Genomic DNA, 45,059 nt, shown 5'->3' with positions numbered 1-45,059 from the left:
AGACTGTTTTCTTGCATCTGAATATATTCCTTGGGTCTGATAATGTATTAACCATCACCTTTTTGTATTTATTCAGCAAGCCCTAATTAAAATATTACTAGGCTTAATATCCCGATGAATACAATTACGATTATGGGAGAAAGCAAGTGCTTCTAACACTGGATAAGCCACAGATTCCCAAAAAGAATCCCAACCTTCAGGTGGAGATTCTTTTAGAAATGTCGCTAAATTCTTCTCCATCCACTCTAAAACAAGAAAATACTCACCTGTATTTTTATCCTCACCGGAGTCAATGAGTTCTACAATTCCTGGATGTTTTAACTCTTTAAGTGCTTGGGTCTCTCTTTTGAAAGACTCTGCTAATATATCAGTCTCGATCTGTCCATGTTTAAATATCTTGACAGCAACCTGTCGTTGATTATCAACCATATCTCTTGCTTGATATACATCAGCCATTCCACCCGAGCGAGGATTTGGAGATAGAGCATGGCGACCGTGGATCAAACGAACTTGCATAAATTTTATACACTTAGAGTCTTTTTCTTTTTAACACAATGTTCGGTTGGGTATATCCTTGATTTCACTGGTTTGTGAAGTGAGCAAGTAAGTAGTAATTATCTCAAAGATTATTTATTAGACCTTACGATATAAATTAATTCAAACCTATTTTTTATATAAATCTCCATAAATGTGCTGATGGTTATTCATCAACCATCAAAAAATCAAACCTTCCATCGCTTGTTGCAAATCTAAAGTCAATTTAGCAACAGCTTCCCTCGCACCTCTGCGCGAAGACTTATAAGCAGCAAATCTTTCAGAAACAGATATCGGTTCCCCTATAGTAATTTTTGCTTTTTGTTTGCCCAATTGGGGACGCTTGAAAGGATTACCACCTTCGATCCGAGTTACCATATCCGATAATAATAAAGTTGTCTCAGCAAATCTTTCCGCGCTGGGTTTTTCTCGAACATACCTACCCGTAACTGCCACAAAACTTTCTACTAACCTCATGTGCCACATGCGCAGATTCGCTTCTTCTGCGATTTTGTCAGCTAAACCCCTTTGAACCGCTGATAAAGCTTTTATATCCTTAAACTCTTCCCGAAAAATATAATTCCAACCAGCTTGCTCCACGCGACGACAGCGATCAGTAAAGTTACCTTTAGGACGTAAATCAAAATATTTCTCTGCAACTTGTAATGCAGTATCTAATAAAGCTTGCAAGCGTGCAGCAATTACTTCGTTACCATCACTTATTTCTGTTTCTGGAATTGTTGCAGTCGGTATATTTTGACCATAAAACCGTTGATAAAATTCTTCCATTAAAGACAGTAAATGTTTTGCCAAAGAAATTAACCGAGGATAGAGAGATTCCTGTGGTAAACGGATATCATAACCGCTTTGGCTTGGAGTTAAACCGGTACTAACTTCCAATTTAGTTAAAATTTGTTCTATTTTCTCCCAGGGAGAATCAACATAACTGTATTGGATACCTATTGGTAGAATTAAAACTTGTTCGTTGCGCTGGGCTTTGTGCAAATCTTCCGCACACCAAAAGCTTAACTGAGCAATACCGGGTTCCAATGGGTTGAGAATTTCGGAAAGTCCATTTGTTGCACCTTCCGGAGCCGCAGCAATGGGAAAATTTCCATTTGTAAATAAATTTCTTGCCGATCGCAAACCCGTCCAATCAGCTTTACCCCGTTGTATTGGGGTTCCACCCAAACGAGATAAAACCCAACCAATATGGGAACCAGCCCATAAAGGAATTCCCCGGTCATAGATAAAATGGGCGTGAATTGGATGTTGGAGAACTATTCCTCGTTCTCGTGCAGTTTGAGGTACCAGCTTCGAAAACAAGTAACCAAGACAAAGTGGATCTTCCACTTGGGGATGACGAAACGCCACCATCAAGCGGATTTTTTTTTCCTGAAATTGGCGAATCAAATCGATTAAAATCTCAACATTGTCAGCTTCAACTTTGGCGATTGCTGTTAAAGTATCGAGCCAAATTGGTAGTGCAAACTGAGTAACCCTGAGAAATAGAGGGTTAAGTGCTGGGGGTATAAACTCTAGGGGTGGCTGTGCTCGTTCAATTGGATGGGGCAAAATAGTTTTCTCCTAAAGTTATAAAAAATGGAACTGTAAAAAGTGGGACTGCAAAAAGTAGAACTACAAATAGGGAAATTTCAAACAGCGAACTTGTAAATAGTGCAACTGCAAACGGACAATTTTGACTTTTAGATAAGCTAAACATTATCTAAAAATTATCTAATTTTAATTAAAGGAAAGAGAAAATGAAACTGTCACAAATGTTATTCCTTACCCTCAGGGACGATCCGGCAGATGCCGAAATACCCAGTCACAAACTACTTTTGCGTGCTGGTTACATTCGTCGTATAGGTAGCGGTGTATACGCGTATCTTCCCCTAATGTGGCGAGTTCTGCAAAAAATCTCCCAAATCGTGCGCGAAGAAATGAATGCTACTGGCGCACAAGAATGTCTGTTACCCCAGCTCCAACCGGCAGAACTGTGGAAAGAATCCGGACGTTGGGATACGTATACGAAAGCTGAGGGAATTATGTTTTCCCTTACCGACCGACGGGAGCAAAACTTGGCGCTTGGTCCCACCCATGAAGAAGTAATTACAACGGTAGCGCGGGATATGATTCGTTCCTACCGTCAACTACCGGTACATTTATATCAAATTCAAACAAAATTCCGCGATGAAATTCGTCCCCGCTTTGGTTTAATGCGCGGTCGGGAATTTATTATGAAAGATGGTTATTCTTTCCATGCTGATGAAGAAAGTCTGAAAGAAACTTATGAGGATATGTACCAAGCCTACAGCAATATGCTGCGACGCTGTGGTTTGACTTTTCGAGCAGTGGAAGCTGATTCCGGTGCGATCGGTGGTTCTGGTTCCACAGAATTTATGGTTTTGGCGGAAGCAGGGGAAGATGAGGTCCTTTACACTGAAGATGGTAAATATGCCGCGAATGTGGAAAAAGCTGTTTCTTTACCTCCCGATGCTGAAACTTCTCCCTTTAGCAGCTACGAAAAAAAAGAAACACCAGGAACAGAAACAATTGAGAAGCTTTGTAAATTCCTCAAATGTTCTCCAACCAGTATAGTTAAAAATGTTCTTTACCAAACAGTTTATGACAACGGTACCACTGTCCTGGTAATCGTCAGTATTCGGGGCGATCAAGAAGTTAACGATGTTAAATTACAAAATGAATTAACAAGATTAGCTCCTAACTACGGTGCGAACAGTATTATTGCTTTAGATGTACCTAGTAGTGAAGCTCAATCAAAGTGGACAGCTAAACCCTTACCTTTAGGTTACATCGCACCCGATATTAGTGATGATTATATTAAATCTGGTTCTAATGAAAAGATAGTAGGAAAGTTTTTACACTTTGTAGATAAAACAACTATAGACTTAAAGAATTTTGTCACCGGTGCAAATGAAGGGAATTATCACGTAGTTGGTGCTAATTGGGGCGACCAATTCCAATTACCAGAAATTATCGTTGATGTACGCACAGCAAAAATTGGCGATCGCGCGATTCATGACCCCACACAAACACTCCAATCTGCTCGGGGAATCGAAGCCGGTCATATTTTCCAATTAGGAACAAAGTACTCTGAAGCAATGGGTGCAACCTACACCAGCGAGCAAGGTAAAGATCAACCCTTATTCATGGGATGTTATGGGGTTGGCGTTTCCCGTTTAGCCCAAGCAGCAGTAGAGCAATCCTATGATGATAATGGAATTATTTGGCCGGTAGAAATTGCTCCCTACCAAGTTATTGTGACAATTCCTAATATCAAAAATGCCCAACAGGTAGAAATCGGCGAAAAACTTTACGCGCAACTCAACCAAGCCGGAATTGAAACCTTACTCGACGATCGCAACGAACGCGGAGGTGTGAAATTTAAAGACGCCGATTTAATTGGTATCCCCTATCGCATTGTTACAGGTAGAGCGATCGAGAATGGGAAAGTAGAATTAGTTGAACGTAAAACCCGTAAAACACACGAAATTCCCATTGATGAAGTTGTATCTAAATTAGGGGAGCAGATTAAATCAGTTGACAGTTAACAGAGAACAATTATCAGGGAACAGGGAACAGGGAACAGAGAACAGTAGACAGTAATTAAATAACAGTTAACAGTCAAATGTGGTCTGTAAAGTCTTGGCGCTAGCCATAAACTGGTAACTGGTAACTGGTAACTGATAACTGAAAAATGGAATTACTGACAATTTTTCTATCCGGCTTGTTAGGTTTTATTACTCCTGCGGGGTTATTAGTAGATCGAACAGCAGAAAAAGCTATTCGTTCCCGACTGAAAACAGCACAAGAACTCCAAGTCAGAGTTGATAACGTTCCCACACACCAATTACTACAAGGTCGGGTAGAAAAAGTCAGAATTGCAGGACGTTCTTTGCTTTTAAAAAATCAAAACATCCATATTTCACAGTTAGATTTAGAAACCGACCCGATTGAATTAGATATTCATGCTCGGGGACAAAAAAGACTTCCGTTAAAAAAACCTTTACAGATGGGGGTACGTTTAGTTTTAACTCAACAAGATGTCAATAAATTATTAGAATCACCGGATTTTTTAAATCGTTTGAAGAAGTTTAATCTTGTTTCGGTATCTTCATCTAATAATTCTTCATCAGATGTATATAACTTAGCTAATCCTCAAATCAAAATTTTAGAAAACCGCTTGCGTTTCCAGCTAAAATTAAAGCAGGAAGGGAACGGTAAGCCTCTAAATATCCGGGTGGAATCAGGACTAAATGTAATCGCAGGTAGGCAGATTCAATTGGTGAATCCGACTGTAGAATTAAACCAAGAAAAAGCACCGGAAAAATTAATAAATCAAATTGTAGATAATTTAAATGAACAATTGGATTTAGGTAATTTAGAAAGTGAAGGAATACAATTGCGGATTCTAAAATTGAATATAAAACCGGCAGCAATTGAAATTGCAGCATTTATAAAGATAGAGCCTTCTTCTAAATTTTTAAAAGAACTGAGCTCATAGGTCTTGTCTTTTCATCTACCTAATTTCTCCTCACAATGTAAAGACTTTCTCAGCCCTGATGGATAATTTGGAAATGAAAGAACAACAAAAATCTAAAGGTATCTCTTCTGCTGTAATTGCAGCTGTCTCCGCTGCTGTTGTAACGGTAGGTGGTGGTGTAGCTTGGTTGACTTCAAATACAAATCCAACCCCCGAACCACCTGGTCGCGAACAGCTTAAAAATCAAAAAGTCAGCGTATATTGGCTTGAGAATGCTGGTACAAATTTAAAGCTTGAATCTCAACCAATTCAAGTTAAATCTGATGGTGAGCCAAATAAAGTATTACAAACAGCTTTTAAACAGTTACTCGCAGGCCCAACAGAAGGCACTGGATCGACCACCATACCCCAGGGAACACAATTGTTGGGTATTAAGGTGGAATCTGATGCAGTACGCATTAATTTATCTGAAGAATTTACTAGTGGTGGTGGTAGTACCTCTATGACTGGTCGCTTAGGACAGGTAATATACACTGCCACAAGTTTAAATTCCAAGGCAAAGGTGTACATCGAGGTGAATGGTAAGCCACTCGAAGTTTTAGGTGGTGAAGGTTTAGTTTTAAACCAACCACTAACTCGCGAGAGCTTTAATCAAAATTTTGAACTTTGATTCAGGTTTATTTACCTGAAGCTTATTTGACCGAGATAGAACCGTTATCTGTCAACAGTCCATGGTTATATTTGAGACTTTGAATGTGTAGACACAATCGATTCATATTTCGATGATTACTTAGTGTTCAATACACGAAAGTTACGGGCTTGTTGTTCTAACCTTGTTGCAAGGCGATCGCAAACCCGATTACACAATTCAAAAATCATCTGGTCTTCAACACTGTAATAGGCACAAGTACCTTCACTGCGTCGACTCAGAATACCCGCTTGCCACATAACTTTCAGGTGTTTTGATACATTAGCCTGAGAAGTTTGTGTTGCATCTACTAACTCTTGGACGTTTTTTTCTTCGTCCCGTAGTAGATGCAACAATCGTAGACGCATTGGTTCGCTGAGTAGGCTGAAGTATTCAGCCACTTGTTGCACGACTTCAGAGGGTACAGGCAATACTTGTTTCATCAGAATTGACCCGCAAGAACTAACAAATTTTACAATGACATGTCCGTTATATAGATTAATACCTAATCTGGATTAATTCGCATCAAAGGTTGACCATATTCGACAGGTTCTCCATTTTGGACGAGTATTTCCATGACTTGTCCCGATGTTTCTGCTTCAATTTCATTCATTAATTTCATGGCTTCGATAATACACACCGTCTGATTACTACGGATTCGGTCACCGATTTCTACAAATGCAGCTTCTCCTGGAGCCGGAGCACGATAGAAAGTTCCGACCATTGGAGAAGTAACCTCAACTAATCTTTGGTCAATGACACTAGAATTAGTATTGGCTTGCGTACTACTAGTAGCATAATTGTCTTGACTGCGATCGTTGAGTGAATCTGTAGTTACTGTTGATTGTAAGCTAGATGTGTTAGATGAGACTGATGTTAATCCTGAGTTTACCTCACTAGCAGAGGAAATTTGTTCTACAGATAACACTCGCTCGTTAAAACTAACAGCCTTACGAACAGCAATTTCAAAATCGTTACTTTTTAGGGTTACTTCTGCAATATCTGTTTGTGCAATAGTTACCAACAACTGGCGAATTTCATTAAAGTCCAATGGCACAGGTTTTAATACCTCAATAATTGTTTAGTTTTAGATAGGTTTATATTTCAAGAAAAATATTTCCAAAACAGGGAAATAAACTTGGTTTAGATATGAGCATCCCAAGGACGCGAAATTACAGCAGGAGATTATAACGGATTGTGAGTCAATGAGATAAAGTTCGACAATCAGACAGGTCACATCAAAGACTCTGCCGACGCCACAGACTCTGATTGACAGGTAACATAAACGAGGTATGTTGTTTTCTTGCTAGAGGTTTGTACGCCCTTTACTAACCCCTACAAGTCTTAACTCTTGGAAGTTTACTCCTGAAAGTTTTACTCCTGGAAGTTTTTACTGTATAGCTACGCATTTATAGCTACGCATTGAGCGCAGTGGGGCGCGTCTCACTCGCACAATTCTGCTATAGCTTGCTCGCAATCAAGAAATTTCAATCTCTTTTTATCTGCGGCAAAACCGCTGTATAACAGTTTTGCGTACGGATAAATCGCACCCTGTCCTGATGTCACAAATCCTGACTGCCAGGAGAATTGAGAGCACATATCTTAATTAAGATTTATGTTATTCCCTGCCTAAGTATTTATCATCACGAGTATCAATACGAATACGTTCTCCTTGAGAGATAAATAGAGGAACCATTACTGTTGCTCCAGTTTCTAGAGTTGCCGGTTTGGTTCCACCAGTAGCAGTGTCGCCCTTAATTCCTGGGTCAGTTTGCGTGACTTCTAGAGCCACCGCATTTGGTAATTCTACTTCCAATACTTGTGAATCCCAGCTGACGACGTTCACTTCCATACCTTCTTTCAGGTACTTGACTCCCGTGCCAATTTGAGAATCAGTCAAGCGATTTTCTTCATAGGTCTCCATATCCATGAAGACGTAATCATCGCCATCCTTGTAAGTATGTTGCATGGTGCTTTTTTCTAAAGTTGCTTGGGGTACAGTTTCCCCAGCACGAAATGTTCTTTCAACAACGCTCCCAGTTTGCACACTTTTTAGTTTTGTCCTAACAAAGGCAGAACCTTTTCCTGGTTTGACGTGGAGGAATTCTACCACCCGCCAAACAGACCCATCTAACACAATCGATACACCGGGTCTAAAATCATTACTCGAGATCATGAAGCTTTCAAATTTGGAAGACAATCGGCATTTATTGTACCCCTCAAGGGGAAGATTTAGTTATTACTCATGACTGATTAGTGATTACTACTCATTGAAGGTAAAAGCTTAGTCGCTATTAGCGATAAATTCCAGTATCCAGCTAGACATTTTATAAAATTGTTTACCTGAAGTACCCAGTTGTATATCGTCCAAGAGTTATGTAATAAGGAATTGATCGGATCGATTTTGCAAAAAAAAAACTCTTTACTCAATCATTCACAATCTATATGATTTGTAATTGATTAATAAATGTAAATATATATATTTGTGACAATCTTAGGTTAAAGGGTAATAGGTAATCTTTAACCCATTACCCTTTACCCATTAGCAATTACCAATTACCAATTTCCAATTTCCAAAAATCTATCTTTAGCAAGATAAGTTTTAACTTGTGGTTTGTGTCAGTATTTAGTGATAATTACTTACATGTATCAGCCTGTGTTGAGTACGTATAATGAAGTTTCCAGATTCAGTTATCTGGCTAAAAGAAAGCACGGCTTTAGGAATTCTTAAAGAAGATTCTCTGAATGCGATCGCTCAAGCGATGGAATCACAAGCTTACCAAGCCGATGAAGTTATTGTGAGTGAAGGTGAAGTACCCCAAGGGCTATACATTCTCTTGGAAGGTAGGTTAGAAACTGATTGCAGCGAGTCAAATAATCCTGGTAAGCTGCGCAGTTTACTTCCTGGAAGTGTAATTAATCTTCAAGAATTACTTTTAAACGAAGCTGCTTCATGTGGGGTTAAAACCTTAAGTGAATGTAAATTTTGGGTTGTCCCTGCTGCTAAATTTCGACAAATAATTAACCAATTTCCGGAGACATCCCAAGCGATTTCCCGTCTATTGGTGACTGAGCTAGCACAGCTCGCTTCAGTTTTAAGTTACGAGCAGGAACGTACTATTGCTTTACGTCCTTACTTAGTAACCAAAGCCCAGCGAGGAATTATAGGTTCGAGTCGCTACGCAAAACGACTGCGAGAGGAAATTAAAGAAGTTGCAAATGAGCGTTCCTCTGTATTGATTTTTGGAGAACCTGGTTTAGAAAAAGATAATATCGCTGCTTTAATTCACTTTAGTTCTAAGTACCGCCGTACTCCCATAATTCAAGTTAACTGCGCTATTCTTCAAGCCAGTGGTGCAGATTTATTTGGTCGATTTGGGGGTAAACCAGGACTAATAGAATGGCTTGGTGAAGGAACTTTGGTTCTTAACAATATTCAAGAATTACCATCCCAACTTTTCCCTAAGGTAAACAACTGGCTGCGAACAGGTGAATATAAACCTATTAGCCGTTCTGAAGCAGATGTAATTGAACCTCGTACAAGTAAGGCTCGCATTCTGATTATTGGGCAGAAAAGACAAGTAGATCTGCAAAAATGTGTTGAGCAAACTATCAATGTTCCACCATTACGAGTCCGGAAAACGGACATCGAAGCACAGGTAAAGTATTACATCAGTCTTTATTCCCGCGATAAAAGTATTCCTCGCCCGAAAGTCACTCCAGAAGCATTACGGCGTTTGCAGTCCTATGATTTCCCCGGGAACTTAAAAGAATTACAAGATTTAGTTGAAAGGGCTATAGTTCAAGCCGGAGAAACACAGGAACTGACAGAAGAAACTTTCTGGTCAGTCGATACTAAGAAAAAGCGATTTCGAGTCAATTTATTAAACGCCTACCCCAAGCTGAGAAGATTTTTGCGTAGTCCTTGGTGGACGGACAGAATTAATTATGGTTTTGTAGTTCCTATATTTGCCATTGTGGTCTTAGTACTGTTTCTAGGTCCACAAACCAGAGATCGAAATTTTGCTCTCAATCTGTTTTGGGCTTGGTGGTGGACTATTTCCCTGATAATATTTCCCTTTGTTGGTCGGATTTGGTGTTCGGTTTGTCCATTTATGATTTATGGGGAAATTACCCAAAAAATATCTTTATGGTTATTCCCGAGAAAGTTAAAATCTTGGCCTAGACAAAAAGCAGAAAAATGGGGTGGATGGTTTTTATTTGGATTGTTTGCACTAATTTTTTTGTGGGAAGAAATTTGGAATTTAACTAATACAGCCTATCTTTCTGCTTGTTTGCTGCTATTAATTACCGCCGGAGCAATGATTTTCTCCACAATTTTTGAACGGCGGTTTTGGTGTCGGTATTTATGTCCCATTGGGGGAATGAATGGTTTATTCGCCAAACTCTCGATGACAGAACTGCGAGCACAGCAGGGAACTTGCTCGGCTGAATGTACTACCTATCAGTGCTATAAAGGTGGACCAGAAAAAGGAGAAGGGATGGAAACCGATGGATGTCCCGTATACTCCCATCCAGCCCAGTTAGAAGATAATCGAAACTGCGTGCTGTGTATGACCTGTCTTAAAGCCTGTCCTCACCGCTCTGTAGAGTTTAATTTGCGTCCCCCTGGTATTGAACTTTGGACAACCCATGTGCCCCATAACTACGAGGTTGCATTGTTATTTTTGTTATTCGGTGGGGTTTATCTTCATCACTTACCAGAATTACAGTTTTATTTGGGTTTAGAAATCAATTTAAATAACTTTTGGGCGCATCTAGCTCTATCACTATCAGCTTTAGTTATTCCCATAGCTATTTCTTTACTAGCACATAGTTTAACGAAACTTTATTGCTGGCAAAATCGTACCAAAGTTCAACCATTTATGAAACTTGCTTACGGCTATATTCCATTAGTTTTGGGAGGAAATCTAGCCCATTACTTACATTTGGGTTTATCAGAAGGTGGAAGGATATTACCGGTTACTTTAGCAACTTTTGGTTTAGACGGAACACAATTACCGGTAGCAGTTGCTCATCCGGCTGTAATTGCCTTTCTACAAGGTTCTACTCTAATTATTTCCACCTTACTAGCATTTTTACTCACGCAAAAAATTGCTCGTCAACCTTTGAGAAAACTTATTTGGCAACATTTAGCAAGCCTAATTATGGCAATTAGCATGTGGAAAATTATTCTGCTTTAACCGTTTATTTTTAAGCATCTATTACTTGTAGGGTGCGTTAGGCGTGCAAGAAAATATCTTTTATTGGTCATTTTTACTACCACGTCATAACGCACCGGCATATAAAATTTATGTGCAAAGCGACCGCAGTTTAAATTTAAAACAATCGTTACAATACTTAATTCTGTATACGTTGACTATTTTCAGACTGATTTGATATTTGAGTTCTAACTAATTGAGCAAGATATTCTAATTCCTCTGCTGTCAATACATTTGATAATGGCAAACATAAAATATGTTCCATTAGACTTTGACTTTCAATTGGTAATAGATGACTAGGTGTATTTGGCTTTGCATCGATAGCAAATAAACTGCGATTTCCCCTTGCACTATCAAAACCAGCTTGGCGTAGTTTTGTGGCGATACTATCGGGAGAATCAATAAATATTGGCATTACCCAAAACGAATTATATTCAGATAGATCACCAGGAATACTAATATTACTTGGCAACATTTGTAAAAAATCCTTGGCTCGCTGGGTACGTTCTTGAAAATCACCACAGTTAGTGAGCCTATAGTTTAATAACCATAGTAAACGACGCGGCGGACGATAGCGAAGTTTGGTGGGTAATTCTCCCCTAGGAAAACCAAGAGTTACTTTTTTGATAGTTGATTCCACATCTAAATTTAATAGTTTCATTAAATTTATTAGTTGAGAATACAACCAAGGCATTGAACACAGCTTTAATAGATAAAATTTAAATACCCTCTTCAAATACCAAAAATCACTTTTTTGCGGATATTTTTGCTCAATAATAGCCATTTTTTGAGCTAATTTTTTATCCTTAATTAATGTTACTGCACCACCCAAAGCGGTACAAGATTTGATGGGACCAAAACTAAATAGACTAATATCGGCTGCAGGAGAACCGTAATATTTTCTCCCTGCAAAAGATTGGGCACAGTCTTCTACAAGTAAAATTTGATGTTTATGACAAAAATCAACGTAGGGCTCTAGGGGAATAATAATCCCAAATAAATGGGCAATTAGTAATAACTTACTGCGAGGAGAAACAAGTTGTTCTAATACTTCTATCTTCGGAGCGATTGTATCTATAGAAACATCAATTGGGACGGGAGTTAACCCATGACTGTGGATTATTTTCGCCATTTCCCGAATATTAATTCCACTAATTAATACTTCTGACTCAGGAGGTAAATCTAATGTCTGTAATAATAAATCTAAACTAGTTCTGACAGATAAGGTCACTAAAACTTCTTTATCTGTATGCCAAAAAGATTCAATACTACTTAAATAATTTTGTTGATTAATAAAAGGATTGAATTTACTAAAACAAGCGTGGAAATCACTAAAAGTAATATCCAATTGGATTGTAGGATGGGCGCGAAATCTTGGACGAGATAATTGATGATTTGATGTTTTTTCAAGTAAATTCATCTGTTTCGACCTGTTTCTTTAATCAGCCTATCTTTCTAATTTGTTAGAACAAACATCAAGAATCCATTCAATAGAGATGATGTATAAAACTACTAAGTATAAATCAATTACAACTTTCAAAGTATATAATTTAAGATCCTATAATTTAAGATCCTATGACTTGAAATTATTTAGTAGTTTTACAAATAAATGTTGCACATTGTTACTTAATATTAAATATTGGGTTGAGAATGCTGTGTTACTCAAACCACCAATAACGAAGTGAGTTAACCGAACAATCCCATCCCTGATATTCGCGAATGAATTCCTGATTTTTAATTACTAATTTTTGACTACTAATTTTTGACTGATGTTTCGCTTAATTTGTTTCTAAAGGTGCATCAAGAACTTTCTTAATTCTATCTCTAGTTTCTAGTAGATGAATTTTAGTATATTCATCCTTAGAATCAGCATCTTTTAATTCTTCACGCAGTTGCCGTAACTTATACCAAGCAACTTTACGAGCATCTTCAGGAACATAGCGCTTTCGTAGAACCATTTCAGACAAAAGATTCACATATTGTCCTTGTAAACCCCTACGCAAACTGGAAATTTCGATTCCCTTACCCCTATCTGAATCTCTATCCGTATCTTTGTCTTTATCTTTATCCTCAGGTTTGAGTACTTCTGTCCAAATCCCCGTTTGTAAAGTGTCAAATAATTCTGGGATTGTCAGTGCTTGACCGATTTCTGTCTTGAGTTCAATATCTTTCAAGCGAGAAATGCGATCGCTAGAGAGTAAATCCCGTAATAACATGGTCTGTAAATATAACACCAAATCATGAATTGGATAGTCCAAACGACCAGTACGCGGGTAACTACCCCAATGACGCCAGCGAGATGGTGCTAACTTATTTAAGAGTTGTGGAGAAAATTGAAGGGCTTCATCAGCAAAGACATACTTTTGTAGAGTTTTTAATGCCTTTCTTTGTTTTTCCACGGGAACAGGTTCAAATGGTAGTTTTCCCCGACTATTATTGGGACTAACTCGATGAAATGACTGACCGCCAATGTATTTTGAGATGTAATATACTTGTTGGAAATAGTGGCTTAATACTTTACCAAAATCTTCTTTAACTTCACTAAAACTTCCATTCTTGGAACCGGAACCTTTATTGAGTAGGTCCCACATCAGCCGGGAATTTTCTAACTGCCACTGAGAATAAACTAACACATCACCGCTGTTATCCCATGCATCTGCAGTAGGGTCTAAATTACGCACATCTTCATCCGTCGCGTAGCTTAATTCTGGTTTCTCCGACTCCCGAGCAATTTTTTCTAAAAATGGTTTTTCCGATATTGGGGATGTGGCTTTAGTTGGCATATAACCATACTTTATTGCCCATTCATCATAAACTCCCACCCCATTCGGGAAATAATCTCCCTGTTTGGTTCCTTTAGGAGCAATATTTGGTGGTAAATAATCCATCACAGAGGTGCTTATTCCCCGACGACGGGTAACACCTTTATCATTCATTTCATCTGGTTCTAGTAAAGTCGAACCGCGAAAATTATGTCTTAAACCCAAAGTATGACCTACTTCATGGGCAATAATTAATCGTAAGTATTGATGAACGTATCGTTTTAAATTGCTACTATTGGGCGGTTCTTGATACAGAAGTTGCATTGCTAAAGAACCAAAAGCATATTGGTTGGCAGCTTCTATGCCGTAACATAAATCATAACGTTGTGCTAATTCAGATAAATTACTAACTAATCCTTGGATATGGGGCGGCGATTTTTCTTTCTGCTCGCTTTCATTCTCACCTAATAAACTGTTACCAGTACACAGCATACGATTTTGCATGAACGCTGATAGGGAAGTTCTGGGGGGAGTTTTTGTTGGTTTAACTATTTGACGATATTCATGTTTTAGCGCCCGCACAAAACTAGCATCTACTAAAATATCAGCATCTAAAATTTCTCCAGTTAGGGGATTAACTCGGGATGGTCCCATGGCAAAGTACCCATCTACTGTGTTAATCCAACGAATAGTATTGTAGCGAATATCTGATGGATCCCATGTCGCGTCATCCGGCATTTGACGCACCTGAATTGCATCTTTGAAGCCTGCATTTTCAAAAGCTTTATTCCACATCAATACGCCTTCTTTGATTGCATCCCGGTATTCAAAGGGAACAGCATTATCAATCCAAAACACAATTGGTTTTTTCGGGGGTGAAATCGCCGCAGAAGGATCCTGTTTTTCTAAATTCCAACGATTGATATACCGGACAAAGGGGTCGCCAGTTTCAAAATTAGATAAATCTTGGTAAGCAGTAATAAAGTAACCTACCCGTTCGTCAGCTAAACGGGGTTGATAATTGTTATCTGGTAGCTGAGACAAACTGTAATGTACCCGCAGAGTAAAACCTCTTGAATCAGGTAATGAGCCAAATTTTTTATTTTTTTTAGTAGATCTACTTGCTTTAGAAAAATTTAATACCGACTCAATTTCTACATTTTTAGGAAAAGCCTTAGCATTACCAAAATAAGATTTATCTTTACTACTGGAAACACCCAAACTACTAGATAGCCCAGCCAAATCGGATAATAACAAATCTCCTAAGTCAATTAAAACCGTTTTCCGCTGGGGATGAATGCTTTTGATTTTGACCGTGTAAAGCACTGAATCGCTAAAGGAGCGGGCTAGCGATCGCGTTTGAGGGTCTCCTTCTTGCGCCCGAAAATTAACGTTACGAACAATAAAGTGTAATTGTTTATTTACTCTTTGAAAATAAAATAAAAAATCTTGCAGTGGCATTCCACTGTATATACCAGCTTCTCCAATACCTGATTCTAAAGTTGCTGTCGCTAAAAAGTTCTTATTAAGTTGTGAGGGATGAATTTCTAAATAAATTTTATTTTTTTCTTTATCTTTATAAAGATTAAATAAGCCTTTGACTAATTCTGTATTTTTTGTTATCTGACTAAAGGGTTTTAAAGCTGTTTTTTTGGTTTTTTTCTTAATAGCAGTACTCTTTCCCGTTGTACCTGTAACTTTCTGGAGTTGACTATTTACTTGTAAAAAAGGTTGTCGATCAATTTTGTTGATATCCTTGACTTCCCACATGAAGGGTTGCTTTTGTGCCTTTTCTCCCCCATCAATAACCCATACTTGGGAAGTATTTAATTTCTGTTGCCGTAGAACGGGATATTTTTTGACAGATGTTGATGTTGCTGACAATGTTGACCCGGATTCTTTCTCATAAATAGTAACTTGGTTTGTGGCAACTTTTTCTACGAGTGACGACTTTTGTTTTTCTACTGTGTTTGACTCTCTTAATTTAGCACTTGCCAACGCTTGATTAACTGGGAAGTTAAAACAGGCAGCTACCACCCCCAAACACAAGCTTTGCAAACAAATAATATTAAAAATTAATCTCTTCATCTGTTATATCCTTGACCACTACCATCAAATACTGGTATTTTCTGCAAACTTTCAACACAGGCACATCCACTTCACCCTATTTGACCAGAAAACAGCGACTACAGCGAAAAGTCAAGCAGCTAGCCTCTTGCTAGAATTCGTATTGCAATTTTTTCTAGTTATTTTGCACTGTTTTACTGTAGTATTTTTCCTAACCACTACGTCTGTAGCAAACAGTACATATTATTTTTGCAATAGTTCCGAAAAGATGCTGGGAAGATAACATAACAATTTCATCTGGACAATCAATTTTTTTGACAACCTAAAGATACTTTAAACAAACTTTTTTTATTTGTCTGTTAGAGCAATCCCATACAAAGGAGTCGTAAATGAATCAATATCCCGACGAGTAGTGGTACAAAATAATACTAGCTGATTTTAATCTGAAGAATCAAAGCCTCAAAAAAACTTTATTTGAGCTACATATTCCCAGTAATTAAACGTAGTAATTTGCGTAACTATGTCACATCTAACTCAATTTTTGCGACTACTTAAAGGTTATGTGAGAGACAGGTGGAAAATACAGATGGGGAAGAAAGATTTGGGGGTAACAGAAAAAAATTGTTCGCGAGGGAAAAATGTTCAAAAATGCACAAATAATGTTGAATATACTCAAACAAGTTTAGAAAAAAATCTATTCGAAGAAAGACTAAAAAAAACCTTACAATCATGGGCAAAACAGCGAATTAATGGTGCTTTTGTAATTAACGTAAAACAACTGCATTGGGAGATTTACGACTTACTAGGAAATAATGTCCTCAAGCCAGAAATTTTAGAAAAATTGATGTGCGATTTAATAAGTAGTAATGATATCTTACCCGTGCAGTTGTATTCCCGGTTAACAGATTTTTATGAGCGTTGGTGTCAGGGAGAATTTATCGATGCTATACCGGAGGATAATTTACCTCAGCAAAAAATGCTTCAATTGCGTTCTGAAGTTAGCACACATCAGACGGGGTGTTACGGATATGAGCAAAGCCGAACTCTAACAAAAAACCTCAACATTGGACTGCGCCAAATTGATATTAGTGCCGGTCTAAATGTGATGATTTTACTGTTTGAATTACATCGAATAGCTCAACAGAAAGGTGAGTGGAAAGAGAAAATAAGTTTCTCGCCATCTGGTTTTCGAGATACAGATAATTTTTTTACTTCTAAACTCTTACGAGTAATTAACTATAGTGATACGGTAGCTATCGGTAATTTCAGTACAGTGGTAGGTGAATTTCTCAAAGGAGGAAGCTTTAGCGATGCTTATTTAGGTGATGCCAACCTTACAGGTGTTAATTTGAGCAATGCTAATCTTAGTAATAGCTTTCTCGGCGATGCCAACTTAACAGCCGCTAATCTTAGTGGTGCTAACTTTAGTGGTGCTAATCTCGGTGATGTAAACTTTAGCGGTGCAGACCTTAGTGGTGCTAACCTTAGGAATGCAGATCTAAGTGGAGCCACTCTAAGTGGTGCAAACTTAAATGGAGCCGATTTTAGTGGAGCAGACCTTAGTTATGCAGACCTTAGCAGCGCTAAACTCAAGAATGGGATCCTCGAGCGCGCTAACTTGACTAATTCCCTACTCATAGATGCCGATCTTACATCTGCCAACCTGAGTCATGGTGTATTTTTCGGTGCGAATCTTAGCGATACGAAACTCGAGCAAGTCAACCTCAGTTATAGCGACCTTTGTCGTGCAGATCTAAGTGGTGCGAATCTGCAGGGTTCCAATCTTTTAGGTAGTAATCTTAGCGATAGTATTCTTTTTGGTGCTAATCTTCACAACGCGGCATTGCTAGCAGCAGATCTCAGCCACAGTAAGTTTAATGGTGCATTCCTTAGTGGTGCTAACCTCAAAGGTGCAATTCTTTTAGGTGCAGATCTGAGTGGTGTAGATATGAGCCAGGTAATACTTAACGAAGCCGATCTCAGTGGAGTATTACTCTATGAAGCCAATTTATCAGGCGCAGATATGCGTGACGCTAATCTTTTTGGTAGCGATCTTAGTTACACAAATCTCAATAACGCCAACCTCAGTGGCAGCAACCTCAGTGGTGTAATATTTAACGGTGCAAATCTCAGCCATAGCAATTTGAGTTATGCCATATTGGAAGATATTGACCTCAGGGAAGCAAACTTAGAAGCAATGACTTGGAATGAAAACCAACAGTGGCGAAGTGTGCGAGGATTAGAAAAAGCAGTGAATATACCAAATGGTCTCCGGGTACACTTGAAACTAGGTTAGCTAACGTTCATTGCATTTAGAATCACTTTGTCGAAAATGCCATCGCCTAACCACTTGCGTACAAACATTAATGGTTTAGCAAATTGTCCCACTGCATATCTTGTTTTGGGTTTTCTAGCTTTAAGCGCCTTAGAAACAGTTTTAGCAATTAACGAAGGGTCTGAACCACCACCACCTTGTTCGTAGGAATTCTTGGTCGCTTCAGCAACAGCATTTGCCATTGACTTATAGGCAGAACTTCCGGATCTTCCTAACATCGGTCCCAACATCGTTGTCCCAAACTCTGTTTTGATCACCCCCGGTTCAATGATAATTACATCAATACCAAAAGGATCAAGCTCTAATCTCAAACAGTCTGACCATCCTTCCAAAGCATGTTTTGTTGCATGGTACCACGAGCCCATAGGTATATAAATTTTACCGCCCATGGAAGAAATATTTACAATCCGACCAGCTTTCTTTTTCCGCATATAAGGCAATACTGCTTGAGTTAGTCTAGCCAATCCGAACAAATTGACATCAAACTGATATTTCGCATCATCAATTGTTGTGTCTTCCATAGCTCCATAGCTACCAAATCCAGCATTGTTCACAAGAACATCTACACCACCGTGATGCTGTTTAATTTTTTCCACCAAATTGATTACATCATCTTCGTCAGTAATGTCCATCTTGGTAGCAATGGCTCCCTGCTTTTCCAAATCAGTCATTTTTTCAACTCGGCGAGCAGCTGCATAGACCACGTATCCATCATCAAGTAGTTGCTTTGCAATTTCCTTTCCTATACCTGATGATGCACCAGTTACTAAAGCCACAAGTTTGTGTGTATTCACATTAGACATAAAAGTTCCTGTGTTTACTTTTCTGGGAGTACGTGAGAATTCATCATTATTAAAACTTGATTCAGAATTTATATCTATAGCAAGTTGCGCTATTACAAGCAAAAATACGTATAAATCTTGTAAAATATAGGTAAAAACTTGTATCAGCGACTTGTCAATGGGCGTTGGAGCGAAATTATATTGTAGAGTGGAGTTCTTGGGAAGAAAATATTCCATCGATAGCTTTAGCCCAAAGTCTCGGTTTTAAGCAATTTTTATCCGAACATGAATTCTCTGTTACTTGAATCCATGTTATTTGGACTCATACTAATAACTTTTCGCTAACATCCTTTAACAAATACCTTAAACCCAAAAATTATCACCTTCACAGGTAATACCAGGGAGGCACCATTCTTTTATATCAACGTACCGGAAACGGGTATCAATTTCATTGATCGCAGACCTGGCTTTAGCTGAGAGAGTATGGGATGCAGCCGCCAAATTTTCAGCAATTCGCCCAGGATTAGCAGATTTGGGAATCACACTCGTTCCTCGGTCAATCGCCCAAGCAATTAATAACTGCGCAGGTGTTAAACCTTCTTCGGCTGCGGTAACTTTCACTATTTCATTTTCGAGAACGGGGGACTCTCCTTTATGTCTCAGAAATTTAGGGCGATCGCCAGAACCCAGTGGTGAGTAAGCAGTAAGATGTATCCCTTTGTCGCTACAGTAACTAAATAGTTCTTCCTGTGGGTTGTACGGATGCAATTCCACTTGATTAACCGCTGGAACAACGCCACTCTCTGCAATCATTTTTTCCAACTTAGAGATACTGAAGTTTGAAACCCCCACACTTTTTACAAGTCCCTGATCACGGAGCTTCAGCATTGCTTCAAATGTCTTTGATAAAGGCAAATCGGATAATGGCCAAAAATCTTCAGTACCTTCCGGCATCAATTTACCAGATCGAAAAGCAACAGGCCAATGCATTAAGTACAAGTCAACATACTCAAGACCAAGTTTAGTAAGCGTTTCCCGACAGCCTTTCTCAACGTCTTCAGGTGCATGAAAGGAGTTCCAAAGTTTAGATGTCACAAAAACTTCTTCGCGTTTAATTATGCCTTCCTTAATTGATTCACAAATTCCTCGCCCTACTTCATCCTCATTTTGGTAGATCCAAGCCCCATCAATGTGATTGTAACCAACACGAAGGGCTTCCTTAACTGCTCGATATGCATCATCTTCGCTAGACTTCCATGTACCAAGACCGAAAGCAGGTATTGCGTTTCCGTCATTAAGTGTAAATGTCTTCATAGATACTCCTTTTAATCCCTGAACTGCTATTCACATCAATAAGTTCTCGATAATTAAGTTCTCGATAATTAAGTTCTCGATAATTAAGTTCTCGATAATTAAGTTCTCGATAAAATCGCCACCGATTAAAATAGAAAAGCTACGGGTAATACCCAATATTCCAAATCACTGCTGATAAGGTATAATTACTCAAGTCAAGTATTTTTAATGATTCGTAATAATCTATTTCGGCTTCAGCCTTAGAAAAACAAATTAAATTACGGGGCGATGAATTATCTAACTGTTTTGGGGTTGTCTGCTGCGACTTTGACTACAATATCTTTTTTGCCGCAAATGGTAAAGACCTGGCAAACCAAATCAGCCAAAGATGTGTCTTACATCATGCTGATTACTTTCATTTTGGGTGTTTCCTTATGGTTGCTATATGGAATTCTTCGCCAAGATATCGCAATTGTTCTAGCCAATGCCATCACCTTAGTTTTTAACCTCACGATTTTATGGCTTAAAATAAAATACGGAAAAACTCGCCCTCGAAAATATCTGTGACAGCTTCTATATTCGCTGCTGAACGTCTTCTATTTAGTCCTGCTATTCCCGATAATGATGCAATCCCTACTATCTTTGCTTTTCCCAATGAATACACTGTGGGGATAACCAGTCTTGGGTATCAGATTGTATGGGCGACTTTAGCAATGCGTTCGGATTTACAGGTAAGTCGTTTATTTACCGATATTCACGAACATTTGCCCTTAAAGCCGGAAATACTGGGTTTTTCCATGTCTTGGGAACTGGACTACGTTAATATTTTAAATTTATTAGAAGATTTGCAGGTTCCCATCAGGGCTAAGGAGCGCAACGATAATCATCCTATAGTTTTTGGTGGCGGACCAGTACTTACAGCAAATCCCGAACCCTTCGCTGATTTTTTTGATGTAGTTTTACTGGGAGATGGGGAAAATTTACTGGGTAATTTTATTGATGCTTATAAAGAGGTAAGAAATGCACCTCGACAAACTCAATTAAAAGCATTAGCACAAGTACCAGGGATTTACGTTCCTAGTTTATATGAAGTGGTATATCGCGCTCCCGATGATGCGATCAAGTCGATTGAACCAATTTCATCAGAAGTTCCAGCTGTAGTTCAAAAACAAACCTATCGGGGAAATACACTTTCAGCATCAACGGTAGTCACAGAGAAAGCAGCCTGGGAAAATATTTTCATGGTGGAAGTGGTGAGAAGTTGTCCGGAAATGTGTCGCTTCTGTCTTGCGAGTTATTTGACTTTACCGTTTAGAACTGCGAGTATCAATGATTCTTTAATTCCAGCGATTGAAAAAGGTTTGACAGTTACTAATAGAATTGGATTGTTAGGTGCTTCAGTAACCCAACATCCAGAATTTGAAAGTTTGCTCGATCGCTTAAGTCAACCTAAATACGATGACGTTCGTTTGAGTATTGCTTCTGTCAGGACAAATACTGTCAGCGTCGAATTAGCGCAAACTTTAGCAAAAAGAGATACTCGTTCCCTGACAATTGCTGTAGAAAGTGGATCTGAAAAAGTACGCCGCATCGTTAATAAGAAACTTCAACAAGATGAGATTACTCAAGCAGCGATCAATGCTAAAGCTGGCGGACTCAAAAGTTTAAAATTATATGGAATGGTGGGAATTCCTGGAGAGGAACCCGGCGATTTAGATGCGACCGTAAGCATGATGCGCGACCTTAAAAAAGCAGCACCTGGTTTGCGTCTGACTTGGGGTTGCAGTACTTTTGTTCCCAAAGCCCATACTCCATTTCAGTGGATGGGAGTTAACCCACAAGCCCAAAAACGCTTGCAGTTTTTACAGAAGAAACTTAAACCCCAAGGAATTGATTTTCGTCCGGAAAGCTATAATTGGTCAATCATTCAGGCTTTGCTTTCTAGGGGGGATAGAAGACTATCTCACCTATTGGAATTAACCCGCGACTTTGGTGATTCTTTAGGTAGTTATAAGCGTGCATTTAAAGAATTAAAAGGAAAAATCCCTAAACTAGATTTTTACGTTCATGCTAATTGGTCAACAGAACAAGTATTACCTTGGGATCATTTGCAAGGACCATTACCTAAATCCACATTAATTAAACATTTGTCAGAAGCAACCACTCATTTTGAGCAGTCACCAGAAAAAGCTTTGGTTCGGAATGGGTAATTTTTACGCGATCGCATAGCAAACGTCATTATATTTTTTATACCAAGCTTGTTGCTTAAAGGTGGAACTGTGTACCTTGTAGCAGCTGATAGTGAGCTAATGGTATCGTTTATCCAATCTAACTACATGGGTTTTGGTAGTGGAATTTTACCTGCTCAAACTGGTATTGCATTGCAAAATAGAGGTTGCTGTTTCACCTTGGAGTCAGATCATCTCAATCAATTAGCACCTAACAAGCGCCCCTTACATACAATTATTCCTGGTTTCCTAACCCAAGATAATCAACCGATAGGACCTTTTGGTGTAATGGGTGGTTCTATACAGCCTCAGGGACCTCCACCCTACTTATCCAGGCTAGGCTCACCCAGCCCAGGTATGTCTAAACCATCATTGGGAACAATAAGGCTGATATGGAACCACCACTCAAAGTATTGAAGCAAATGGTCGCCCGTTTACTCAAGTTCTTCTCGACGAATCAACCCACTGTCCAACGTCGATTCAATCTGCTGCGTAATTTTTCGATTGTTAGCTTAAGTGGATTTGTCCTGTCCATTGGCTTACTCTCTGTGTTATATAAGGAACGGGCTATTCGTACTTTAGTAGTGTCCACCGAAGAGAGTAATGTCACCCTGACCAATGTGTTTGCCAAGAAGCTTTGGCCAGAACACGGGACGTTTCTAACCTCAACCCAAGGACTTAGCGATGAAGAACTGGCCGCAGATCCTCACACTCGCCAACTCTATGACGAACTCACCATCCAACTAGAAGACTCTCCCATCGCTAAGGTTAAGGTATTTGATCTGCAGGGGCGGACAGTGTTTTCCACTAATACCGATCAGTTGGGAGATGATAAGAGCGAATCTCCAGGTTTTTTATCTGCCAGGACTGGCCGAGTCCTCAGTCAACTGGGTCATCGCGATACCTTTAAGGCCATTCAACAAGTTCTTGAGGATCGTCACTGGCTATCCAGCTACATTCCTGTCCACGAAGACGGAAAAATTGTTGCGGTATTTGAACTGTACACCGATGTCACGCCCTTACTTCAGCGGATTGAGCGCACTCAGAAAGAAATCATGTTGGGGAGTCTGCTGATTCTGGGCCTGCTTTACCTAATTTTGAACCTATTTGTGGGGCGGGCAGATACTCTACTCAAACAGCGCACACAGGAACTGTCTGATACTCTGGAGGAACTGAAAAGCACCCAAACCACGCTAATTCATCAGGAGAAAATGTCTGGTCTGGGCGAATTGGTGGCGGGGGTTGCCCACGAGATCAACAATCCAGTCAACTTTATCTATGGCAACCTCTGTCATGTGGAAGGCTATTCTAAAACGTTACTTGAGGCTTTAGGGCTCTACGAACAGTACTATCCAGAACCCGATGCGAAGATTTGCGAACAGATGGAAATGTTGGATGTGGATTTTATAAAAGAAGATCTGGAGAAAACGCTGTCTTCTATGAAAGTCGGTACGAAACGAATTCGAGAGATTGTACTGTCACTGCGCAACTTTTCTCGTAAGGATGAGGCCGACATCAAGGCGGTGAATATCCACGAAGGAATAGAGAGTACCCTGATGATATTGCAGCATCGTCTCAAACCGCATCTACCGCGTCCGACCATCAGCATTGAGCGTAACTTTGGCAACCTACCGCTAGTGGAATGCTATGCTGGTCAGATCAATCAAGTGTTTATGAATATTCTCTCGAATGGGATTGACGCCCTGGATACCGCGTTTGAGCAGAAGACACAGGTAACTCAAAATTCACCTAAGATTACTATTACCACCGTAGCTTGCCCGGAGAGTGTTCGCATCAGCATTGCAGATAATGGGATTGGCATCCCTGAAGCAGTCAAAGCTCACATCTTCAACCCATTTTTCACTACAAAAGCCGTAGGTAAGGGCACTGGCATAGGTATGACAATCAGTCATCAGCTGATTGTTGAAAAGCACGATGGCAAGATTGAGTTTATTTCCGAAGAGGGTGTTGGTACGGAGTTCATTATTGAAATTCCTATCGTACTCGGAAAAATGCGAAATCAGTCCAGGCTTTGACCTGGGTTATTTTGTTACAAGAGTTAATACCCTTCCCAGAACTACATAGACCTTAAGGCTTGGTCATCTCAAGTTTTTGGGCATTCCATACTTTCAAAAAGAAAGATTATATTTTTGACCTCAAATAATGATACAAAATTTGCATGAAGTTTTTTCGAGCTATTTTTCACAAAGTAAACACCCTAGCCTCAGGGACATTTGCAAGTAGTTGTGAATTTGGCTGATTATGGCATGAATCCCCAAGCAGCTTTGGATGCTCCAAGATGGCGATTTATTTGTGATTCAACAGTTAAAATCGAGTCAACCTCTAGTCCTAGGATTATAAGTAAGCTACAAGAGCGGGAACACAATGTGATAGTCTCCTCCCAAGAATCATTCGGAAAGGGTCAAATTATCGCTCGACACGAGCAAACATTAATAGCTGCTAGCGAACCTCGTGCTGATGGCTTAGCGATCGCATGGTAGTAATACGAGTCGTTGGCGGATTGCAACTAAGTGAGGTAAAGTTAAAAAACTGAAAGTCAGTTATAAAGCAGATTCTACTCCTCACTCCTGTCTCCTGCTGTGCTTACGCCCCGGTCCATAAGGACATGACCTGTCCTGTTAGTAAAGCGCATAATTCTGCAATAAATCATCGCACTTACAAGTTATCTATCATAGAGAAGTCTGGACATATCTGACTTTGTATGAATTAGCTATAAGTATTTAAGAGAGGTATGCGATGAATAATTCAATTAAATTTTGGGACAAAATTGCAGAAAGCTATTCTAAACAACCCATTGCTGACGAAGAAACTTATCAGAAAAAACTGCAAGTTACACGGGAATACTTTAAGCCAGACATGGAAGTGCTGGAGTTTGGCTGTGGGACAGGATCTACCGCGATCGCTCACTCACCTTACGTTAAACATATTCGAGCAATAGATTTTTCGTCAGAAATGATTGAAATTGCCCGAAGTAAAGCTGAAGCAAACAAAATCGAAAATGTCACCTTTGAACAATCGACCATCGATGAATTAAGTGTTGGCGATAGCACCTTCGACGTGGTGTTAGGACTCAATGTTTTGCATTTACTTAAAAACAAAGAAGAAGTTATCGCCAAAGTTTACAAGATGCTCAAACCAAATGGGGTTTTCGTCACCAGTACGGTTTGTTTAGGAGATACGATGAAGTGGTTTAAGATGGTCGCGCCGATTGGAATATTTTTGGGTTTGATACCAATGGTTGTGGTTTTTACCACGAAAGAATTATTAGACAGTTTGACTGATGCTGGTTTTACGATTGACTACCATTGGGAACCAAGCAAAAGCGTAAACAGAGGGTTATTTAAATTAAAAGGGGTGTTTATTGTGGCGAAGAAATCTTAGTAGGATTAAATGCTTCACGAATTCGGAATCTTAATTTAAAGCAATATCAACCTCTACAACATCTCCATCTGTCCTGTTAGCGCAAGCGCGTAAGCGTAACGGATCCGCTAATTACTTATGTCCTACAGACACGTGCTTAGGCTAACGCCGACGCCATAAAAGCTCTAGCTGCGCGACCTACGGTACGCTAATAACTTGCGCTTAGCGCTATATCTTCCCAGATTGTAGTTATTGACGACTCGTCCTAAAATAAGTAATAGATATTTTATGTTTAGGCTTCTATTGCAATAACTAATGATATTTTTTTTATAATTGTTATCTCTTTATTAATTAATGCAAACAACTGCTGAGTATTATTGTGCTTATTGCGGCGAAACAAACTTAACTTTTGTCGATTTAACCGGTGGTTATCAACAATCTTATGTAGAGGATTGTCAGGTATGTTGTCGCCCCAATGTTTTGTTTCTACGGATTGATGAAGAAACCTTAGATATAGAAATCGACACTGAATATGAAGAGTAATTAAGAGTTGAAATAATGGAATTTGCTTAATGTTGCAATTTAAATATTCCTCGGTGATCGATGCACCGGTGGAAGTGGTTTGGAAATTTCATGAGAGGGCAGATGTATTACAGCTATTAACCCCACCTTGGCAACCCGTACAGGTAATTCGCCGAGAGGGGGGATTAGCAACAGGTGCAGTTACAGAATTTCGTCTGTATCTGGGACCCTTACCTTTAACTTGGTTAGCGCGTCATACCGAGTGTGAACCACATAAATCGTTTACCGACCAACAAATTTCTGGACCTTTTGAACATTGGACTCATCAGCATAAATTTGAATCAGAAGATGGAAAAACAAGATTAACAGATGAGATTTGTTTTGCAATGCCAGGTGGCGAACCAGTAGAATTTGTCAGTGGTTGGCTGGTACAAATGCAGCTTGATGCGATGTTTCGTTACCGCCATGAAGTAACAAAAAAAGAATGTGAATCAAAGTAAAGGATATTACTTAACCAAAATCTTATTTTCAAATTATTTTCTGTAAAGAGTAGATGATTACCTCAGATATTTGTTGTCTGGGGTTATTTTCATATTTATACTTACCAAATAAGATATCCCTCAATAAAAATACCGACGTGAAAATACCAAGTTAGAAATACCAAGTTAGAAATACCAAATTAGAAATACCAAATTAGAAATACTGGGTTGAAAATATCAGGTTGAAAATACCGATATACCGATAAATATAGGAATCATATTTGATTTTGTTGGCGGCTCCGAAGGTAGGGTAGCTATAAGCTTGTACTTCGATCAAAAAAGACATTCTTTTGTCCACCTAACACACCCTTATACATTAATGTGACATGGCGGTGCGTTACGGCGTGGAAATAACGGCAACCAAAAAAGAAATTCTTTTGCGCGCCTAACATACCCTACAAATAACTAATTTTCTATGCCCAGAGGGTACGCTTTGCTAACAATAATCAACCGGTTTCCTATCGTTAACTATCTTGACAAGAGATGGTGACATTTTTACATGTCAAAACTGGAAAAAATGATTTTATTAAAACAGAATTTAAGTTATAAAAAAGTATTTAACATTATACTTTTAAGTTCATTTTATATACTGTCGTTAGCAGCTTCAAGTGTATTAGCGAAAGAAATTAAAAAACCACGAGAAAAACCGATTTTTAGCCAAAATATTTGTCCTAAAGCTAATCTACTGCCAATACGTAGTTTTGAAACGCAAAAATACCGGGTATATATTTGCAGGGGAGATCGGCGACATCGTCTGGGGTATTATGTTCGGATTCCCAAAATTGGAGGTAAATTTACTACTCCCGTAACAGCAAGAAGAGGTGAAACTTACATTGCACAACGTGAGGAAGCGAAATATTCTGTGAATCCCTACGAAATGTTAGCAATCAAAGCAAATCGTGTGGTCCTTCAAGAAGAAGTTAAATACGCTGTTAGTGCTGATGGTAAACCTTTAAAAAAAGGATGTCCCCAAGGTCAAAAGACTTTTGTCAAAGCTGAAACTAAAAGTTTTATTACTTATATTTGTGGTGATAGTATTCCAAGTAGTTACATTGCTGTTCTCAGAAGTGGTATTGTCATTAACCTTCCTTTGAAAAGTTACAAGCACTCAGAAAAATCACATATTAGCAATAGTAAGTATTTAGCAAATCAAGGAAATATTAGTTATGTCCTCACTCGAAAAGCTCTAAGAATTTATCAGTCTGGAAGAATCACGATCAAAGAAAAAATACTTAAGTGGAAAAGTAAGGAGTAATAAGTAAGGAGTAATAAGTAATAAGTAATAAGTAAGGAGTAATAAGTAAAAATTTAGTGCAACTGTAGGATTGTAGGATTATCAGGAAAGGCAGAAGTTTGTACGCACTGCGTGAACGTAGGCAGAAGGCAGTTAGCGTAGCGTTGCGTTAGCAATAGGTCTAGAGCCTGCGGCGTCGGCTGAAGCCTCTGTCGTAGAGCTTCTGGCGACCGCAGGGAGCAAGGGTTTAAGACCCCACCAAAATTTCCATTTTGGTGGCTTGCAATTGGTAGTGGGTCGGTTAGCGCAGCGTGACCGCAGGTCTAGCCCCTACCATATTCTTCTGCCCTCTGCCCTCTCTCTGCCTTCTTCACTAAGGTCTTGCAGGGTACGACGGCGTATAGTAGTGAATTGTGGGTAATGGGTAATGAGTTGTTAGTATTTGGTGATTATAAACGACAAACTTAATCCAAATATTTATCAATCCATCCCAAAATTTCTTTATTTACTCGTTCGGGACATTCATCATGTGGACAATGTCCAACACCTTCTAAGTAAATAACCTGTAACTTATTGTTACATTTAGCGAATCCTTCTGCCGATTTTACAGGAAAGAATCTATCTTGTTTGCCCCAAATTAACAGCATGGGAATAGATAAGGTAGGCAAAATTTCCTTGATGTTGGGACTATAATTGGGACTAACTGAAGACCTTACTAGGGCTAGAAGAGCTCCAGGAGAACCTCTATCTTGAGGAGGTGTAGCATAAATTTCTACTAGTTCATCAGTGACCGTCTTCGGATTAACGTAAGCTTGGTTAAGTCCGTAACGTATAAACCCACTTTTACGTATGAAGTAGAAAAAGGGTTTAATTAACAAAGGTAAAGCGATAGAAGCAACAATATTTTTCACAAATCCCACTGCTGGGTAGAGAAATGCAGGGGTTTGTTCTTTTTCTAGTGACGGATCCGCAAGATTCGTCATCGCTAATCCTTTCACCATTTCCGGATAAGTAGCAGCAGCAGTAAGGGAAATTAGGGAACCGATGGAGTGACCTACTAAAATTACTGGTTGACCAACAAATGTTTCCCAAAAGTCGTGGACTTGATTTACCCACAAGTCCACGCTGTAATTAGCTGTAGCTTTTTCTGAAGCTCCAAAACACAATATGTCTAAGGCGTAAACTGTATGAGATGCACTAAATACTTCTAAATTATGTCGCCAATTCGCAATAGAACCGGCAAAGCCGTGCAGAAAAATTATGGGAGGTTTTTGACTTGTTTGAACTGCGCGGATATATGTGTAGCGAATCCTCCAACCCCGCCATATCCAATCTCTCTGGTTACCTAATCTTTGTTGTAAGTTAGCTGTGGGGTTCAAACTTACCTCCTATTGCTACATAATGAAAATATAAGTCAATATAAGCTTCATATCGAATAAATTAACCTGAAAAATACCCACAAGGGGATAATTGCGTTAAACTAATTGTGTATCCTAAGTTTTATCTTTTAGGCTGTTACAAACTTGTATGCTATCTTAATAACTATTATATTTTAAGTCTTACTCATATTTTGGGTACTAATATTTTAGGTACTAATTCCGATTTTCACTTTAGAGTAATCTATTTAGAAAATCATATTTAAAAAATAATAAATATTTTCAGGGAGTCAATACCATGTAGTCCTATCTTAGCAAACAGTATAAATGCGTAATTTTTGCTGTAGCAAATAGAAAAGTAGATGTTACGATAATTAAAGTTTGCAACACTTATGTAATTTAGATTAACTATTGGATAGAAATTCTCTGAGTGTGAGTAGAATGACAGATAAGGTCAGGAAATTACTTTTTAGATTAGTTATCCTAGAAGTACATGTTTCAATATTAGACCTCAGTTATTTCAAAATGATTTATCTGAGATACGTTACTCAAGCCCAAGCCAAACCCTTAACATAACAGCTCCCACAATTCATATATGCCTGTGATAGAGAAAAGAAGAAGTCGAGATCTGCCACAAATTAACGAACGAATTCGCTTTCCGAAAATTCGGTTGATTGATACTGATGGTGCTCAGTTGGGGATTATGCCCCCTCAAGAAGCATTAAGACTAGCAGAAGAAAAAGAGCTAGACTTGGTATTGCTTTCTGATAAAGCTGACCCACCAGTTTGTCGGATAATGGACTATGGGAAATTCAAGTTTGAGCAAGAGAAAAAGGCGAGAGAGGCTCGTAAAAAGCAGCATACAGCTGATGTTAAAGAAGTAAAGATGCGCTACAAAATAGAACCACACGATTACCAAGTACGTGTGAGACAAGCAGAGCGCTTTCTTAAAGATGGCGATAAAGTAAAAGCTACTGTAATGTTCCGCGGTCGAGAAATTCAACATAGCGATATGGCAGAAGTTTTACTCAAGCGAATGGCAAATGATTTAGAAGGTCTTGCCGAAATTCAGCAAGCGCCAAAAAAAGAAGGTCGAAATATGATGATGCTTCTGTCTCCTAAGAAATAATCTGTAAAGAAGTTAGAGTGAGATTTCTTAAGTGACGAGTTCTTAAATAAAACAAAGAGCAGAGCCAAAAGTCACTGCTGAATTTTCTATAACTTAAAAATCTTTAATTTTGAAGTCTTGATAAGACTTATTAAGATTTTTATCCTCTATCTTTTAATAGTCTATTTCATTAATTTTGACACACTGACGTATCAGAGTCTACCGTATCAGCTTAGGCTCTGGTACGTTCTTGATTTTTTAAGTTCAAAGTTTGTCAGGTAACTTCAAATTTTTTAACTTCAAACTTTGTAAGGTCACATATAAAACTCAAATGTAAAACTTATTGTTCGAGAAGCGATAGTCCCGAGTGCTGAGTGGGAAAACTAATACTCAGTTGCTCGGGACTTCTTATTGTTTATATTTCAGTAACTTATTGGGAGGTTATGGAACTGAAAAATCATTCGCTTACTCCAAAAACAGGTATTTTGCCACGAATATTACAGTTAATCAATCTCCGACCGGAAGAAAGCGATCGCACTTGGCTGATGTTTGCTTTTTACACCACAACTTGTATTGGGTTGCGCTGGTCCGAAGATACTACTGTTGCGCTATTTTTAGATAAATATAATGCTGATTCCTTACCGTGGATTTATATTGCTAGTGCAGTAACTGGAGCGGTATTAGTTTTCTGCTATTCCTGGTTGCAAAAGATATTTTCCTTGCGTTGGGTAGTAATAGGGACTGTACCCTGTATGTTTGCGGTTTTATTTTTACTGCGTCAGGGTTTAGAAGTTTCATATGCTGCAGTTATTACTATATTTTTATTGCGGTTATGGGTTGATGCATCTTATGTTCTCAATGACCTTAATACTTCGATCGCCGCGAATCAGCTATTCAATATTCAGGAAATAAAACGTGCTTACCCACTTGTAAGTAGTGGAATTTTAGTTGCTGATATTCTTGGTGGTTTTAGTTTACCTTTACTGCTAATATTTGTTGGCTTAGATGGAGTCATCTTTCCCTTTGCAAGTATCTTAATCGTTGTGGGTGCGGTGATTCTTTTTTATCTAACTCATAACTATCGCTATGCTTTCCCTAGCGTTCCAAATAGATTAGTTTCCAAAGTTCAAAGTTCTTCTGGGCGTCGTCTTTCTACTCCTTTAAGGCATTATGCATTATTATTATTTGCTTTTTTCGGACTGCTACAAGTTATTGGTATATTTATTGATTTTCAGTATCTTGCCCAATTAAAGTCAAATTATAACGAAAAGGATATTGCTAGCTTTCTGGGATTATTTGGTGGTGTCGCTGGTATCTGTGAGTTATTGGTACAACTATTCCTTTCCAGTCGCATTCTTCAGCGTTTTGGAGTCTTTGTAACTATTGCTTTACTACCAATTACAGTGGCAATTTTTGCATTCTCTTTAGTAATTTTATTATCTTTAACATCGGCAACACCCCAACTACCTATTTTTTGGGGAATGGTATTTTTGAAATTCCTTGATGAGCTTCTACGCTATACCTTTGTTCTCAGCAGTGGTCCATTATTATTTCAACCGATTCCAGATAAAGTACGTACAAAAATCCAAGCTTTAGCTAGTGGTGTTGCTGAAGCATTTGGTGCAGGTGCAGCAGGGGCATTGATTTTAATCACTTTGTGGTTAGTGACACAGGCTATACCCCAAAGTAAAACAGTTATTTTGATAGAAACTATTATCATTGCACTTATTTGTTTAGTTGTAATTTGGGTATTGCGATCGCATTATGTAAGTTTGTTGGTCTTTAGTGCGGGAAAAAAACAACTAAAGGGTACAGATATTGATTTACGTTCTTTCAAACAAGCAGTTATCAAAGCTTTAAAAGAAAATACTGCTTCCGGAGATCGAAGTTCTTGTATTGAACTCTTATCGGAACTCGACCCCCAAGGAGCAGAAGCAGTTTTAGCTCCACTATTAATAGATTTACCCCCAGATTTGCAACAACTGAGTTTAGAAAAAATGTTGCAAAGAGGTGCAAACCCTACATACTTAACCCAAGTCGGACAACTGCTAAATGAAGAAACTATCAATAACATTACTCCCGAAGTTTCTGCACTAGCTATTCGTTATGTTTATTTAGCTGAATCTCACCCCGACTTAAGGAAACTTGAGGAATACTTACACGGGAAACAACATTCAATTGTCCGTGCAACAGCAGCTGCATTACTTTTACGTCAAGGGACACCAATCCAACAATTAGCAGCAACCAGAACTTTGCGCTGGATGTTAACTCACAAACAGGAACGCGAACGGACAAATGCTGTTAAAGCTTTACGAGAAGCTGTTTATTTACAAGTTTTACGGATTTATATTCCATCTTTATTGCAGGATAAATCATTGCGAGTGCGCTGTGCTGTATTGGAAATGATTGCTGCAAATCGTTTAGAAGAATACTACGGAACATTAATTAGTGGACTTCACTACAAGTCAACTCGAAATACAGCAATGACCGCTTTAGTACAGTTAGAAAACGAAGTACTAGAACCACTATTTCAACTTGCAACTAATCTATCGAAACCCCAAACAGTAAGGATGTTTGCTTGGCGAACAATCGGTCAAATTTCGACTTTGGAAGCAAGTGATACTATTTGGCAATATTTAGGAAAATCTAAAGGTACAACTAGAGACAATATTCTTCGAACCCTATTAAAAATCCATCAACAATCGGGAAATACTATTTTAGTAGATAAGTTTCAGGAAATTAAAATTAAAACATTTATCCATGAAGAGTTACAATTTTTAGGTGAAATTTATGCGACATATATAGATTTAAAAATTCAAGGTAAAGTCTATGCTAATTACGTTGATTTTAAGAGTCAGCCTTTATTTTATAATAATCAATTAAGCGATAAAATAATCGCCAGAGGGGAATTACTACAAAGAGCAATATTAAATTTAGAAATTGATGTCAAAGAACGAATATTAAGATTATTAAAATTACTTTACCCGATAGATAAAATTCAGGCTGCCACTATTAATATTCGTTCCCAATCATTAGCTAATTTAGCACGGGGTTTAGAAATTTTAGACCATACGGTTACTCTTCGTTCTAAACCTATATTATTAAATATTTTAGATAGATATCCTCCCGAAGAAAAGCTACAAAATCTTGTAGAAAACGGCATAATCGAATATCAACAGATGATAATCCGCGAGCGCATTCACAAATTACTATTAATGGAAGAATTTCTTTCAGATTGGTGTTTAGCTTGCTGTTTCCATTTTGCTGAAGTAGCGCGTATCAGCTTAGAGATATCTCATATTTTGAGGGGGCTAAAACATTCTACAGGTTTTGTCAGAGAAGCATCAATTGCTTATTTAAGTATTGTTTCTCCTCGGGTTTTAGTTAGTATATTACCTCAAGTAAAAAATGACCCTCATCCATTAGTTGTGGGTCATATCGATAATTTTATTTCTAAAAATGGAGTAAATGAAAAGTAATAAGTAATAAGTAACAAGTAATGAGTTTTATTTTTGTAATACTACGTAATAAATTTAAGGAATTAGTAAACTCTATTGGTCGTAGACGCCCCTAAAGCTATGATTTGTAAGTTTTTATCCGTAAGGACGCGGTTTGTTTTGTTCGCATTTTAACGCAGCAAGCTGTTCGCGCACTGTGTGCGGATGAACGCGTAGTGCGTTCTCAGCATGTCCGCAGAACATATTTTGAATTTTGACCTTTGAATTTTGACTTGCGCGTAGCGCTATATTCCCATGCTAACCAGTGTTGACCGTTTATTATTTGTTCGTCGAGTTCCAATTTTTAAAGAGTTAAGAGATGATTTTCTGGTGCGTTTAGCATCGGTGATGGATGAGTTATCTTTTCCATCTAATTACACTATTTTCCGACAAGGAGAAGAAGGAAGGTCTCTTTATATTGTGATTTCTGGTAAAGTTAAAGCCCATTTGGGAAATCGTAAATTAGCAGAATTTGTACAGGGAGAATCTTTTGGTGAAATGGCGGTTTTTGATTCTCAACCCCGTTCTGCTTCCGCTACGACTTTAGAAGTTACCGAATGTTTGGAGTTAACCCAAGAACAACTTTATGATGCGATTGAAGAAACTCCGGAAATTGCTGTGAATATTATTGGTATTCTTTCTCGACGCATTCGGGAGTTAAATCAGAATTTAAATATTATTGGGGTGAAGAATTAGTTGTGAGTCTAGAGACTTTTTATTGACTGTTTCCACTTCGATACTCTGGGTCGGGAATGACATTGTCTTGGTAACGGGGAAGTGAGTCAGAAAGTTGAAACCAACTAAGTTGATTATCTGTAAAAACATGAACTTTAGGTTCTACAAGTTCGGGATTGTCTAAAGTACCCAAATTAATTTCAATATCATCGGATACTTTGTTTCGGTAGAACAGTTGCGAACCACAAGTCGGACAAAAACCCCGAATTCCGTTTTCAGAAGAAGCATATTCAGTAGGTGTACCTTTAACCAACCGAAAATATGGCGCTTTTACAACACCCCAAACTAAAACAGGTGCACCACTGAGTTTGCGACACATTGAACAATGACAGTATCCGGAATCAAAGACTTCATCAACTTCATAGCGTATGCTCTTACACAAGCAACCACCTGTTAGTTTTTGTCTCATCACATGGACTCCAAATAAAGCGCTATTTTTAGCTTAACGAAGCACTTTAAGTATAGAATTCAAGCTTTTTATTCCTCAGCTCATCGGATTTATCTGAGAAGAAAAATTATAGAAGAAATCCCGGAATTGGTTAGAAAACATATGTAGCAAAATAAGGTGTCAACTGCATTATGCTTGTTGGTCTTTTGCTGCTCGAGTACTTAAAATATTTCACTTAATGAAGCCATAATTGACTAAGAGTAAAGATTGCTCAGAAAAATAATTTAAAGATAAATAAATTACATCAGAACACTTGTCCTAATTAACAAGTGCAAGCTAATCAGCTAAAAAGAAGTAAGACTACCTAGTATTTTTCAGCTTTTAAAAAAGTAATTACCGCTCGCAACAGCCCACCAGAACTATGACCACCAAAAAAGAAGCTATTGAATATGCCAAAAAATTTAACTGGACTGCAGCAGATGCTAAGAGAGCATTTGCTAATCTAAACTTGGAAGAAGCATCAGAACAAGATATTTTGATGGCATTGGTTACATTTGCAGGCTCAGAACTATTAGAGCGACAACGTTTGCAAGCAGCACAAAAAGGTCAAGTCACTAAGAAAAATAACTACATTAAACAAGTTGAGCAGGACTTTGCAACTAAAATCGACCAATACGAAGAAACCCTGAAAAAAGAGCGTAGTTTATTTGTCAGTACGATCGCCAAAGTCTACCAATTTGCTCAACGCTTTGGACTCTCTGACCCCTGGATTGAAACTTTGCTATCTCAATATAATAAGTACCAAGATGCAGCATAGTTAAACGCATCAGATAAAAATTATGAACGCCGATAAGACCACTACCCGCAAACAATTACAAGGGTATGGCGCAAGTCGTTACCTAGCGTATTCTCTTACTAAAAATTTAACTTCAGTGACAAAACAAGGTAGAGCTTATGCTTACCTCCTCAGGGATGTGATTGTTTCGATTCGGAAATATAAAAACCGCCCTCGCATTAAACCAACAACTAGCCAGACCCTGGAAATTATTCTGCGATCGCTGCTGGAACGATTAGGTAATGTCACAGAAGTTCCTTTCACCCGTGGTACAGACACCGAAATGAGCGAAATAGCCAAACAACTTATTCAAGCTATGTCTGATACTGATAGCGTTTTAGCCGAACTCAAAGCTACCGCTGCGACCATCAAAGCAAAGTACAGTAGTTAATCAAGTGTCAGATTATTCTTTTGAGCAATTGGTAAGACAATTATTTGAAGCTACTAAGCAGGTTGATATAGCTTTAGATGAACTTAAAAGCGCTGCTGCTAGTATTGAAGAGAAATACGAACCACGTACAGAATTTAACCGCTGGCGTAAATCTCATGAAGGAAAACTCTGGAAACAGCAACAATATAAGATTCAGAAAGGACTTTGTGCTATTTGTCGCCAGCCAATTGAATTTAAAGGCTCTCATATTGACCACAAACAGCCGTTGAGCAAGTATCCTCAATTAGCTTTAGAGCCAAAAAATCTGAGAATTACCTGTCCGGACTGCAACGTATCCAAAGGTAGTAAATATACTAATTACAACTTGGGGTAATTCTTTTCATTGTATTAATCTAACTTTTTTGAGAGGTTTCCTATTCTCTGGGTTAGGGACTTTATAAGCTTTATCTTCTAATATAACTATATGTAAATTATTTTATTTATATTCTTTCTCGGCAAATTCGGGAATTAATGAAAAATTACTATTTTTTTCGCCGTTTCACCTTAGCTATTATCACTTCATTATTTACTTTAAGTTTTGAGATTACTAGTGTAGATTCTGTTAATGCTCAAGACAGTGAAGTAACTTCAAATACTCAAGAACAAGATTGTTCTATTCCTCCTCGATTCGCAGCAGGAAAACTTAGAATTGCAGTTGCTGATTTTAAATTTAGTGCTACAGCTCTAAACCTAAATAATGATAAAAATTTTTATGACTATCAAGACGAAGTAACAAGAATTAGTGACATCATAGCCAGTTACTTAGCTAGAGACAATAATTTTACAGTAGTTGAAAGAACTCAAATGAAAGAACTTTATGAGGAGGGAAAATTATGTAAAATTCGTCAAAAATTTGGTGTCGAAGCTATAATTATTGGATCTATAACTCAATTTAATATTACTAAGAGGAAATCTGGGGGAGGATTTCTTGGTTTTGGTAAGGCAACTACTAACAAAAATGCTGATGTTGAATTGAATGTCAGGATTATTAATACTGCTACAAGTGAAATAGTCAATACCTTTGTAGAAGTTGGTAATAGTAATTACTCAGAAAGTAATTTAGAAGTACCTAGAGTAAGTGTAGAAGTTAGAAATGATAATGATTATACAAATAAAATAACTCGCGATGATGATTATTCCAGGAATATTTCCGATAAAACAGGTACGGAATTCGTATTAAAATTAAATACTAGTGATAAAGAGAAAATTAGTTATTCTTCAACGGAAAATGAAGACATTTTGATTAATTCAGCAACGAAGAAAGCTATCGATGGAATTGTTACGATATTAAACGCAAATTATCACAAATTTGTATCTGATATAAGAAAAGTAGATAGTAATTATACTCGCGTTGCTGGTATTTTCGGAAAAAATTATGTTGTCCTCAATCATGGGAAATCATATGGTTATAAGAAAGGAATGAAGTTTGTAATCAAAGAAATAACTAAAAAAATTGTAGATCCACAAACTAAAGAAGTTATTCGTATATTTACCTTACCTATTGCTCATATTGAACTTATTGATGTGGACAGTAAGTCGAGTCTTGCTAAGATTCTTCCTAATAATACAAGCCAGATTATCTGGAGTGAGGAAATTAGAAAGCAAATTGAGCAAGGAAATATTATTGCTAAGCCTATTAACTATATAGATTTCTTCCCTAAGGATAGGAAATTATGAGATAACATCGCCTCCTGTACTAAATCTTGGGCGAGTTATTGATTTCTCAACATATTCAAAGCAATACCTTTAGCCATTGATTGGTAATGTTTAATCAAACAGCTAAATACTTTTTTATCGCCGAAACGCGCTCTGCTAACTAGCTCTGTATCTGTTATGTTCTCATTGTTATTCGCTTTCACCACATCACTGTTATTCGCTTTCACCACAACTGTTACTTTCGACGCTGCTAATTGATAGTGGGGGAAGAGATAAAAAAGGTTACTTTTTTATTTAATTCTGCATAAGTCTAGTACTCGCGATCGCAATTTCAATACTTGAAAATATGAAAATCGAACAAACTGGTAAATTAATTTTCGCAATGCTATGAGCTAAACCCAAACACCCTATTAGAAGACTTAGTAGAAATTGTGGAAACTACTACCTCAGACCAGTGTTACTCTAATGCTTTTAGTTGATTGATTTTCTCTGAAAAAGAATTAATTTAAGAACAGCAATTAACACAAGGAAAGCAATTAAATGAGCTACCAAACAACATTAGGATGGTCGCTACTAAGTTCTGGAATGACTACGCTTTTACTGAAGGTTCTTCCTGGTGACTCTCTTTGGTGGGGAGTCTCTCTACTAATCTTTGGGGCTATTGCTCTTTTTATACGCAAAGGTGTGACTGAATAAAGATAATAATTATTTACTGTTTTGTAGTGTAAATACTTAAAGAGCCAAGCTAACTAGTTTTGAATCTGTTCTGCTTCTAATCCGGGATTTATTACAATTTTGTATTTAACAGTACATTTTGAAACTCTGGTTTAATTTGGCTCCTAGCTGGAAAATAGTTGCAAAAGTACTCAAGATGTCAGACCTGCGTTTGAATCTTGGCTGTGAGATTAGATAAGGATAACAGTGGCGTTCAAATAAACATCGAATTAAAACAACATTCTAAAAATCTTTGGGGGATTTCCGGAGTCGCTCCCCAATGTAAGTGAACGTAAGATGCATGAAGATTTGCTGGAAAAACCCACCCCTCGTCACCTGTAAATTCTTCCAAATCGTACCGATAAGTTTGCCACAAAGATTTTTCGGGACTAACTCGCAGATGAGAGCGATGAAATTCATGTCCGCAAACAACTTTACCTTTAGATACTAAAATAGTGTCTTGCAAAGCTACAGCTCGACGATATCCCAAACTTAAACGTTTATCCATCACAGTTGTAGTTGGTAACGCTCCCACCATCGACCAAGATTGACCTGCAAAATCAATAATTTGTTCGCATAGATACATCAATCCCCCACATTCGGCAATTGTTGGTATTCCCGAAAAAATAGCTGTTTTAACAGATAAAAGAACATCAACATTTGCTGCGAGCTGTGAAGCGAAAACTTCCGGGAAACCACCCCCGAAATACATTCCCTGAATATTTTTAGGTAATTCAGTATCTTGTAACGGACTCCAGAAAACTAATTCTGCACCAAATTCCTCAAGTAATTCAATATTTTCTTGGTAGTAAAAATTAAAAGCTTTGTCCCAAGCGATTGCAACGCGCGGGGCGTTCTCAGCGTGCGTTGTGTTCAGCTTGCTGCGTTCAAACGCAATTTTGATTGGAGGATTGTTAAAAGCCCGCGCCTTAGGTTGATGTGGTAACTGGTAATCGGTAATTGGTAATTGGTCAAAAACAAAATCTTCTGTTTTTTGTTCCCCCTTCTCCCTGGTCCCTTCTCCCTGCTCTCTTCTCCCTGTTCCCTTTCCTATTACCCGTTCCCCGTTACCTACCTCTAAAAGTGGTAATAATCTTTGCCAATCAAAGCAAGTTTCTCCCAAAAGAACAAGTTTTTCAATTAAAGTATCCATTTGGGGAAGTTCTGATGTAGGTATTAAACCCAGATGGCGATCAGGAATTGCGATGTTATCCTGTCTTCTTAGTATTCCAAAAATGGGAATTTGTAGCGGTTCGAGAGCATTTTTGAGTAAAGATAAGTGGCGATCGCTACCAACTCTATTTAAAATTAATCCGGCAATTTTTATACTTGGGTCAAAGCTGCAGTAACCGTAAACGATCGCCGCCACAGAACCAGATAAACGACTGCAATCAATTACTAAAACTACGGGTAAATTTAGTAACTTAGCAATGTGGGCAGTACTAGCGAAGGATATGAATATTGGGGATTTGGTAAAAACCTCTTCCTTATTACCACTGTACCCTTCCTCCCCTATTTCATTAATTTTTTTGGAAAAAGGAGTTATTCGACCCACTCCATCAAATAAACCCATTACACCTTCAACCAAGGCATAATTGACATCTTGAATATGACGAGCAAAACACTGTTTTACATATGTTTCTGAAGTTAATATTGGGTCTAAATTACGACAAGCACGTCCCGTCACATATTTGTGAAACATGGGGTCAATGTAGTCAGGACCGACCTTGAAAGATTGCACTTTGTTGTAGCGTTTGCATAAAAACGCCAACAGGGTGAGCGTAATTGTTGTTTTGCCCACCCCGCTACGTTCTCCTGCAATAATTAAGGCCATAAGTCAGAAAATTAGGAATTATAAGTTATGAATCATGAATTATAAAACTTACTGATGTTTTTACCCACAATTCATTATTTTTTAACTTTTCACTCCCAACTAATGGCTTATTGATTGGTGACTTGTGACTACGAATTTGCCAGTTTAAGCATTTTGACTGTAAGTGCAAGGCTTTCTTCAAATAGCGCCTCACGACCCCAACGTTGCACTTGCTTGGAAAGCAGGGATTCTGCTTTTTGTTCTGAAAGTGAAGTTACCTGCTGGAATACACCGGTAGATTGGGCACCACCTTGGGTTTCCATACGCATACAACCGCCAGTTTCAGAGCAAATTAATGTACCGCAATTTGCCTTTGGATTAGTAGAATCCAGACGAATAGCAATTAAGTCCCCGACAATATCACCAATATCAGCGACAGGAACCCCTGCTAGCTCAGCTTCTATCGGTCTTTGGTCAGGTGCTAGTAGCTTGACTTTTGTAATGTTATAGTCACCTAATTCTTTTTGATAAGCAACAGGACGCCAGTTTAAGCGACTTGCTAACCAACCTAAAAATAGTAGGGCTTGGGTAGGATTACCTTTTTCGTAATCAATGTTCACTTTATCAATTTCTGTGATAGCACCACGGCGCTGGGGTGGGTCATATGCTTCTGCTGTTAGTTCCTGCCAACCTGAAATGCGTCCCCAGTTAAGATCGGCTAAAGGAATTTCTTTTTCTACTAATTCTTGCAGACTGAGTAAGTCAGAATCTGGTTTATTAAAGTTGCAAGAATCAACAATGACGTTATCGCAAAAATCCCCGAGTCGTTTAAATAATTGGTTATTTGGATCGGGAGTTGCTTTCCACCAGAGAAACTTAGGTAAGCCACCAATCAATAATTCTGGAATCATCCCGCCAACACGTTCTAAAGCTGCTGCTGTACCTGTGATGGTAATATATTCGCAACATACTAAAGTACTTGATGATTGCTTTTGAATGGGACAATAAGCAGAAACTTGTGCCTTAACACCCGTATCTTCTCCAGCTAAAGGAATTAAGCTGATAATCCGACAAGGATTACGCAAAGCAATTTCATCAGCAATTCTGGGACTACTAGCATTAGGAGAATAAGATTCTTGACCAGAAGTGTTCTTATTTCTGTGACTTAATTCTTCACGAAGTCGTTCAAGAGTTGCTGAATTTGCCTTACCAGTACGTTCTAGTCCAAATGCTTTTTGGGCATCTCGTAGGGCGGAAATCATTTGTGGTCCGAAAATTCCGTCAATGGGACCGTTATAAAATCCTAAATTCGCCAACAAATATTGAGTTTCCTCTGGTTCGTAAACCATCAGAGTAAAGGTTGTGGCTCGTGTAGCCGCAGGTAAAGCTCCGTCTTCGCCAGCAATACCGTAACTTTGCCAAATTTGGTTAAGTTCCGTTTCAATTTCTGTTAGCGAAACATCTTTCGGAGCCTGAAGTGAAAAAACTGTAGGAGCTTGAACAGTCATAATAGGTTTGAGTTTGAGTTTGATTTTTAATTTTTGGGTTTTATTTAGAGGAGACAGGAGTCAGGAGTTGGGAGTTAGGATTTAGGAGTAAAAAGTGAGAATTCCGAAGGAATTGTCTGATTCTACTTGTACTTACGTTGCTCTAGGTTTTGTTTGGTTTGTGTCCTTATCCTGTAAGATATACAGAGCGTCCTTACAATGCTCCAAGGCAAAACCCCAGCAAAATTATTCCTCCTGTCTCCTGACTTCTGAATTCTGTTTAAAGTCGCCGCCAGCGACGACCATCTTGGTTAATGAGAAATTCTGCTTCTACTGGTCCCCAAGTACCAGCTTCATACTGGGGAACAATTTTTGGATCTGCAGGTGCATCCCAAGCACTTAAAGCAGGGGTAACAACCTGCCAAGCCGCTTCTACCTCATCTCCCCGAGTGAAAAGTGTTTGATCGCCCATCATGCAATCAAGGAATAAGCGATCGTAGGCATCAGATTTGGCTTCTATACCAAAGGAGCCATAACTAAAGTCCATATCAACAGAACGGGTGCGGAAGTCTCCCCCCGGCATTTTTACATCAAATCTCAAGGAAATACCTTCATTGGGCTGCATTCGCATTGCCAAAATATTGGCACTTCTCTGTTGCGCAGCTGATTGAAACATCCGAGAAGGTACTTCGCGGAAATGGATGGATATCTCGCTGACTTTTTTGGGCATTCTCTTCCCAGTTCGCAGATAAAAAGGAACTCCTTGCCAGCGCCAGTTATTAACAGCAAACTTCATTGCAACAAATGTCGGATTGACAGAATTTGAGTCAACTCCTGGTTCTGTTCTATATCCGGGAACTTGCTCTCCTTTCATCCAACCGGCACTATATTGACCCCGTATTGATGAAGATCCCAAGTTTTGTATGTTCGCCAATTGAGTTGCTTGGAGAACTTTAACTTTTTCTGTACGAATACTGTCAGCATCCATCGAGTTGGGAGCTTCCATTGCTGTTAAACAGAAAAGTTGCATCAGGTGATTTTGCAACATATCCCGCAGTGCCCCGGAAGTTTCATAATAGCCAGCGCGGTCTTCAACACCTACGGTTTCTGCTACAGTAATTTGGACGTGGTCAACAAATTGACGATTCCATAGGGGTTCAAAAATCGCATTAGCAAACCGAAAAACTAGCAAGTTTTGAACGGTTTCTTTACCTAAGTAGTGGTCAATTCGATATACCTGGTCTTCTTGACATACTTTTTGCACTACTCGGTTGAGGCTTTGAGCAGAAGCTAAATCGCGACCAAAGGGTTTTTCAATTACTAGACGATGCTTGTAGGGATCTTTAATCATTCCCGCGGCACCTAATTGCTTAATTGCCTCAGGGAAAAATTTTGGTGCGACGGAGAGGTAAAACATCCTGTTACCTCGAGTACCCCGTTTCTCATCTAATTCACTTAATAGTGTGTTCAGTTTTTGGTAACTTTCAGGGTGATCTATATTACCAGAACAGTAGAATAAACCTTGGGAGAAACTTTCCCACATTTCCTCTAATGGAACGTCACTATGAGCTTCTTCCATACCTTTGCGCATTTGTTCGCGGAAGTACTCGTGGCTCCAATCTCGACGTGCAACACCAACAATTGTGGTTTCTCCTGGAATGCGCCGTTCCCTTCTTAACTTATAAAGCGCTGGCACTAATTTACGCCAAGTCAGGTCTCCGGAAGCACCAAAAATAACGATGATTTGGGGTTCGGCCATTCCTTGCTGTTGTAAACCGACCCGTAAGGGATTTTCTAACAGACTAACCATAGCAATTTCGTTTTGATGAGATTTGTTGTGGTAAGGGAATTGTGGACTGAGATTTTTGCGATAACCCGGTCAGGGATGTGCGAAACGATCAGGGATCGGGGTTACCGCAAGTGCGGCTAGACTGATGCCTTTTTGCGCTAATGATTATGCATATTCACAAAGGGGGCATAAAAATAGACACACAATTTTCTATAAAGTCATATGGGGACTAGGAAGTGGGAATTAGAAGTTGGAAATTTGTATTCCATTTCTCCTTTCTCAAGCAGATATCAAAACTCAGAAGCATCAAAAAATCACAGGGTGTCTATGAGGATATAAATACCAGTAAGCTATTGATTAACTTGCCAACCGTTTCTACTCAAGTTTGCTGGTGGTTCATAACATAGCAGCCATTTTTGCGAAAATCTTAGATGAGGGTAAGACATACTTGATTAAGTAGGGCTTTGCGGCGCTAGCTTACTATTTGTTCGCCTTATTAGATGTAATTCCACAAATGTCTTAATTTTTCAGCAGTTTCTAGAGTAAATCCCACCAGAGTAAGTAGTGTAGTGTTGTTCATCTACTTATTCCATAGAGGAAGTATTTCCTGTTTTGCCATGGATAATTTTTGTGAAATTTTATACAAATTGAGCTTACTGCTGGTAATGAATTTCCATTTTTCTAGCATCAATTACCCAGCACCGGTTCCCAAAGTCAGGCTATAGCAATCCCAATTCAGTGGCCATTTTGGATAAAGGATTCCACTTTGGCAACATCTTGCTTGCTACCAATAATCAGTGGGGTACGTTGGTGTAATTTGGAAGGTACCACATCTAATATATTTTGATGCCCTGTAGTTGCCTTACCTCCCGCTTGCTCGATCAAAAAAGCTAAAGGAGCTGACTCATAAAGCAAACGTAACTTACCTTCCGGCTTTGGTAACGTTCCGGGATATAGAAATACACCACCCTGCAACAAAATTCTATGAATGTCGCTCACCATTGCTCCACTGTACCGTGCTGTATAACCTTCCGTACGATGAACATAGCGAACATATTCCCGAATTGGTTCATTCCACTGCCAAAAATTACCTTCATTGACACTATATACGGGACCATGAACCGGAATCTGAATGTT

General features: G+C 38.6%; 38 protein-coding genes (1 of these 38 only partly in view). 22 read left to right on the top strand and 16 right to left on the bottom strand.

The genetic code is table 11. The annotated features are described in order from the left end of the window. Positions 1–72 precede the first annotated feature (72 nt). Positions 73–516: a serine/threonine protein kinase gene (locus BC008_RS15555; protein WP_058183118.1), complete on the bottom strand. Its 444-nt coding sequence runs from the start codon at positions 514–516 to the stop codon at positions 73–75. A gap of 198 nt (positions 517–714) precedes the next feature. After that, positions 715–2,109 carry a hypothetical protein gene (locus BC008_RS15550; RefSeq protein ID WP_027843254.1) on the bottom strand — a complete coding sequence of 465 codons (1,395 nt, stop codon included), beginning with the start codon at positions 2,107–2,109 and terminating at the stop codon, positions 715–717. Positions 2,110–2,297: 188 nt separating this feature from the next. On the opposite strand from BC008_RS15550, the gene BC008_RS15545 reads away from it, so the two are divergent. The 3 genes from BC008_RS15545 (at position 2,298) to BC008_RS15535 (ending at position 5,711) form a co-directional block, all read left to right on the top strand. Continuing rightward, positions 2,298–4,109, top strand: coding sequence for a proline--tRNA ligase (locus BC008_RS15545; RefSeq protein WP_027843253.1), 1,812 nt, complete (start codon positions 2,298–2,300; stop codon positions 4,107–4,109). Positions 4,110–4,255: 146 nt separating this feature from the next. Next, positions 4,256–5,062 carry an LmeA family phospholipid-binding protein gene (locus BC008_RS15540; RefSeq protein WP_027843252.1) on the top strand — a complete coding sequence of 269 codons (807 nt, stop codon included), beginning with the start codon at positions 4,256–4,258 and terminating at the stop codon, positions 5,060–5,062. A 73-nt stretch (positions 5,063–5,135) separates the two neighbouring features. Then, positions 5,136–5,711: a GerMN domain-containing protein gene (locus BC008_RS15535; RefSeq protein ID WP_027843251.1), complete on the top strand. Its 576-nt coding sequence runs from the start codon at positions 5,136–5,138 to the stop codon at positions 5,709–5,711. 116 nt (positions 5,712–5,827) lie between these two features. On the opposite strand, the gene BC008_RS15530 is transcribed toward BC008_RS15535, so the two are convergent. The 3 genes from BC008_RS15530 to efp all read right to left on the bottom strand — a co-directional run bounded on the left by BC008_RS15530 (position 5,828) and on the right by efp (position 7,905). Further along, positions 5,828–6,172, bottom strand: a complete 345-nt coding sequence (locus tag BC008_RS15530; RefSeq protein ID WP_027843250.1) for an ArsR/SmtB family transcription factor — start codon at positions 6,170–6,172, stop codon at positions 5,828–5,830. A 62-nt stretch (positions 6,173–6,234) separates the two neighbouring features. After that, positions 6,235–6,786: an acetyl-CoA carboxylase biotin carboxyl carrier protein gene (accB, locus tag BC008_RS15525; RefSeq protein WP_027843249.1), complete on the bottom strand. Its 552-nt coding sequence runs from the start codon at positions 6,784–6,786 to the stop codon at positions 6,235–6,237. Positions 6,787–7,347: 561 nt separating this feature from the next. After that, the gene (gene efp, locus BC008_RS15520) at positions 7,348–7,905 is read right to left on the bottom strand and encodes an elongation factor P (protein ID WP_027843248.1); all 558 of its coding nucleotides are present in this window, start codon (positions 7,903–7,905) and stop codon (positions 7,348–7,350) included. 496 nt (positions 7,906–8,401) lie between these two features. On the opposite strand from efp, the gene BC008_RS15515 reads away from it, so the two are divergent. Continuing rightward, entirely contained in the window at positions 8,402–10,933 is a 2,532-nt protein-coding gene (locus tag BC008_RS15515; protein WP_027843247.1) for a sigma 54-interacting transcriptional regulator, read from the top strand. 157 nt (positions 10,934–11,090) lie between these two features. Here the strand turns inward: BC008_RS15515 and BC008_RS15510 are convergent, their stop codons facing one another. After that, positions 11,091–12,371, bottom strand: coding sequence for a DegT/DnrJ/EryC1/StrS family aminotransferase (locus BC008_RS15510; RefSeq protein ID WP_058183119.1), 1,281 nt, complete (start codon positions 12,369–12,371; stop codon positions 11,091–11,093). Positions 12,372–12,729: 358 nt separating this feature from the next. Then, the gene (locus tag BC008_RS15505; RefSeq protein WP_027843246.1) at positions 12,730–15,801 is read right to left on the bottom strand and encodes a zinc-dependent metalloprotease; all 3,072 of its coding nucleotides are present in this window, start codon (positions 15,799–15,801) and stop codon (positions 12,730–12,732) included. Positions 15,802–16,300: 499 nt separating this feature from the next. Here BC008_RS15505 and BC008_RS15500 point away from each other — a divergent pair, with 499 nt between their 5' ends. Beyond that, positions 16,301–18,076 carry a pentapeptide repeat-containing protein gene (locus tag BC008_RS15500; protein WP_036265354.1) on the top strand — a complete coding sequence of 592 codons (1,776 nt, stop codon included), beginning with the start codon at positions 16,301–16,303 and terminating at the stop codon, positions 18,074–18,076. On the opposite strand, the gene BC008_RS15495 is transcribed toward BC008_RS15500, so the two are convergent. Together BC008_RS15495 and BC008_RS15490 are read right to left on the bottom strand one after the other, a co-directional pair. Beyond that, positions 18,073–18,918 (bottom strand): oxidoreductase, encoded by an 846-nt coding sequence (locus BC008_RS15495; RefSeq protein WP_036265360.1) that lies wholly within the window; start codon positions 18,916–18,918, stop codon positions 18,073–18,075. The two genes, BC008_RS15500 and BC008_RS15495, sit on opposite strands and share 4 nt — an antisense overlap. 342 nt (positions 18,919–19,260) lie before the next feature. Beyond that, on the bottom strand, positions 19,261–20,211 hold the full coding sequence (locus BC008_RS15490) for an aldo/keto reductase (protein ID WP_027843244.1): 951 nt from the start codon (positions 20,209–20,211) through the stop codon (positions 19,261–19,263). Positions 20,212–20,478: 267 nt separating this feature from the next. Between BC008_RS15490 and BC008_RS15485 the strand changes: the two genes are divergently transcribed. The 9 genes from BC008_RS15485 (at position 20,479) to BC008_RS15445 (ending at position 28,115) form a co-directional block, all read left to right on the top strand. Continuing rightward, entirely contained in the window at positions 20,479–20,757 is a 279-nt protein-coding gene (locus tag BC008_RS15485) for a SemiSWEET transporter (protein ID WP_027843243.1), read from the top strand. Next, positions 20,754–22,400, top strand: coding sequence for a B12-binding domain-containing radical SAM protein (locus BC008_RS15480; RefSeq protein WP_027843242.1), 1,647 nt, complete (start codon positions 20,754–20,756; stop codon positions 22,398–22,400). Before BC008_RS15485 ends, BC008_RS15480 begins: the two co-directional genes overlap by 4 nt. A gap of 69 nt (positions 22,401–22,469) precedes the next feature. After that, positions 22,470–22,835 (top strand): gamma-glutamyltransferase, encoded by a 366-nt coding sequence (locus BC008_RS15475; protein ID WP_235595786.1) that lies wholly within the window; start codon positions 22,470–22,472, stop codon positions 22,833–22,835. Further along, a complete protein-coding gene (locus BC008_RS15470; RefSeq protein ID WP_058183125.1) occupies positions 22,811–24,454 on the top strand; it encodes a sensor histidine kinase in 1,644 nt (547 codons plus the stop codon). The genes BC008_RS15475 and BC008_RS15470 overlap by 25 nt, the downstream gene beginning before the upstream one ends. A 198-nt stretch (positions 24,455–24,652) precedes the next feature. After that, positions 24,653–24,919 (top strand): gamma-glutamyltransferase, encoded by a 267-nt coding sequence (locus BC008_RS15465; RefSeq protein ID WP_036265352.1) that lies wholly within the window; start codon positions 24,653–24,655, stop codon positions 24,917–24,919. Between the two features lie 256 nt (positions 24,920–25,175). Then, positions 25,176–25,820 carry a class I SAM-dependent methyltransferase gene (locus BC008_RS15460; protein ID WP_027846771.1) on the top strand — a complete coding sequence of 215 codons (645 nt, stop codon included), beginning with the start codon at positions 25,176–25,178 and terminating at the stop codon, positions 25,818–25,820. A 333-nt stretch (positions 25,821–26,153) separates the two neighbouring features. Further along, positions 26,154–26,342, top strand: a complete 189-nt coding sequence (locus BC008_RS15455; RefSeq protein WP_058183129.1) for a CPXCG motif-containing cysteine-rich protein — start codon at positions 26,154–26,156, stop codon at positions 26,340–26,342. Positions 26,343–26,371: 29 nt separating this feature from the next. Beyond that, positions 26,372–26,821, top strand: a complete 450-nt coding sequence (locus BC008_RS15450) for an SRPBCC family protein (RefSeq protein WP_027846772.1) — start codon at positions 26,372–26,374, stop codon at positions 26,819–26,821. Positions 26,822–27,359: 538 nt separating this feature from the next. Continuing rightward, positions 27,360–28,115, top strand: coding sequence for a hypothetical protein (locus BC008_RS15445; RefSeq protein ID WP_058183131.1), 756 nt, complete (start codon positions 27,360–27,362; stop codon positions 28,113–28,115). Positions 28,116–28,558: 443 nt separating this feature from the next. On the opposite strand, the gene BC008_RS15440 is transcribed toward BC008_RS15445, so the two are convergent. Continuing rightward, positions 28,559–29,473, bottom strand: coding sequence for an alpha/beta fold hydrolase (locus BC008_RS15440; protein ID WP_027842500.1), 915 nt, complete (start codon positions 29,471–29,473; stop codon positions 28,559–28,561). Between the two features lie 592 nt (positions 29,474–30,065). Between BC008_RS15440 and infC the strand changes: the two genes are divergently transcribed. From infC to BC008_RS15425, 3 genes are all read left to right on the top strand, one after another. Continuing rightward, positions 30,066–30,599: a translation initiation factor IF-3 gene (infC, locus tag BC008_RS15435; protein WP_027842501.1), complete on the top strand. Its 534-nt coding sequence runs from the start codon at positions 30,066–30,068 to the stop codon at positions 30,597–30,599. A gap of 422 nt (positions 30,600–31,021) precedes the next feature. Then, a complete protein-coding gene (locus BC008_RS15430; RefSeq protein WP_027842502.1) occupies positions 31,022–34,057 on the top strand; it encodes an MFS transporter in 3,036 nt (1,011 codons plus the stop codon). Positions 34,058–34,330: 273 nt separating this feature from the next. Further along, positions 34,331–34,771 (top strand): Crp/Fnr family transcriptional regulator, encoded by a 441-nt coding sequence (locus tag BC008_RS15425; protein WP_027842503.1) that lies wholly within the window; start codon positions 34,331–34,333, stop codon positions 34,769–34,771. Positions 34,772–34,790: 19 nt separating this feature from the next. On the opposite strand, the gene BC008_RS15420 is transcribed toward BC008_RS15425, so the two are convergent. Continuing rightward, positions 34,791–35,219 (bottom strand): GFA family protein, encoded by a 429-nt coding sequence (locus BC008_RS15420; RefSeq protein ID WP_063800735.1) that lies wholly within the window; start codon positions 35,217–35,219, stop codon positions 34,791–34,793. A 400-nt stretch (positions 35,220–35,619) separates the two neighbouring features. Between BC008_RS15420 and BC008_RS15415 the strand changes: the two genes are divergently transcribed. The 4 genes from BC008_RS15415 (at position 35,620) to BC008_RS15400 (ending at position 38,140) form a co-directional block, all read left to right on the top strand. After that, entirely contained in the window at positions 35,620–36,015 is a 396-nt protein-coding gene (locus tag BC008_RS15415; RefSeq protein WP_027842504.1) for a hypothetical protein, read from the top strand. A gap of 22 nt (positions 36,016–36,037) precedes the next feature. After that, positions 36,038–36,424, top strand: coding sequence for a hypothetical protein (locus BC008_RS15410; protein ID WP_058183135.1), 387 nt, complete (start codon positions 36,038–36,040; stop codon positions 36,422–36,424). 4 nt (positions 36,425–36,428) lie between these two features. Next, entirely contained in the window at positions 36,429–36,797 is a 369-nt protein-coding gene (locus tag BC008_RS15405) for an HNH endonuclease (RefSeq protein ID WP_058183137.1), read from the top strand. Between the two features lie 137 nt (positions 36,798–36,934). After that, on the top strand, positions 36,935–38,140 hold the full coding sequence (locus tag BC008_RS15400; protein WP_027842506.1) for a CsgG/HfaB family protein: 1,206 nt from the start codon (positions 36,935–36,937) through the stop codon (positions 38,138–38,140). Positions 38,141–38,175: 35 nt separating this feature from the next. On the opposite strand, the gene BC008_RS49505 is transcribed toward BC008_RS15400, so the two are convergent. Beyond that, positions 38,176–38,349: a hypothetical protein gene (locus BC008_RS49505; RefSeq protein WP_161938068.1), complete on the bottom strand. Its 174-nt coding sequence runs from the start codon at positions 38,347–38,349 to the stop codon at positions 38,176–38,178. 310 nt (positions 38,350–38,659) lie between these two features. On the opposite strand from BC008_RS49505, the gene BC008_RS50525 reads away from it, so the two are divergent. Continuing rightward, positions 38,660–38,815: a hypothetical protein gene (locus BC008_RS50525; protein WP_201026075.1), complete on the top strand. Its 156-nt coding sequence runs from the start codon at positions 38,660–38,662 to the stop codon at positions 38,813–38,815. 232 nt (positions 38,816–39,047) lie between these two features. Here BC008_RS50525 and BC008_RS15395 read toward each other — a convergent pair whose 3' ends face one another. The 4 genes from BC008_RS15395 to fbp form a co-directional block, all read right to left on the bottom strand. Then, positions 39,048–40,667 (bottom strand): cobyrinate a,c-diamide synthase, encoded by a 1,620-nt coding sequence (locus BC008_RS15395; protein WP_027842507.1) that lies wholly within the window; start codon positions 40,665–40,667, stop codon positions 39,048–39,050. A 128-nt stretch (positions 40,668–40,795) separates the two neighbouring features. Continuing rightward, positions 40,796–42,154: a glucose-6-phosphate dehydrogenase assembly protein OpcA gene (opcA, locus tag BC008_RS15390; RefSeq protein WP_027842508.1), complete on the bottom strand. Its 1,359-nt coding sequence runs from the start codon at positions 42,152–42,154 to the stop codon at positions 40,796–40,798. A gap of 259 nt (positions 42,155–42,413) precedes the next feature. Further along, entirely contained in the window at positions 42,414–43,943 is a 1,530-nt protein-coding gene (gene zwf / locus BC008_RS15385; RefSeq protein WP_027842509.1) for a glucose-6-phosphate dehydrogenase, read from the bottom strand. Between the two features lie 714 nt (positions 43,944–44,657). Further along, on the bottom strand, positions 44,658–45,059 hold the final stretch of the coding sequence (gene fbp / locus BC008_RS15380) for a class 1 fructose-bisphosphatase (protein WP_027842510.1). It continues 648 nt past the right edge of the window; the window shows 402 of its 1,050 coding nt (coding positions 649–1,050); the start codon falls outside the window, past its right edge; it ends in the stop codon at positions 44,658–44,660.

Source organism: Mastigocoleus testarum BC008 (assembly GCF_001456025.1).
Classification (GTDB): Bacteria; Cyanobacteriota; Cyanobacteriia; order Cyanobacteriales; family Nostocaceae; genus Mastigocoleus; species Mastigocoleus testarum.
The sequence above is the reverse complement of the archived record's forward strand: the minus strand, read 5'-3'. Positions and strand labels throughout refer to the sequence as shown.

Excerpts from the sequence above, each read along its gene's own strand:
- BC008_RS15540 (WP_027843252.1), top strand. The coding sequence starts at position 4,256 with ATGGAATTACTGACAATTTTTCTATCCGGCTTGTTAGGTTTTATTACT.
- BC008_RS15500 (WP_036265354.1), top strand. The coding sequence starts at position 16,301 with ATGTCACATCTAACTCAATTTTTGCGACTACTTAAAGGTTATGTGAGA.
- BC008_RS15460 (WP_027846771.1), top strand. The coding sequence starts at position 25,176 with ATGAATAATTCAATTAAATTTTGGGACAAAATTGCAGAAAGCTATTCT.
- infC (WP_027842501.1), top strand. The coding sequence starts at position 30,066 with ATGCCTGTGATAGAGAAAAGAAGAAGTCGAGATCTGCCACAAATTAAC.
- BC008_RS15415 (WP_027842504.1), top strand. The coding sequence starts at position 35,620 with ATGACCACCAAAAAAGAAGCTATTGAATATGCCAAAAAATTTAACTGG.
- efp (WP_027843248.1), bottom strand. The coding sequence starts at position 7,905 with ATGATCTCGAGTAATGATTTTAGACCCGGTGTATCGATTGTGTTAGAT.
- BC008_RS15450 (WP_027846772.1), top strand. The coding sequence starts at position 26,372 with ATGTTGCAATTTAAATATTCCTCGGTGATCGATGCACCGGTGGAAGTG.
- BC008_RS15515 (WP_027843247.1), top strand. The coding sequence starts at position 8,402 with ATGAAGTTTCCAGATTCAGTTATCTGGCTAAAAGAAAGCACGGCTTTA.
- zwf (WP_027842509.1), bottom strand. The coding sequence starts at position 43,943 with ATGGTTAGTCTGTTAGAAAATCCCTTACGGGTCGGTTTACAACAGCAA.
- BC008_RS15470 (WP_058183125.1), top strand. The coding sequence starts at position 22,811 with ATGGAACCACCACTCAAAGTATTGAAGCAAATGGTCGCCCGTTTACTC.
- BC008_RS15400 (WP_027842506.1), top strand. The coding sequence starts at position 36,935 with ATGAAAAATTACTATTTTTTTCGCCGTTTCACCTTAGCTATTATCACT.
- BC008_RS15445 (WP_058183131.1), top strand. The coding sequence starts at position 27,360 with ATGTCAAAACTGGAAAAAATGATTTTATTAAAACAGAATTTAAGTTAT.
- BC008_RS15455 (WP_058183129.1), top strand. The coding sequence starts at position 26,154 with ATGCAAACAACTGCTGAGTATTATTGTGCTTATTGCGGCGAAACAAAC.
- BC008_RS15485 (WP_027843243.1), top strand. The coding sequence starts at position 20,479 with ATGAATTATCTAACTGTTTTGGGGTTGTCTGCTGCGACTTTGACTACA.
- BC008_RS15425 (WP_027842503.1), top strand. The coding sequence starts at position 34,331 with ATGCTAACCAGTGTTGACCGTTTATTATTTGTTCGTCGAGTTCCAATT.
- BC008_RS50525 (WP_201026075.1), top strand. The coding sequence starts at position 38,660 with ATGAGCTACCAAACAACATTAGGATGGTCGCTACTAAGTTCTGGAATG.
- opcA (WP_027842508.1), bottom strand. The coding sequence starts at position 42,154 with ATGACTGTTCAAGCTCCTACAGTTTTTTCACTTCAGGCTCCGAAAGAT.
- BC008_RS15545 (WP_027843253.1), top strand. The coding sequence starts at position 2,298 with ATGAAACTGTCACAAATGTTATTCCTTACCCTCAGGGACGATCCGGCA.
- BC008_RS15410 (WP_058183135.1), top strand. The coding sequence starts at position 36,038 with ATGAACGCCGATAAGACCACTACCCGCAAACAATTACAAGGGTATGGC.
- BC008_RS15395 (WP_027842507.1), bottom strand. The coding sequence starts at position 40,667 with ATGGCCTTAATTATTGCAGGAGAACGTAGCGGGGTGGGCAAAACAACA.
- BC008_RS15505 (WP_027843246.1), bottom strand. The coding sequence starts at position 15,801 with ATGAAGAGATTAATTTTTAATATTATTTGTTTGCAAAGCTTGTGTTTG.
- BC008_RS15495 (WP_036265360.1), bottom strand. The coding sequence starts at position 18,918 with ATGTCTAATGTGAATACACACAAACTTGTGGCTTTAGTAACTGGTGCA.
- BC008_RS15490 (WP_027843244.1), bottom strand. The coding sequence starts at position 20,211 with ATGAAGACATTTACACTTAATGACGGAAACGCAATACCTGCTTTCGGT.
- BC008_RS15430 (WP_027842502.1), top strand. The coding sequence starts at position 31,022 with ATGGAACTGAAAAATCATTCGCTTACTCCAAAAACAGGTATTTTGCCA.
- BC008_RS15420 (WP_063800735.1), bottom strand. The coding sequence starts at position 35,219 with ATGAGACAAAAACTAACAGGTGGTTGCTTGTGTAAGAGCATACGCTAT.
- BC008_RS15530 (WP_027843250.1), bottom strand. The coding sequence starts at position 6,172 with ATGAAACAAGTATTGCCTGTACCCTCTGAAGTCGTGCAACAAGTGGCT.
- BC008_RS15510 (WP_058183119.1), bottom strand. The coding sequence starts at position 12,371 with ATGAATTTACTTGAAAAAACATCAAATCATCAATTATCTCGTCCAAGA.
- BC008_RS15535 (WP_027843251.1), top strand. The coding sequence starts at position 5,136 with ATGAAAGAACAACAAAAATCTAAAGGTATCTCTTCTGCTGTAATTGCA.
- BC008_RS15555 (WP_058183118.1), bottom strand. The coding sequence starts at position 516 with ATGCAAGTTCGTTTGATCCACGGTCGCCATGCTCTATCTCCAAATCCT.